This window comes from Flavobacterium sp. (assembly GCF_044373165.1).
Taxonomy (GTDB): Bacteria; Bacteroidota; Bacteroidia; order Flavobacteriales; family Flavobacteriaceae; genus Flavobacterium.
In genome coordinates, this window is sequence record NZ_JBILQL010000008.1 from 1 (window position 1) to 51446 (window position 51446).

The following is a 51446-nucleotide window of genomic DNA, read 5'->3' on the forward strand; positions in this document are numbered from 1 at the left end:
GTAGTAAAACGATAATTAATAAATTAAATCCAATAAAAAACCCTTTCCGTTTGGAAAGGGTTTTTTTATGTCAAAAAAAAAAATTAAATACCGGCTACAACTTTTATCTCATCAATGATGCGCAAAGCCAAGGTGTCTGCTTCCTCTTGAGTTGGCGCTTCAGTATAAATACGGATAATTGGTTCCGTATTGGATTTGCGCAAATGAACCCATTCTGTTGGAAAATCAATTTTCACCCCATCGATAGTGGAAATATTTTCGCTTTTGTATTTGTCGGTCATGGCTACTAAAATCGCATCAACATCAATTTGCGGGGTCAATTCGATTTTGTTTTTGCTCATATAATATTGCGGATACGAAGCCCTTAGTTCGGCTACTGTCATGTCCAGACTTGCCAAATGAGTTAAAAACAAAGCCACACCAACCAAACTATCTCGGCCATAATGCAACTCAGGATAAATGATTCCGCCATTGCCTTCGCCACCAATAATTGCATTCGAAGCTTTCATTAGTTCCACAACATTTACTTCACCAACAGCACTTGCTTGGTAACTGCCTTTGTGTTTTTCAGTAATATCACGTAAAGCACGAGAAGAGGACATATTGGAAACGGTATTCCCGGGAGTTTTGCTCAATACATAATCGGCGCAAGCCACTAAAGTATATTCTTCCCCAAACATTTCTCCGTCATTTGAAATAAAAGCCAAACGATCTACATCAGGATCAACTACAATACCAAAATCTGCATTTTCATCTACCACCAATTTACAGATATCACCTAAATGTTCTTTCAATGGTTCAGGATTGTGTGGAAAATGTCCGTTGGGTTCGCAATACAATTTCACGCACTCTACGCCCATTTGTTCTAATAACTTCGGAATTATAATACCACCCGAAGAATTCACGCCATCCACTACGACTTTAAATTTTCTTTTGGCCACCGCTTCCGCATCAACCAAAGGCAATTCTAAAACCTCATCAATATGAATATCCATATAAGCATCGTTCATGGTGATTTCGCCTAAACTGTCCACATCTGAGAAATTAAAGGCTTCCGCTTCGGCAATCTCTAAAATTACAGCACCATCGCTACCGCTCAAAAATTCCCCTTTGGCATTCAATAACTTCAAAGCATTCCATTGTTTCGGGTTATGTGAAGCGGTTAAAATGATTCCTCCATCTGCTTGTTCTAACGGCACAGCAACTTCCACCGTTGGCGTAGTTGATAATCCTAAATCAATCACATCGATTCCTAATCCGATTAAAGTATTCACTACCAAATTGTGAATCATCGGTCCCGAAATACGAGCATCCCGACCAATCACAACTTTTAACTTGTCTTTTTGTATAGTATTTTTCAGGAAAGTGCCATAAGCCGAAGCAAATTTTACAGCATCCACCGGAGTCAAATTGTCCCCAACTTTTCCGCCAATAGTACCTCGAATTCCTGAGATTGATTTTATAAGTGTCATTTTTATGTGTTTTGATTTTGAAGTACAAATATAAAAAAGTTACTAAGTTACTAAGGTTCTAAGGCGCTAAGTTTTCAAAAGCTTGTGCTAAAAAGGCAAACTTTTTCTATATTTACAAAACAACACAGAGCAATTCTTAGTTTCTCAGAACCAAAGAACCATAGAAGCTTAGTACCTCAGAGCCTTAAAAAAAATGAATTTCCTAGCCCACATCTATCTCTCAGGCGACAACGATTTACTCAAAATCGGGAATTTTATGGCGGACAGTATTCGCGGTCATCACTATGAAGATTATCCAACCGACATAAGAAAAGGAATTTTACTCCATCGCGCTATCGACAGTTTTACCGATATGCATCCGATTTACCGACAAAGCAAACACCGATTGCATGAGAAGTACGGTCATTATTCCGGAGTAATCATGGATATTTTCTACGATCATTTTTTGGCCAAGAATTGGAAAATATATTCTAACAGTAAACTAGAAGACTATGCCGAAACTTTTTATCTATTGCTTAAAGAAAACTACGACATCCTAACGGAAAGAGCCAAAGGCATGATGCCCTACATGATTGGTCGGAATTGGTTAGTGAGTTATGCAACGATTGAAGGTTTGGAAACAATCATGTTTCAAATGGATTATCGAACCAAACATCGTGTAGCCATGGATGAATCTATCGTAGAATTAAAACAATACTATCGCGAATTTGAAAATGAATTCACCTTGTTTTTCGAAGAATTACGCCAACATTGTCAAGATAAGTTAGCCCAACTTTAACTTTAAAATTGATTTTGCATTGGCTATTGAAATTGAATTTTGAAATCGTATTTTAGCCATTCAAACGTTTGTTACAAATGCCGTCGAACAAAGCTTCACTATTAAAAATTGTTTTCAGAAGTATTTTCAGAAGAGCCGAAAACCTGGTTTTCTTTTTGAAAGACAAACTCAGCGAAAGAAATTTTATTTACTTCGCCTGTGTAGCCGTGGCCATTACATGCTCATTTGCCGTAATTATCCTTAAGAGTTTTGCCCACAATATTTTTCTGTTAGCCAATGATATCAACGGCTTTTTAAAATTACCCTACATCAACAGTTTACTGCCAATCGCGGGAATCTTGTTGACGGTATTTGTAATTCGCAATTTCCTAAACAATCAAATCGAAAAAGGCAGTTCTAAAGTATTGTATGCGGTGGCGAAAAAAGGCGGTATCATGCCCAAAAAGCAAATGTATGCCCAAATCGTAACCAGTTCCCTAACCGTTGGACTTGGTGGATCGGCCGGTTTGGAAAGCCCAATTGTGATTACCGGTGCGGCCTTTGGTTCCAACTTCGCGCAGAAATACCATTTGTCCCAAAAAGACCGAATTCTATTACTGGCTTGTGGCGTCGCGGCCGGAATTGGCGCAGCTTTCAACGCACCTATTGCCGGAGTTTTATTCGCCATTGAAGTGGTTTTAACCGATATTTCCATTGCGGCTTTTATCCCGATTATTATTTCGGCAGCAACAGGTGCTTTAATTTCAACCATAACTTTGAGCGATGATGTAATTTTGAATTTCCAGCAAACACTCAGATTTGATTATCATAACACACCTTACTATATTTTACTCGGAATTTTAGCGGGATTGACTTCCGTATATCACGCTCGTAATTTTCAGAAAGTGGAAAAGTTTTTCGGAAGCTTTAAAAATAAAGGATATCGCAGAGCATTCATCGGAGCTTTTCTATTAGCGGTTTTGATTTTCTTTTTCCCAACACTTTTTGGGGAAGGATATGAAAGTATCAAAACTTTGTCATCAAGCAATCCGAGTGTTTTACTAGAAAATACTTTATTAGAAAAATTCAAAAGCAGCGAATGGGTATTACTGGCTTTTATAGGTGTTACCATGTTATTAAAAGCATTCGCAACCGGACTAACCTTAGGAAGTGGCGGTAACGGCGGCAACTTTGCCCCTTCGCTATTTGTAGGTTCGTATTTGGGGTATTTCGTCGCCAAATCGATTAACCTGCTCAACTTTACCCATCATTTACCAATAGCCAATTTCACCATCGTTGGTATGGCCGGAATCTTGAGTGGTTTGTTTCATGCTCCGTTAACTGCTATTTTCCTTATTGTGGAAATAACCGGTGGTTATGATTTAATGGTGCCGCTGATGATTGTGTCTTCTATTAGTTTTGCGGTTTCAAAACAGTTTGAAAAACATTCGATGGACGTAAAAAGTTTGGCCGATAAAGGCGAAGTTTTTACCAGCGATAAAGACAAAAACATCTTGCAAAGCATTAACTTTTACAATTTGGTACAACAAAATTATAAAACCCTAAGCCTACAAGATTCAGCGGTAAAAGTGGTTGATATTTTTGCTACTACTGAACAAAAAATAATTCCGATTGTAGCCGAAGACAAATCTTTGATTGGTTTGGTAGATTTTGAAGAAGTAAAAGCTTTTATCTTTAATCCAAATCATGTTAAGTTTATGACCATGGCTGAAATCATGAGCCAACCCAAAGAATTAATTCTTTTTGAAGACAAACCCGAAAAAATAATGAAACTCTTTGAAGCTGCTAAAACAACCATTTTACCGGTGATTCATAAAGGAAAATATTTTGGTTTCTTGTCCAAAATTGATGTCCTCGAAAGCTATCGTCACCAATTGAAAGAAATGGTGATTGAGTAATCTTTTTTAACAACAACTTCTCATTTGTCTATTCAAAAATTGCATTCAAAACACTACCTTTGCGTTTTGCCCAATTGCTATGCTTGAAACAGATAATACGATAGAAGTTCTCGGTGCTCGAGTGCACAATCTGAAGAATATTGACATCAACATTCCTCGCGAAAAACTGGTCGTAATTACCGGTCTTTCGGGTTCGGGAAAATCGTCTTTGGCGTTTGACACGATTTATGCCGAAGGACAACGCCGCTACATAGAAACTTTTTCGGCTTATGCCCGTCAGTTTTTAGGAGGATTGGAACGTCCGGATGTTGACAAAATCGACGGTCTTTCTCCGGTCATTGCCATTGAGCAAAAAACCACCAGTAAAAGTCCGCGTTCAACAGTTGGCACCATAACCGAAATTTATGATTTCCTCCGTTTGTTGTTTGCCCGTGGCGGTGAAGCTTACAGTTATGTCACAGGCGAAAAAATGGTTTCCTATTCCGATGAGCAAATCAAGGATTTGATTATCCAAAACTTTACCGGCAAACGCATCAATATTTTGGCTCCGATTATCCGCGCCAGAAAAGGGCATTACGCCGAACTATTCCAACAAATCACCAAACAAGGTTTCCTTAAAGTTAGGGTGAATGGCGAAGTGCAAGATTTACTTCCGGGCATGAGATTAGACCGATACAAAACCCACGATATCGAAATTGTCATCGACCGCATGGTGATTGAACACAATGAGGACAATGAAAAACGTTTGGCCGAAAGCATTAAAACTGCTATGTACCACGGGGAAAATGTGTTGATGATTTTGGACCAAGACACTAATGAAGTGCGTTATTTCAGTAGAAATTTGATGTGTCCGACTTCGGGCATCTCATACCAAAATCCGGAGCCGAATTTATTTTCGTTCAATTCCCCAAAAGGAGCGTGTGAAGAATGCAAAGGTTTAGGAACTGTTCACGAAATCAACTTAAAAAAAATCATCCCGAATCCGAAATTGTCGATCAAAAATGGCGGTTTTGCTCCGTTAGGCGAATACAAATCGTCTTGGATTTTTAAGCAATTGGAAATCATCGGGGAGAAGTTTGGCTTCGCAATAACTGATGCTATTGAAAGCATTCCGGAAGAAGCTATGCAAATTATTTTGAATGGCGGAAAGGAAAAATTCACCGTTGAATCGAAAACATTGGGCATTACCAAAGAATACAAAATAGAGTTTGAAGGCATTTCGCATTTCATCAAAAACCAATACGACGAAAGCAACTCGACTTCCATCAAACGCTGGGCAAAAGAATTCATGGACGAAATTGACTGCCCGGATTGTCACGGTTCTCGTTTGAAAAAAGAAGCGATGTATTTCAGAATAAACGAAAAAAACATCTTCGACTTATCCACTATGGATATTTCGGATTTGTCGGTTTGGTTTGACGAGTTAGACCAACATCTGTCTGAAAAACAAACCATCATTGCTTCCGAAATTGTCAAAGAAATCAAAGACCGTTTGCGTTTTTTAGTCAATGTAGGCTTGAATTATTTGTCGATGAATCGCAGCTCCAAATCGCTTTCGGGCGGCGAAGCACAGCGTATTCGTTTGGCGACACAAATCGGTTCCCAACTCGTTGGCGTATTGTATATTTTGGACGAACCCAGTATCGGTTTGCACCAAAGAGACAACGAAAAACTGATACATTCTTTGGAACAATTGCGGGATATAGGCAACTCGGTTTTAGTGGTTGAACACGACAAAGACATGATAGAACGAGCCGATTACGTAATTGATATTGGTCCCAAAGCCGGAAAATTCGGCGGTCAAATCATCAGCAAAGGCACGCCAAAGGAATTGCTCAACGAGCATACCATAACCGCCATGTATTTGAATGGTGAAATGAAAATTGAAGTTCCGAAAAAACGCCGAGAAGGCAACGGTAAATTCCTGAAATTAACCGGCGCCACAGGCAATAACTTAAAAAATGTTTCTATCGAATTGCCGTTAGGGAAACTCATTTGTGTAACCGGAGTGTCAGGCAGTGGCAAATCGACGTTGATTAATGAAACGCTCTACCCTATTTTGAATGCGTATTATTTCAACGGTGTCAAAAAACCGCAACCTTATAAAAAAATCGAAGGTTTAGAACACATCGACAAAGTAATTGATATTGATCAAAGTCCGATTGGCCGAACACCGCGTTCGAATCCGGCGACTTATACCGATGTGTTTTCAGAAATCAGAAGTCTCTACACCCAAACGCCTGAAGCCATGATTCGCGGTTACAAAGCCGGTCGTTTCAGCTTTAACGTTTCGGGCGGAAGATGTGAAACTTGTGAAGGTTCGGGTGTTCGCACCATTGAAATGAGCTTCTTACCCGATGTTTATGTCGAATGCGAAACTTGTCAAGGCAAACGTTTTAACCGCGAAACTTTAGAGATTCGTTACAAAGGCAAATCCATTTCGGATGTGTTGAACATGACCGTAGACGAAGCGGTCATTTTCTTTGAAAACATACCGAAAATATACCGCAAAGTGAAAACAATTCAGGATGTTGGTTTGGGTTACATTACTTTAGGACAGCAAAGCACTACGCTTTCGGGTGGTGAAGCGCAACGCATCAAATTGGCCACCGAATTGTCGAAAAAAGACACCGGCAATACGTTTTACATCATGGACGAACCTACAACCGGACTACATTTTGAAGACATTCGAGTGTTGATGGATGTGATTAACAAATTGGTCGACAAGGGCAACACCATTTTAATCATAGAGCACAATATGGATGTAATTAAGTTGGCCGACCACATTATTGATGTTGGTCCGGAAGGCGGAAAAGGCGGCGGCCAAATTCTATGTGTAGGAACACCGGAAGAAATCATCAAAAACAAAAAAAGCTATACGGCACAATTCCTGAAAAAAGAACTTAAAGACTAAATTTATGAAAAGAATCATGTTAATTGTTTTGTTGCTGTTGGGTTTAACTACTTGGGCGCAACAAGAAGAAAAACCGGAAACGGTAGTACAAAAACAGGTGGAAGCCTATAACAGTCGTGACTTGGAAGCGTTTCTAAGTTTTTACACAGAGGATGTTAAAATTTACACTTATCCGAATAAGTTAGACACTGACGGTAAAGCGGCTATGAGGGAAAGTTATGCCTCATTTTTCAAGAATGCTACTAATTTGGAATGTAAAATTGTAAAACGCATTGTGAGAAACAATACCGTAATTGATGAAGAATCGGTTAAATACAATAACACTACATTTAGTGGTGTGGCGATATACGAAGTCAAAAACAATAAAATATTCCGTGTGACTTTTGTAGAATAAAGGTCGTTTTTAAAAAAAGCGTTACTTTAGCAGGCTGTATTTTTAGCCCGGATCTCGTCATACTGACTAGACAAGTAGCCGGAAACAGCTCCAAAATAAAAATTAAATAAAGAGTACTATGGCATTTGAACAATACGAAAATGAAGACCACAGAATTCAGGAAAAATTAAAACAAAAAACCTGGAACGAAATAAGAACCAACGACTCCTGGGCGATTTTTAAAATCATGTCGGAGTTTGTAAACGGTTACGAAAGCATGGCGCGCATTGGTCCGTGTGTGTCTATTTTTGGTTCCGCCCGAACCAAACCCGATACAAAATATTACTTGTTAGCCGAAAAAATTGCTTATAAAATCAGCAAAGCCGGTTATGGTGTGATTACCGGCGGCGGTCCCGGAATTATGGAAGCCGGAAACAAAGGCGCACACAACGGCGGCGGTACTTCGGTAGGTTTGAACATCGAGTTGCCGTTTGAGCAACATTTTAATCCATACATCGACAAAGACAAAAACCTGAACTTTGATTACTTTTTTGTACGCAAAGTAATGTTTGTTAAATATTCTCAAGGCTTTGTAGTAATGCCGGGCGGTTTTGGAACTTTAGACGAATTGTTTGAAGCGATAACCTTAATTCAAACCAAGAAAATAGGTCGTTTCCCGATTATTTTGGTAGGCAGCGAATTCTGGTCGGGTTTACTGGATTGGATCAAAACGACCATGATCGACAAAGAGCACAATGCCAGTCCGGACGACATGAACTTAATTAAAGTTGTCGACACTGAAGATGAAGTAGTGGAAGCTTTGGATAGTTTCTACAAAAAATACAATTTGAGTCCGAATTTTTAAGCTACAGGCTTTTAGCGGTTAGTGTAATCCCAAAAATACGCTAACCGCTAACGGCTAACCGCTAATTGCCCTGCTATGTTTTTCAACTCGCTACATTTTGCCGTTTTCCTGCCCATCGTTTTTTTGATGTATTGGTTTGTGGGTCAGAAATCGAAAATCAACCAGAATTACATTTTGATTTTGGCGAGTTATTATTTTTATTCTTGCTGGGATTGGCGGTTCTTGTTTTTGCTGGTATTCTCTACCCTACTCGATTATTTCTCGGCCATACAAATTGAAAAAAGCGATACGCCACAACGAAAAAAAATCTGGCTTTGGCTTTGTATTTCCATCAACTTAGGGTTTTTGGGTATTTTTAAATACTACAACTTTTTTGCGGAATCGTTTGCCGAGTTATTTACCGCTATCGGCTTTAAAGTCAGCCCAATCTTATTAGAAGTAATTCTGCCGGTTGGGATTTCATTCTATACTTTTCACGGCTTGTCTTATATCATTGATATTTATTACGGTCGCATCAAATCGGAGAAAAACTTTGTCGATTATTCGTTGTTCGTGAGTTATTTTCCGCTGTTGGTAGCCGGCCCGATTGAACGCGCCACACACTTATTACCACAACTCAAAAAGCGACGCAAGTTTGATTTCGAAAAAGCCAAAGAAGGCGTGTATCAAATCATTTGGGGATTGGTTAAAAAAGTAGTCATCGCCGATACTTGTGCGGTCTATGCCAACGGTATTTTTGAAAACTACAACAGCATGAATTCGCTTTCTTTGATGTTGGGCGCGATTTATTTTGCCTTTCAGATTTACGGCGATTTTTCGGGTTATTCTGATATCGCCTTGGGCACTTCCAAATTGTTTGGCATCGATTTATTGAAGAACTTTAACTTTCCTTATTTCTCGCGAGATATAGCCGAATTTTGGCGCCGATGGCATATTTCGCTTTCGTCTTGGTTTAGGGATTATTTGTACATTCCGTTGGGCGGTAGTAAAGGTTCGAAACTGTTTCAAATTCGCAACGTGATGATCATTTTCTTAGTGAGCGGTTTTTGGCATGGCGCCAATTGGACGTTTATCGCTTGGGGATTGATTAATGCCTTGTACTTTATCCCGCTGATGGTTTTCAACAAGAACCGCAACAACATGGAAAGTTTTCAGTTGTCGTTCAATTGGAACTCGATGCGGATAGTAATCAATATCATCCTAACTTTTGCCATTACTTGTTTGGCCTGGATTTTTTTCCGTTCCAAAACCATACAAGATGCTTATGCGTACATTTTACGAATGTTTACCGAAGGACATTTTACGGAACAATATTTCAAAATTGAGCGTTATACTACAGAATTATGGTCTTTACTGCTGATTTTTATTTTAGTCGAATGGAACAGCCGTACCAAAATTGAACCGATTTCGGGTAAATACAGTTGGGTTAAGATGAGTTTTTGCCTAGCGGCTATTTTGGCTTTAGGCGTGTTTTCGGATTACAAAGAATTTATTTATTTCCAATTCTGATGAAACGATTTTTCCAATTTTTAGGCAAAGGTTTGGCCGTGCTGTTACTCACCATGATAGTGCTGGATGTGTTGTATACTTTGGTGTACAAACAATCCGACGACCGCAATAAAATCAGTCATTTGTACCATTCCGAAAACCAGCAATACGATGTGGTTTTTTTGGGTTCTTCCCGTGTCAACAATCATTTTGTTCCGAAATATTTTACCGACAAAGGGTACAAAACCTATAACTTCGGGATTACGCGTTCTCGCCTGGAAGAATCGGCCTTAATGTTAAAATTGATGGTCGAACGCAACTATGTTATAGACACGCTCATCCTTCAGGTAGATTTGAATATCAATACTAATGACCATTCCGAAGCCATACGGTCTTTGTTTATGCCGTACATTCACCAATCGAAAACCATCCGCGAGCATTACCAAGACATTCCGGAATACAACGAGCTGCTTTTTGTGCCGTTTTACCGCTATATGCATTATGATGCACGCATCGGATTTAGGGAAATGTACGCTTCACTTGTTCATAAAGAAACCAATGCTTTGCATCGGGACGGATTTAATGCTTTAACCAAAAATCAACGACCTATGGTAGCGGCCGATTTATCGAAATATTATCCTAAGCGCAACAAAGCCTACGAAGAGATAAAGGCCGTTTGTAAAGCCAACAACATCCATTTGATAGCCGTGACTACACCCATGTGTATGAGTACCATCAATCGCGAATATTTTAATCATATTCAAAAAATATATCCCGAGATTTATCGCTTGGAAAATGCGGTGATCGATGATAAGTATTTTTCTACCTGCGGCCATTTAAATGAAGATGGTGCGGTTGAATATACCAAAGCCGTATTTAAAACCTTTTTTAAACCCCGAAACCAATCTTGAAAAAACTGACTTACATACTTTGTTTGCTTAGCGGTATGGCTTGGTCACAACACCATTCAAAATTGGTGGCCGAAGTGAATACCGAAACCAAAGTGGTAAACGTAGTACAAGAACTAACATTCCACAACACTTCAAAAGACACGCTGAGTTATATTGTTTTAAACGATTGGAATCAGGCGTATCAAAACAAAAGCACTCCATTAGCCCAAAGATTTTCAGACGAATTTGACCGCAGTTTTCATTTGGCCAAAGACAAAGAGCGAGGCGGTACTGAAAATATTACCGTAATCGATAAAAACCAATCCATACTCTCATGGGAAAGAGATGATAATTTTCCGGATGTGATTCAGATTCGCTTAAAGGAGAAACTTTTACCAAATCAAAAAGCTGCTTTTCGTTTGACCTATTCCATTAAGGTTCCCGCAGATAAATTTACCGGATTCGGTTATGGAGAAAATGGCAAAATGAACTTGAAAAACTGTTTTCTAACGCCGTCTCGTTATGAAAACGGTGCTTTTGTAAAAAACAGTAATCTCAATTTAGATGATGTTTCGAATGCTTTGAGTGATTTCGACTTGAGTCTCAAAATACCCAATCACTTGGTAGTCGATTCTGATTTGAATGAACTTAGAAAAGAAACGATTGGCGAACAAAATTTATATGTGCTGTCCGGAAAAAACAGATTGCTTTTGAACTTGTTTATCGATGAAAACAGAGAATTTGCTGTCTACAAAAACGAACATATAGCCGTGGTTTCTAATTTAAGAGATGCTCGTTTAACAGACATACAAAGAGCGATTGTAATAGATAAGATTGTGAATTACACCGCCGAAAATCTAGGGCCATATCCTCACGAAAAAATAACCGTTTCCCAAAACGACTACGATAGAAATCCGTTTTACGGTTTGAACCAATTGCCCAATTTTATCAGTCCGTTTCCCGATGAATTTATGTTTGAGATACAATTTTTAAAAACTTATCTCAACAACTATTTGCACACTACGCTGCAACTTGACCCTAGAAAAGACACTTGGATTTTTGATGGTATTCAGGTTTATACCATGATGAAATACATCGAAGAATTCCATCCGCAAACCAAAATGATGGGCAGCGTTGCCAAGATGAAAATGTTGCGCGGATACAACTTAGTCAGCTTGGATTTTAATGGTCAATACAGCTATTTCTATATGTTGATGGCCCGTAAAAATTTAGACCAACCTTTGGGCGCACCCAAAAATACTTTGATCAAATTCAACGAAAAAATCGCCTCAAAATACCGATCCGGTTTGAGCTTGAAATATTTAGACAGTTATTTAGACAACAATGTGGTGCAAAACAGCATCCTGCAATTCCTCGATTTAAATAAAAACAAGCAAACCAATCGCCATGATTTTGAAAGCTTACTGACTAAAAACTCACCTAAGGAGATTACTTGGTTTTTTGACAAAATAATTAACTCAAGAGACATAATCGATTTTAAATTTGATAAAGTCACCAAAACCAAAGACAGCATTAGTTTTTCATTAAAAAACAAAACCGAAACCAATGTTCCGATTCCGATTTATGGTGTCAAAGGCAAAAATACAGTCTTCAAAAAATGGATAGACGTGTTCCCAAAAGACAGCGTTTTTACGGTTCCGAGAAACGAAGCGGAAAAAATCGTTATCAATTATAAAAATGAAGTACCCGAATTTAATTTGAGAAACAACTGGCAATCTCTGCGCGGTTTTCGATTGAATAGTCGTCCCATTAAATTCATTTTCTTCAAAGATTTGGAAGACCCGAATTACAATCAAATCGTTTACATTCCGACTTTAGAATACAATTTATACGATGGTTTATTGCCCGGGATAAGATTTCACAATAAAACCATTTTAGACAAACCGTTTAATTTTGATGTCAATCCGACCATCTCAACCCAAACCAAAAGTCTTTCAGGAAAAGCCAATTTTATGGTGAACCAGTTCAACCGCGAGAGCAATTTATACAGTATTCGCTACCAATTAAACGGCCATTATCTGCATTATGCACCCGATGCGTATTACACCAAAGTCAATCCGATGGTGTTTTTGCGATTCCGTCCCGATGACTTTAGAGACAACAAAAAAGAAATGGTGTCTTTTAAATACATTATGATTGATCGCGAAAAATCGATTTTCACCAACGATGAAAACACCGAAAATTATAAAGTTTTTAATGCCAAATATTACAACGGTAAAACTGAAATCACTAAGCATTACAATTGCTTAGCCGATTTTCAACTTTCTAAATCATTCGGAAAAATAGCCACCGAAGTTCAGTACCGCAAACTATTTGACAACAGCAGACAACTCAATCTTCGATGGTTCGCAGGAACGTTTTTGTACAATAATAACATTTCCACTTTTTTCGATTTTGCGCTTGACAGACCAACCGATTATTTATTCGAATATGACTATTTAGGTCGCTCGGAAACAACCGGTTTATTCAGTCAACAATTGTTACCTTCGGATGGTTTTTTTAAATCGATGTTGGAAACCCGAACCGCCAACCAATGGATGACAACTCTAAACGCCAGCACCAATATTTGGAATTGGATTGAAGTGTATGGCGATATTGGTATGATAAAAAATAAAAACACCGCCGAAAAATTAGTTTATGATAGTGGTATTCGCTTGAACTTAGTAACCGATTATTTCGAATTGTATTTTCCGGTTTACTCTAGCAACGGCTGGGAAATCGGCGAAAAAAACTATGGCGAAAGAATTCGTTTTATAGTGACTTTTAATCCCGACACCTTAATAAGCCTTTTCACGAGAAAGTGGTTTTAACCACGGAAAAAATTGTTTAAATATTACATATTTCTACTCAATATTTAAATATCGTTGAAAATATCACAATCAACTAGCTTTTTATAGCTTTAAAATTATTGATACTGAAATTATATTTTTTCAACAGTATGGTGAAAATTACTTCTTTTTATTTAAATTTGTTTCGTTAAGAAACCAATCCACCATGACTGAAGCACAAACCAAGACCGAAATTACCTTCGAAGATTTCAAAGCCGAAGTTCTCAACGATTACCGAATTGCCAAAATAAGTCGCGAATGCAGCTTGTTGGGCAGAAAGGAAGTACTGACCGGAAAAGCCAAGTTTGGTATTTTTGGAGATGGCAAAGAAGTGCCGCAATTGGCTTTGGCGAAAGCGTTTCAAAACGGTGATTTTCGTTCGGGGTATTATCGTGATCAAACTTTTATGATGGCCATTGGGCAATTGTCTATCCAACAATTCTTCGCCGGTTTATACGGTCACACCGATTTGGCGCATGACCCAATGAGTGCCGGTCGTCAGATGGGTGGTCATTTTGCCACGCATTCATTAGACGAAAACGGGAATTGGAACAACTTGACGCAACAAAAAAATTCGAGTGCGGATATCTCTCCAACTGCCGGACAAATGCCGCGTTTGTTAGGATTGGCGCAAGCCTCTAAAATATACAGAAACGTTCGCGGTTTAGAAGATTTAACCAAGTTTTCTAATGCCGGAAACGAAGTCGCTTGGGGAACTATCGGGAATGCTTCGACTTCTGAAGGGTTATTTTTTGAAACCATCAACGCTGCCGGTGTTTTACAAGTACCGATGGTAATGAGTGTTTGGGATGACGAATACGGGATTTCAGTCCATGCTCGTTACCAAACCACCAAAGAAAGCATCTCTGAAATCTTAAAAGGATTCCAACGCGATGAAGAAAACAACGGTTACGAAATCATGACGGTGAAAGGTTGGGATTACGCAGCTTTGGTTGAAGCTTACCAAAAAGCAGGCGCGATTGCTCGCGAGCAACATGTTCCGGTTTTGATTCATGTAAACGAATTGACACAACCACAAGGTCACTCGACTTCAGGTTCGCACGAGCGTTACAAAAATGCTGAGCGTTTGGCTTGGGAAGCGGAATTCGATTGCTTGGCGCAAATGCGTACTTGGTTAGTCGACAATAATTTGGCCACAACCGAAGAGTTAGAAGCCATAGACGAAGCAGCGAAAAAAGAAGTTATAGAAGGCAAAAAAGCCGCTTGGACTGCTTTCGTTTCGCCTATGAAAGCAGAGCAACAAGAATTGGTTTCATTACTAAATTCAATTGCTGAGACGAGTTCGAATAAAGTATTTATCGAAAAATACGCTTCAGAATTAGCTTCGATTAAAGAACCAATTCGCAAAGATATTATCACTACAGCGCGTAAAGTATTGCGTTTGGTAGTGAAAGAAAGTGGTCAATCACCATTGGCGACATGGATTACGAATTACACTAATAAAATACAACCGAAATTTAGTTCGCACTTGTTCTCGCAATCGGATAAAACAGTTTTGAAAGCAACTACTGTAGCACCAACCTACGACGAATCAGCGGAAGAGGTTGATGCAAGATTAGTATTGAGAGACAATTTTGATGCGATTTTTAATAAATATCCTGAGACATTAATTTTTGGAGAAGACGCCGGAAATATTGGTGACGTCAACCAAGGCTTAGAAGGCATGCAGGAAAAATACGGTGAACTCCGTGTAGCCGATGCCGGAATTCGGGAAGCTACGATACTCGGACAAGGAATAGGAATGGCGATGCGTGGCTTGCGCCCAATTGCCGAAATCCAATATTTAGATTATCTGTTGTATGCCATCCAAATCATGAGTGATGACTTGGCGACTTTACAATACAGAACCCAAGGCCGTCAAAAAGCGCCATTAATCATCAGAACACGTGGTCATAGACTGGAAGGCATTTGGCATTCAGGTTCGCCGATGGGCATGATTATCAACGCCATTCGTGGGATTCACGTTTTGGTCCCGAGAAACATGACCAAAGCCGCCGGTTTCTACAACACTTTGTTGGAAACAGACGAACCGGCCTTAGTAGTAGAATGTTTGAACGGTTACCGTTTGAAAGAAAAAATGCCGACCAACTTGGGCGAATTCAAAACCCCGATTGGCGTAGTTGAAACGATAAAAGAAGGAAGCGATATTACGATTGTTTCTTATGGTTCTACTTTAAGAATCATTGAGCAAGCTGCCAAAGAATTATTGGAAGTTGGGATTAATGTGGAAATCATCGACGCCCAATCGTTGTTGCCGTTTGACGTAAACCACGACTGTGTGAAGAGTATCGCCAAAACCAACCGTTTACTCGTAGTAGACGAAGACGTTCCCGGTGGCGCTTCTGCTTACCTACTCCAACAAATTGTAGACGAGCAAAACGGTTACCAACACCTAGACAGCCAACCACAAACGTTAGCCTCCAAAGCCCACCGACCGGCGTATGGCACCGACGGAGATTATTTCTCTAAACCCTCAGCGGAAGATGTTTTTGAAAAAGTTTACGCGATTATGCACGAAGCGAAACCTGAGGAATATCCGAGTTTGTATTAATATTGTATTCAAATAAAGAATTCCCAATTGTAAAAGCAGTTGGGAATTTTTATATCTTGTTTGCTCAAAATAAGGTTCGATGAAAAAATTGCTTCTTTTACTTTTACTCTCAGTACCGCTTAACGTCCTTGCACAAGAGATTACTTATGAAGAATTTCGAACCCTCATTCCGTTTTTAACGAAAGAAGACTATAAAGGCGCTTTTGAAAAATCTGATGCGCTTTTGAAAAAAACAGCCGATAATGATGATACTGACATCAAGGCTCAAGTAAGCTATATCAATATTTTTGCTGCTGCCGGCATGGTTACAAAAGACGAAATGAGCTATGATGATTTTGAAAAAAATACAAATCGTTTCGTTGGCAAACGTCTTAAAATGTCGGGACATCCTTGTATAGAAACCACTGCAACTGGAATGAATTCCTTTCAGTTTACGGAAGAAAACGGGAAACAGCAGGGCACGACCATTAGCACCAACAAAGCCAAAACCAACATCTTGCTTTTCGAATATTACCACTTCCCGGAAATACAAAATCCGGAAGATTATGTTGGTAAAACGGTACGCTGTGGTGGAATTTTAGACCGATTTGAAATCAGCCCTACCCAATCAAAAATTTGGATTGCTCGTATTCATTTGACCCAGGCTACTATAAATTTTTTTGTGCCAAGATAATGGGTTCAACAATTTCAATTAAATCATAAAACATCTAATTGTCAAGTCACTTTAGTGTAAAGCCAACCCAAAACTTCCCACTTCGTACCTCGTACTTTGTTCTTCCTAATTATTATCTTTGCTAAAAAAAATACACCATGCAACATATCATCGACCGCTTTATCAGCTACGTCACTATCGATACCGAGTCCGACCCGAATTCAACTACTACACCGAGTACCCAAAAACAATTCGATTTGGCTAATAAATTGGTAGACGAACTCAAAGCTATCGGGATGAAAGAAGTTACCATTGACAAACACGGTTATGTAATGGCGACTTTGGCTTCGAATGTGAAGCATAAAGTTCCCACGATTGGTTTTGTATCGCATTTTGACACTACGCCTGATTTTACCGGGAAAGATGTCAAACCACAAGTGATTCCGAATTATGACGGTGGCGATATTGTTTTGAATAAAGAACAAAACATCGTTTTATCGCCTAGTTACTTCAAAGATTTATTGCAATACAAAGGACAAACGTTAATCACCACCAACGGTTTGACTTTATTGGGTGCCGATGACAAAGCCGGTATCACCGAAATCATGACCGCGATGGAATACTTAATCCAGCATCCGGAAATCCAACACGGAAAAATCAGGGTGTGTTTTACACCCGATGAGGAAATCGGTCGTGGTGCGGATTTGTTTGACGTAAAGAAATTCGGAGCCGACTGGGCTTACACCATGGATGGCAGTCAGATAGGCGAATTGGAATATGAAAACTTCAACGCTGCCGGTGTGAAAATTACCTTCAAAGGGAAATCGGTTCACCCGGGTTATGCTAAAGGAAAAATGATCAACTCGATGTTAATCGCCAACGATTTCATCAACGAATTGCCCAAAGGCGAAACGCCGCAAGAAACTAAAGGGTACGAAGGATTCTTCCACGTGACGGGTTTAACGGGAAGCATTGAGGAAACCAAATTGGAAATGATTATCCGCGACCATGACATGAAAAAATTCATTAAGCGGAAAGAATTGGTACACAAAATCACGAAAAAATTCAATAAAGAATTCAAAAAGCAATTTGGAGAAGACATCGTCATCTGCGAAATCAAAGACCAATACTACAACATGAAGGAAAAAGTAGAACCGGTTATGTTCATTGTTGATTTGGCCGAAAAAGCCATGAAATCTTTAGGCATCAAACCTTTAATCAAACCCATTCGCGGCGGAACAGACGGCTGTCGTTTGTCGTATATGGGCTTACCTTGTCCGAACATCTTTGCCGGTGGTCACAACTTCCACGGAAAGTATGAATACGTTCCGGTAGAAAGCATGCAAAAAGCGGTAGAAGTGATTGTGAAAATTGCGGAGTTGACGGCGACGACTGATTTTACGAAGAAAGAAAAGAAAGAAAAAAAAGAAAAGAAGGCTAAGAAGAAATAAGTGGAAAGTACGAAGTACAAAGTACGAAATGAAAAGAAATAGGTAAACAATAAAAATCCCAAATTCCAATGAAGGCATTTGGGATTTTTTATTCGAAAATTTACCTTCTTATTGCTTAATCAGTTTGAACCATTTTTGATTGTTTTCTGATTTTAATCTGACAAAATACAAACCGTTTTGTCCGTTGATTGAGGAAGATACTTTGGTGACATTATCAAATTGTACTTCAGAAATTAACTTTCCGGTAATATCATAAACTTCTAAAGTAGCGGATTCAAAAGAATCATTTAAGGTTATACTGAACTCGTTAGCCGTTGGATTGGGCACAATTACAAGATTTTCCAATGCGTTACTTGACAAATCGTTGTTGCTTAAAGTCGCATCATACTTTGACACTGCGCAGCTTTCGGTAAAGCGAACTACGGTTCCGTCAACGCCATTAAATGCCGGCATGGTCAACCCAAAATCATTGTAGACTTGCGTAGTAGAAGAAGGATACCCCATATTTTTGGCCAAATAGAAATAATCTCCAGTGCCTTTGAAAAAGCCTTTAAATCCGTAAAAATGATTGACATTGCCACCATCATTATTCAAGAACAATCGCTTTAAATTCCCGGCTTCATCATAGACTGACACGAAATAATCATACCTATTGATGGTTAAATTATAGCCATTTCCGTTTGTACTGTCAAAAAGTGCAGTGCAATTATCTCCGTCGTTTGTATTGTTAAAAATTTGGCCTACCACATGAATTTCATTTCCCGATTTCAACAAGTTTTCACCGAAACCATAATAGGTATATCCGGAACCTCTAATCCATTGACAAATTCCGTTAGTATTGACTTTGGCTAAAAAATAAGGTCCTTTTTGGGTTGAGACTGTAGTTCCGTTGGTATTTTCAAAAACGTGGGTAAAATTAAGTGGTCCAAAATAATTATAGCCGGTATCGTTGGCACCGGTTAGGTATATTGTTCCATCATTTTCAACTATCATTTTATTGGCATAAGTCAAATCACTCGGGAAACCATTGGCATCTATGGTACGACTTCTGAGTTTCCACAGAATTTCACCATTGGGACTCATTTTTACCAATCCGATTTTGGAGCCGTAACTTCCGTCACCGGTTATGGTTTCTGATATCGTATTACTTCCCGCTTGATATACTTTGGCTTGCAAATCGAAATCCATCGTGAAATAAATATTGTTACTTCCGTCAATCCCTAAATTACTCAATCCTATTCTGTTGGCGGAATACAAATAGACTTTGGTGTCCCAAATTATATTACCCGAAGGAGAAACTTTTAGGATAAGATTAGTCGCTTGAGGCGAAACTACCTGCTGTCCTATTTCCTGAGCCAAAGCACCATTAAAATATGTTTGAACTAATGTAAAACTGTCTCTGTGATTAGATAATGCAATTAAATTATTTTGCTGGTCCACTTCCATTTTTACAAAACTGAAAGAATTGTTTTGCGCATACCAAATGAGTTCTCCTTTGGCATTTAATTTTATCAAATAATACTGAGGTAAATTCAGAGTAGCTGATAAATCGGTGCTTCTTCCGGTGTTGTCAATAAACTTACCATTCCCTTTTCCGGCTATATAAATATTTCCTAACAAATCGATAGCAGTCGAATAAACACCATTATCATTATTGTTTCCAAAGGCCGTGTTGATATTGTAAACCGTCCATTTAATAACACCGTTTCTATCGTATTTTGACAGATAGCCTCCTTTTTTTCCTTCCAAATTGAGAGTAACACCTTGAGTAGAATCGAATATCTCATTAAAATACGTTCCGCTGAGCAAAAACCCATCTGAAGTTGGTGTCGTTTGCGAAATATCGGGATTATAACCTCCGGGCCAATTAGGATCGTTACTGTTATTGACCAATAAAAAACAGTCGGCTGCGGCTGCATCGGGTTCAAAAATATTGGGTTTTGACGCAACAACCGTATCATGACAATCATTATCAGACCAAGAATGCAAAGTAGTCGTCACCAATCCCGGTGCGCTGAAACTTACTTGCGGATTAGGCAAACTGGAACTCGTTACAGAAGCATTCGGTGAAAACTGCCATTCGAAGTTTTGGGAATCAGTAGTGTTTTCGAAGAACTCTACTGTTTCATTGACTTCGGCATTAATCAAACCGGCATGAAACTCGGCTTTGGTTTCTTCAACCGTAATCAAGAAATTTCCGGTAAATCTTCGACTGCAATTGGCTAAACTGTTTTTGGCATCTATATAATAACTTCCCGTTACATCAATCATTGTAGTATTAAATGTCAAAATTCCTCCCGTACTCGCCTGACTTTGCCCATAATTAGAATTAGGTTGGCCTTCCATTTTCAAAGTATAAATTACGTTAGGCTCTGAATCGGCAATTTGAATTTGAACAATTTCTTGCTTACAAAGAATATTATCACTTAGCGTAACCTGTTTGTCAATTTGCGGTGGATTAACTATATAAATTGTTTTGGTGTCTGTAGATTGCTCACCAGCACTATTTTGAACTGTTAAAGTTACTGTATAAACACCGACTGCCGGAAAATTATAGGTAAACGAATTGGTTCCGGTTTGCACTAAATTATTGTTGATATACCAACTGTAACTGTTGGCGCTACCGGTTACAGCACTAAGAGCAATTCCACCCGGATAACAACCGCCATTGGCATTAATGCGAACATAAGGTTTGGTTGCCCCACCGTTTCCATTAGTTTTTAAGACAACACCATTGTTTCCAAAAGCATAAAAATCGGTGGTTCCGTCTTGCTTCCAAAAATCCTTGATGTGGTGGTTGAGCGATGTGACTTGCCACTCTGCAGAAACATTGGAAAAAGAACTGGTCGCATAAGAACATCGGTAAATTCCGTGATTGGTTCCGATATAAAAATTACTCGAATACAATATAAAACCATTCGCATCAAGCGGGCCATAATAATTTTGATTGTAGCGGGTGTTAAAATTGGTTGTGGAAGACAAATCCGTATAAGAAAACGAATCACCACCTACACCGTAAACATTTGAGCTATTACTGTTGGAAAATAAAACATCCTTATTGGTTGCGTTAATAGTTGGCACTACATTAACCGTTCCTATGGAAAACCCAATGATTGAAGTTCTCATGATTTTTTGATCGGTTCCTAAAAGTATTGAACTACTTGCTGTACCTACACTTAATAAATCATCGGTTAAACCTGTTGTAATGGTGTTGACTTGTGAATCGTTGAATCTGAGTAACAACCCGTCATCACCTACAACAAAATACCGGTCATAAGTAATGGAAAAATCAATCTTATTCAACTTAGAATTGTTTGGTCCGACGTACAATAAATTGTAAGCCATAGTCGGAATGTTTATCATAAACAACACCGCTTTTTGGGTAACCGTATCCTGACCGCAGGCAAAGACAAGTCCGGTATTAGTAGTATTTGACGGTTTTGAATAACAGTGGGTGAAAACCGTGTTTTCATAGATGTTGGCTATGGCCTGATTGTTAGTAATTTCAAATCGAGTCCAACTGGCAGCACCAACGCCTCCGGTTGTAGTATAGTACAATCCGTTGGCACCACAAGCCAATCCGTTTTCATCTAAAAAAACAACACCGGTAAGGTTATCGTTAATTCCGGTATCCAAATTCACCCATTGAGCATTGGAGATACCGGTAAATAGAAAAAAGAGGAAAAAGTAATAGTGTTTCATAGTCGGAAATAGTCCTTGAATGGGTTAAGAGTGCCAAAAGTAAACAATTTTAATTCAGCTTATTAGTTTTAACAAAAAATCCCAAACACCTCAGTGCTTGGGATTTTACTTTGTACTTTGTTCTTCTAACTTCGTACTTTCTTTAAGCTTTTTTGTTCAAAGCTTGAGTCAGCTCTAATGAAATAGCCGAACGCTCAATCTTTAATTTTCCTGACATGGTTTCGATTACCACCGTAGTTTCGGCCAATTCTGAAATTTTACCGTGGAAACCACTTTTAGTGATGATTTTATCGCCAACTTTTAGCGCTGATTCAAATTCTTTTTCTTGTTTTAATTTCTTTTGTTGCGGGCGAATCATAAAAAAATAAATCACCACAAACATTAATAAAAAGGGTAAAAAACTAGTTAATTGTTCCATAATAATTGTTGGGTTTTAGTTCTTTTTAGGAACTTCGATGTTAGCATTAATTTTTAAAATTTTGTTTCCTTCTTTAGTATTGCATGTAAGAGTTACTGTTTTACTCGTTTTACCTTGTTTACCGGTAGAATTGAAGGAGACTTTAATATTCCCGGTTTCACCGGGCTTGATTGGTGTTTTTGGATAGTCTGGCACAGTACAACCGCAAGAACCACGAGCTGAAGTGATAATTAAATCCGCTTCACCGGTGTTTTTGAATGAGAAATCAGTGCTTGGTCTGTCACCTTGTTGGATGGTTCCAAAATCATGCTCTTCTTGTTGAAAAGTCATTTCAGGGTATTTCCCGTCGGCAGGCACTTGGGCCTTTGGTGTAGTCGATTCTAATGCTTCCGGTGTTTGGGTTGAAATGGTATCCAACAAAACCTCTTTATCTTTTACATTCTCATTTTTACAAGCAGTTGATAGTATTAGTAAAGCAACCGCTAGGAGTACATTAAATTTTACTTTCATCATATATAATTTACAGCAAACCTCTACCGGTTTTTTTGATTTTATTTTCGGATTGGAATTCTTTGACCAAGTTATCTAGTATTCCGTTGATAAAGATACTGCTTTTGGGAGTAGAATATTCTTTGGCAATTTCCAAGTATTCGTTGATGGTTACTTTAATTGGAATAGACGGAAACTTTAAAAATTCGCAAATGGCCATTTTCAAAATGATGGTGTCAATTTCGGCAATACGGTCGGCATCCCAATTAGGCGTTTTATCAATGTATTCTTTGGCCAGTTCCACTTCATTCAAAACAGTTTTTCTGAACAAATGACCTACAAACTCTCTGTCTTCTTCATCCTTATACAATTTGACTACTTTGAAGTCTTCTTTAGCGGAAACTTGCTTGAGTTGCTTTTGAATTTGAGTATTCACTAACGGAATATCATCAATCCACGTTAGCTTGTAGTCTTCCAAATATTCGTATAATTTTTCGTTAGGCGCAATTAATTCGGTAAACATATCCAACACAAACTGTTTGTCTTCCTCGAAAGTATTAGTTCGGTTGCTCATGTATTTAGAATACAAATCACTTTGCTTAATTTCATTTAATAAAATCAAAATATAGTCATCATTAAGCGACCAATTATTGATTTTTCTGCTTTCTAGAGCGATACTCAACGAATTGTTTTCTTCTAATTGAAGTAAAACAGCATTGTTGACAAATTTGAAGTTTGGATTTTTCTCTTCCGGTGTGGCTAAGTGCTTTTTGCTGGAAGCTTCTAAGAAAATAATTTCTTTTTTTCGAATTTCCGTTAACGAAGACAACATAATCAAGTACAAATCCTGAATATTATCAATACTTTGTATTAAGAATTTTTCCTCTTTTTCTAACTCTTCAGAATTTTTTTGATGCATAGCGTAAATCGATTGCATCACTTTTACTCGGATATGTCTTCTGTTTAACACGGATAAGAACTTTTAAAAATTAACAAAGCGAAAGGAGTTCTTTCGCTTTGCAAAAATAGGAATATTTTAAAAAACTTACTACTTATTTAGCAGCGTTTTCTTTTTTTCTTTGGTCAATTCTGTTTTGCGCAATTTGCATGGCCGCTTGTTGCGTGGTCATATTATTAACATCCGCAAAACTGAAAATTTCCAAGGTAGTGTTATAGATATTTTCAGTCATTCTCATGGCTTGGTCTTTACCATATTTTACGATTTCGCCGTAAACATTGATGATACCACCGGCGTTAATCAAGAAATCCGGTGCGTAAGCAATGCCTCTTTCTCTTAAGATTTGCCCGTGAACCGCTTCAACAGCCAACTGATTGTTTGCCGCACCTGCAATTACTTTAGCTTTGATTTTATGAACGGTTTCATCATTGATGGTAGCTCCCAAAGCACAAGGTGAGTAGATATCAACATCGGCAGTGTATAAATCGGCTCCGGTGAAAATTTTGGCACCGTATTTAGCAACCATATTTTCCATTTTATCTTGGTGAATATCGGAAACAAAAACCTCAGCACCTTCTTTTGTCAAGTAACTGATTAAGGTTTCGCCAACATGTCCGGTTCCTTGAACTAATACTTTTTTCCCTTCTAAATTGTCAGACCCGAATTGGTATTTGGCGGCGGCTTTCATTCCCATAAAAACGCCATAAGCCGTAACCGGAGACGGATTGCCTGATCCTCCGATGGATTCGGAAATACCGGTAACAAAATGGGTTACTTTGTGAATCCTGTCCATATCTTCAGTAGTTGTCCCAACATCTTCGGCTGTGATATATTTGCCGCTTAATGAGTTGACAAACTCTCCGAAACGGGTAATCATTTCCGGGGTTTTATCTGCTTTTGAATCGCCAATGATTACCGCTTTGCCTCCACCAAGGTTCAAACCTGTGATTGCAGACTTGAAGGTCATACCTCTTGAAAGTCTTAAAACATCATTTAAAGCTTCCCATTCATTAGCGTAATTCCACATTCTGGTTCCTCCAAGCGCCGGTCCCATAACTGTATTATGAATACCAATAATTGCTTTTAAACCTGTATCTTTGTCGTGACAAAAAACTATTTGTTCATGATTGTCAAAAGAAAGTTGACCGAAAACAGGATCCATTTTTTTGAGCTCGACCGGTGTGGTGATTTCTGAAGTCATATGCAGTTGTATTAATTTGAGACTTTTTAAAAAAGTCGGTACAAAAATAAAATATTATTCAACAAATCGCTTCAATACGAGAAATAATTAGTAATTTGTTAATAAATTCAGTTTAAAGCAAGAATACCATAATTTATTTATTCGTAAATATTTTAACAAAATTTAGCCAAAACTACCCATTTCTTTAAAATTAAGATGAAAGAACTTCAATATTTAAACAAATATTTTGTCAAATATAAATTCCATTTTTTATTAGGAATTTTAATCACTATTATCGCTCAAATTTTCTCCTTATTCACACCGAAGCTAGTGAGTCAGTCTTTTCAAGCGATAGAGAGTTTTCATGCAGATAAAATGAGTAGTGATTTGATCAAGTCCGAATTGATTGAAAACATCCTCTGGATTATCGGAACAACATTAATTGCCGGCGTTTTAACTTTTTTGATGCGACAAACCCTTATCGTAATGTCGCGTCACGTAGAATTTGACTTGAAAAACGAAGTCTTCAAACACTACGAAGTATTAGACCAAAACTTCTACAAAAAAAACCGTACCGGTGATTTAATGAATCGCATCAGCGAAGATGTGGCCAAAGTACGAATGTATGTTGGTCCGGCAGTGATGTACACTATCAATACTTTTATTCGTTTTACAGTAGTGATCATTTATATGTACAATGTCTCGCCTTTGCTAACTTTATACACCATTTTGCCTTTGCCGATTTTGTCTTTTATCATTTTCCGATTGAGTTCAGAAATCAATAAACGAAGCACCACTTTCCAACAATATTTATCGAAGATTTCAAGTTTTACACAAGAGATTTTCTCCGGTATACGAGTCGTCAAAGCCTATGCTTTAGAAAAGCAATACCAAGAAGAAATTGTCGATTTGGCCAAAGAAAGCAAAACCAAAAGCATGAGTTTGGCGCGAGTACAATCGCTCTTCGGTCCGCTGATGATTGCTTTGATTGGGGTAAGTAATTTGGTAGTGATCTATTTTGGCGGATTGATGTATATAAAAGGCGACATCAAAAGCATCGGCACTATAGCCGAGTTTATCCTTTACGTGAATATGTTGACTTGGCCTGTGGCATCTATTGGTTGGGTATCGTCTTTAGTACAAGAAGCGGAAGCCTCTCAAAAAAGAATCAACGAATTTTTAAAAGTCAGTCCAGAAATCAAAAACAAAGCCAAAGACAATACCAAAATTGAAGGCGAAATCGAATTAAGAAACGTCAGCTACACCTACGAAGATACCGAAATTACAGCGCTGAAAAACATCTCTTTCAAAGTCAAAAAAGGAGAAACACTCGCCATTTTAGGCCAAACCGGTTCCGGAAAATCGAGCATACTGTCTTTGATTACCCGTATGTACGATATCAAAGAAGGACAGATTACCATAGACGGAAAAGCCATTGATGACGTTAATTTATACGACTTAAGAAACAGCATTGGTATAGTGCCGCAAGACGCCTTTTTGTTCTCGGATACGATTAAAAATAACATCAAATTCGGGAAAGAAAACGCCACCGATGAAGAAGTGATTGACGCTGCTAAAAAAGCAGTGGTTCACGACAATATTATCAACTTTAACCTGCAATACGATACTATCCTGGGCGAACGCGGCATCACCCTTTCGGGCGGACAAAAACAAAGGGTTTCCATTGCCAGAGCCATCATCAAAAATCCGGAAATTTTGTTGTTTGACGACTGTTTATCAGCGGTAGATACGGAAACTGAAGAGCAAATTTTAAACAATCTCCTTCAGATTTCTAAAGATAAAACCACTATCATTGTAAGCCACCGGGTTTCATCAGCCAAAAATGCCGACAAGATTATCATCCTCGAAGACGGACAAATTATTCAAGAAGGTTCTCATAATCAATTAATAAACCAACCGGGGTATTATGCCGACTTATATGTAAAACAACTTTCGGAAAAAGAATTAAATTAAATTGTTGTTTCGTAACAAAAATTTTACCATTTTTGAACTGTACAGAAACCTTATTAATTGACCGAAAGAATATGAGAGAAAATGATATGTTAGAAAAAGACGAGATTTTTTCTAAAGTTTTAAGAGCCGGAAGAAGAACCTATTTCTTCGATGTTAGGGCTACCAAAGCAGATGATTACTATATTACCATTACTGAAAGCAAAAAGTTTACTGAAGAAGACGGTTCGTTTCACTTTAAAAAACACAAAATTTATTTGTACAAAGAAGATTTCGCAGCCTTTACTGAAATTTTAGAAGAAATGACAGCCTACGTATTAAACCATAAAGGTGAAGAAGTAATTTCGGAAAGACACCAAAAAGACTTTAAAAAAGAATACCATAACGAAATAAATGAAGAAACCAAACCCATCGATAAAAGTTTCACCGACATCGATTTTGATGATATATAACTACTTAAGTAATTAGTAATTAGTGACTAGTGATTAGTGACTAGTAGAAAACAAGTCCGAAGCTGAAAGGTTTTGGACTTTTTTTTATGCGATTCGCAATCCGTTTTCGGCTTTCAAATCGGAAGTCAGCAAAACAATATCATTCTCTGCACCAACAGAACCCAATACCAAACATTCGCTCATAAAGTTGCCGATTTGTTTCGGCGGAAAATTTACCACTGCTGCAATTTGTTTGCCCAACAAACCTTCTTTCGAATACCGTTTGGTGATTTGAGCCGAAGATTTCAGCAAACCGATATCCGGGCCAAAATCTATGACCAATTGATAAGCCGGTTTTCGGGCCGCAGGAAAATCAGTAGCTTCCAAGATGGTACCAATTCGAATATCAACTTGTTCAAAAGTACTCCATGCCAATAACCGCTCTTTTGTATTTTCCATATTTCTGTATTGTTTTGACACAAAAATAATGATGAAAATTGATTTTGTATAGTATTTGTATGGTTGTTGTGAGCAGAAAAGTTGAATATATTTAATACTTTTAGGTTTTAATAAATGACCCATAGGTTTATCACATGAAAATTGCCTTATTCACCAATGAATTTCCGCCCAACATTTATGGCGGCGCCGGAGTACATATCGATTTTTTAAGTCAGGAATTGGCCAAGTTGGGTAAAGTTGAAGTACGCTGCTTTGGTGACCAAGAATCGGTTACCGACACTATGACCGTGCTTGGCATTCAATCTTCGCTTACCAAACCTAATGACTCCGATAATTCACACCTCAAAATGTTTCATAATTTGAGCAAAAATGTCGAAATGTCGCAACATACGACTGAGGCTGATGTAATCCATTGTCATACTTGGTATACCCATTTGGCCGGTATTTTTTCCAGAGAATTGCTACAATCGCCATTAATATTAACCACTCATAGTTTGGAAACGCATCGCCCATGGAAAGTGGAGCAATTGGGCAATGGTTATTTTTTGTCCCGATGGATTGAACATCATGCTTACAATACAGCAGACGGAATTATAGCTGTGAGCGAACAAATGAAAACCGATGTCATCGAAGCTTATGGCGTAAATCCCGAAAAAGTGACCGTTATTCACAACGGTATCGATCCTGATTTTTATGCCCCAACTTTTGATCCTGATTTATTAAATGAATATGGAATCAATCCTGATGTTCCGTTTGTGCTTTTTGTAGGTCGGATTACCCGTCAAAAAGGAATTTCGCAATTGATTGCTGCAGCCAAGTATTTCGACGAAAATTGCCAAATAGTACTTTGTGCCGGAGCTCCGGATACACCCGAAATTGCCAAAGAAACCGAAGCCTTAATCAGTGATTTAAAAACCCATCGGAAAGGTGTCATACTGATTTCTGAAATGCTACCACGCGAGAAAATCAAAGTACTGTACAGTCATGCTCGCGTTTTTGCCTGTCCGTCATTATACGAACCGTTCGGCATCATCAATCTCGAAGCCATGTCCTGCGAAACTCCAGTAGTTGGATCGGCTGTAGGCGGCATACCCGAAATTATTGTGGAAGGTGAAACGGGTTATTTAATTGAATTAGAAAGCCTTTCCCGAACCGATTTCAATCCGAAAGCCCCGGAAGTATTTCAAAGAAATTTTGCAGCCAAAGTAAATCTATTATTGAAAGATGAAAATTTAGCCCTCCAAATGGGTAAAGCCGGTCGGAAAAGAGTTTTGGAAAAATTCAGTTGGACCGCCATTGCCAAAACCACTTATGACTATTACGAAGAAGTCATCAAACGATTTGAAAAAGAAAAAGCCTAAAAGTTAACCACCAAACGATAAGATTATGATTAACAAAAGTACACTCGCCATTATTTTAGGTGGCGGACAAGGTTCAAGATTAGCACCGCTAACCCAAACCCGTTCCAAACCGGCGGTTCCGATAGCCGGAAAATACCGCTTGGTAGACATTCCGATTTCTAATTGTATCAATTCAGAAATTAAAAGGATGTTTGTGTTAACCCAATTCAATTCGGCTTCCTTAAACCAGCACATCAAAAACACCTATCATTTTAGCCATTTCAGTACGGCATTCGTTGATATTTTAGCGGCCGAACAAACGCCCGACAACCCAACTTGGTTCCAAGGTACAGCCGATGCCGTCAGACAATGTATGCACCATTTTATGAACCACGAATTTGATTATGCGCTTATTCTTTCCGGAGACCAATTGTACCAAATGGACTTCAATAAAATGATTAATGCCCATGAAAAAAGTGGTGCCGATATTACCATTGCTACCTTACCGGTTACTGCCAAAGAAGCGCCTGAATTTGGAATTTTGAAGACCGATTCCGAAAATTACATCACTTCATTTATTGAAAAACCTCATGCCGATTTATTGCCTCAATGGACTTCGGAAGTAAGTCAGGAATCACAAGCAGAAGGCAAAAATTATTTGGCTTCCATGGGAATTTATATTTTCAACAAAGATTTGCTGGTAGATTTAATGAAAAATCCCGACACCAAAGATTTTGGCAAGGAAATCATTCCGCAAGCTATCGGCAAACAAAAGATACTGAGCTATCAATATGAAGGTTATTGGACCGATATTGGAAACATCGATTCTTTTTTTGAAGCCAACTTAGGATTAACCGATGACATTCCAAAGTTCAATCTTTTTGACAATTCCAGTAAAATTTATACCCGTGCACGTGTTTTACCGCCGTCTAAAATAACCGGTGCTTCTACCATAGACAAATCGGTCATTGCTGAAGGTTGCATTTTAAACGGGGTTACCATAGAACACTCCGTGATTGGCATTAGAAGTCGCATAGGTTTTGGCTCAACCATTATAAATTCTTATTTGATGGGAAATGACTACTATCAAAATTTAGAAGAAATCAGAACCAATACTTTACAAGGTATCATTAACATCGGCATTGGAGAACGTTGTTATTTTAACAATACCATAATCGATAAAGATTGTCGTATCGGAAATGACGTGAGACTCAATGGCGGAAAACATTTAGAAGACACTAACACGCCTTTATACACAATAAAAGACGGTATAATCGTAGTTAAAAAAGGAGCAATTTTGCCTGACGGATTTTTGGTATAGCAAAATTAATTATCGGAAACCAATACCTTTTCTTCTTCCATTTTTGAAATGAAAAAGGCATCAAAAATGGTCACTCCGTTTTGATTAAGGTGATTGTCATCGTAAAAATGAAGACTGTCGTCTAATTTTATCATTTGGTTGAAGTCGTAATAACTTCCTCCTGATTTATGCTGCATTAACTTAGAAAATTCAGGATAATTCAACTTGGATTGATACAATCTTTTGGTCAAAGGCATGTGAACCAAGACAAAAGGAATCTTACGGTCACGAAGCATTTGGAGGTTTTGTGTAAAAAAACGGAGTTGTTGCTCATCCAATTGATACCGAACTTTATCGTATTGCTTATCTGAGGTTAAAGTAGTGATTTCCTTTTCGACAAAACCACCGGAAATATAGGTGTCTTTAGCCCTGACAATTGGCTCTTTAAAGTTTGCATTGGCATTGGTAATTTGCTTGTACAATGCAAAAATCAGCGTGTTGTAGGTCTTCACATTATTGACTTCCACAGCCATTTTGCAGGAATCCCAATTGATGCTGTCGTTTGAAATAACATCTAAAGCCGATTCCACGCCATCGCTGCCGAAAATCTCGGGGTTAACATCGTACACTACCAATTTGGGTTGAAGTTTATCTAAATATCTTTGAAACAAAATATGGGTCTGAATTGGTGTTTGTATACTCGAACCCAAATTAAAAGTATGATACCCTTTGTCTTTAAAAATTCTGACATCAAATCCTCTATAGGCATGCGAAGTACCGATGAAAAGGATATCGACATTTTTGTAGTCTTTAATTTCCTTAATTTTAGAATGCAGATACCCGTTAGAACCCAAGCGATAATTGAGTACATTTCTGAAATGATAAGGCGCAAATTCACCAATCACACAAACCATTAAGCAGTAAGCCATTGCAAAAAATGACAGAAACAAAACAAATTGTTTAATAAACTTTTTCATGCTAAAATTGGAAGTAAATAAATGGTGTTTCTTCTGTTACCATAAAGGTGAAAATTAAAAACAATAAAACCGTATAAAATCCCCAGCGTAAAATTCGGAACCGCAGAAAACCTAACTTTTGAATGGCAAAATTATTAGCCCTGCCCAACCATTCTACGGTTATAAAAAAAGCCAACAGAACTATTAAATATATCGGAAATTGTGTCGGCATGGTAAACAATTGTTCCGTAAACATCGATGTCAAATACTGAAAAGCGTGAGACAAATCGTTGGCTCTAAAGAAAATCCAGGCGATTACGGTTAGTGAAAAAGTCACTGTCATTTGAAATACTTCCTTCAGATTCGGCAAATACCTTCCTTGTGCCACTACATCTAAATTAACGCGGTTTTTATTGGCTAACAACAGTGGCAAAAAATAAATGGCATTGAGCAAACCCCAAACAATGAAGGTCCAATTAGCACCATGCCAAAAACCGCTGACTAAAAAAATAATGAACGTGTTTCGCACTTTTAAGCCAATTGAGCCTTGACTTCCGCCCAAAGGGAAATACAGATAATCGCGAAACCAAGAAGACAATGAAATATGCCATCTACGCCAAAACTCGGCTATGTCTCGAGAGAAATAAGGGAACTTGAAATTTTGTAGCAATTCAAACCCAAACAATCTGGCCGTTCCTAAAGCAATATCGGAATAGCCCGAGAAGTCGCAATAAATTTGGAAGGTAAAAAACAACGCTCCGAGTGCCAAAGTACTTCCGGTTTCATCGGCAGAATTTTCGAATATAACGTTCGCAAATTTGGCACAGTTATCGGCAATGACCATTTTTTTAAACAAACCCCATAATATCTGACGCAAACCATCAATGGCTTTGCCATAATCAAAGGTTCTTGGTTTTTCGACTTGTGGTAGCAAATGCGTTGCTCTTTCTATCGGACCGGCCACCAATAAAGGAAAAAAGCTAACGAATAAGCTGTAGTTTACCCAATTGTCACAAGGCTTAATTTTATTGTTATACACATCAAACACATAGGACAAACCATGAAAAGTATAAAATGAAATCCCAACGGGTAAGATAACATTTAAAGTAGAATAACTTTGTTGGATGCCAAAACTGCCTAAAAAATCAGCAAAAGATTCGACAAAGAAATTGTAATATTTAAACACGCCCAGAAACCCTAAATTAATGCCGACACTTAGAATCAGCCACTTCTTTTTGTGGTGAAGCGATTGCGCAATCTTGTGTCCGCTGTAATAGTCTAAGGCAGTAGAAAAGATTAATAGAAACAAAAACCTCCAATCCCAACAACTGTAAAAATAATAACTCGCTGCCAGCAACAATACATTTTGCCACTTTAATGCCTTAGCAAAGAAAAACCAATACAAAACAAACACGATTGGCAGAAAGAAAGCAAAATCAAGCGAGTTGAATAACATTTAAAAAAACTTTTTTCAAATGTATTATTTTTAAAATAAAAAAACACCCCGAAGAGTGTTCATTACTATTGAGAGGTTAGATAGTTGTAAATTTTCTGCCCTTGCGCATCATTTAATCCGGCTTTTTTCTGCATGTCTAATACGATAGGTTTCCATTGTTCCGCATTGAAATCATTAGCTTTGTACAAGGAATGACAATTGGCACAATTGTTTTCGTAAAGGGATTTTCCTTCGGCTAATTCCGCTGTCAATGTTACCGCAAATTTTATTTCTTCTTTAGGAGTTTCAACCGTTGGCACTGTCGATTTCGATGCGCAAGAATAAATGATTGTGGCCAAAACAGCCAAGGTTAGTACTTTGTATTTCATGATTTTTAGTTATTGGTTGAAGTAAATGTAAATAAAAATCCCAACCGTAAAAGATTGGGATTCAGTTTTAATCAAATATTAATTTTTAGCTCGTGCCAATTGAAACCTTACTTAACGTCCATCAATTCCACATCAAAAATCAAAGTAGCATTTGGCGGAATTACTCCTCCGGCGCCGCTGGAACCGTATCCTAAATAAGACGGAATCACGAAACGCGCTTTATCGCCAACTTGCAACAAGGCAATCCCTTCATCCCAACCTTCGATAACATGACCCTTTCCAAGAGGAAATTCAATGGGCTTTTTGCGGGGATAAGATGAGTCAAATGTCTTCCCGCTTTCTAATTGTCCGGTGTAGTGAACAGAAACTGTTTTTCCGTTTTCTGCTTTTTTCCCGTTCCCTTTTTGGATGATTTTGTATCGCAAACCACTGTCTGTTTTATCGAAACCGGCCGCTAATTTTTCCATGGCAGCTTCGGCAGCTTTCTTGGCTTCTTCGATTCTTTTTTGACGAGAACCTTCAAAAGTTCTGAAAGACTCGATGGCATTCCATTTTTGAGCTTCGTCTCCTACTCTGACAATCTCTATGTTTTCAATAATATCGCCTTGGGCAATTTCGTTTACAATCTCTTGACCTTCTACTACGTGACCGAAAACGGTGTGCTTCTCATCTAACCAAGTGGTTGGTACGTGTGTGATAAAAAATTGCGACCCATTAGTACCTGGACCAGCATTCGCCATCGATAAAACACCCGGCTTGTCGTGACGCAAATCTACATGAAATTCATCGTCAAAATTATACCCCGGACCGCCTGAACCTATGCCTTGCGGACAACCGCCTTGAATCATAAAATCAGGAATGACTCTGTGGAATTTCAAACCATCATAATAAGGTTTGCCCATAGGTTTGGCCGAATTTTCCAATTGTCCTTCGGCTAATCCTACAAAGTTCCCAACCGTTCCCGGTGTTAAATCGTGTGTTAGTTTTACTAAAATCGAACCTTTGGTCGTATTGAATTTAGCGTATATTCCGTTTTCCATTGCTTGAATTGTTAAAAATGTGGTGCAAAGTTACTATAATATCTTGTAAATTTGGTCATCAAATAACAAACTCCGATGTTTAAAATGAAAAAAGAACCCACTGATTACCTTAACACCAACAAAGCCACTTGGAACGATAAAGTGGATGTTCATATGGCTTCCGATTTTTATGATATGGAAGGTTTTCTAAAGGGAAAATCAACTTTAAACGAAATCGAACTAAACGTATTAGGCGATGTTTCCGGTAAAAAAATATTGCATTTACAATGTCACTTTGGACAAGACACGCTTTCATTGGCGCGAATGGGTGCCGAAGTAACCGGCGTGGATTTGTCAGATAAAGCTATAGCAAGAGCTCAAGAAATAGCTCAAAAACTAAACCTTGAGTCAACATTTGTTTGCTGCGATATTTATGACGCTCCGAATTTCATCTCTAAAAAATTTGACATCGTTTTCACCAGTTACGGCACTATTGGTTGGTTTCCCGATTTGGAAAAATGGGCAAAGGTAGTCTCCCATTTTTTAAAACCAAACGGACAATTTATCATGGCCGATTTTCATCCGGTGGTTTGGATGTTTGACAATGATTTTGAAACGGTTTTCTATAATTATTTTAATGTGGAACCGATTGTGGAAAGCGAAACCGGAACTTATGCCGACAAGCAAGCCGACATAGAAACCAAAACCATCACTTGGAACCATCCGATTAGTGAGATTTTGAATAGTTTGATACAAAGTGGTTTGGAAATCAACTCTTTTAACGAATACGATTATTCGCCCTACAACTGCTTTAATAAGACAGAAGAATTTGAAAAAGGGAAGTTCAGAATAAAGCATTTGGAGAATAAAATCCCGATGGTGTATTCTATTTTGGGCACAAAAAAGTAATTACCTTTTGGAATACTCTTCCATATTCAAATCACTGTCAAACGGACTCTTAGTAAAGGGATAAACGGCTTGTTTCAAATAACCTTTCGGATAGTTGGCTTCTAACAATCCGGTGTCTTTGGGCCATGTTGCACCGGGTAAATAATACGTTCCGAACAACTTATCAATAAAAGGAAAAATAGTGGCAAAATTTTTTCCGTAATGTTCAGAATCTTTACAATGGTGCCAATGGTGGTATTGAGGTGTAGCAAAAACATATTTGAGAAAGCCAAAGTTAATTCGAGTGTTGGCATGAATCAACACCGCGTGAATGGCCATAAAAACAACATAAACATTAAATGTTATAGTTGAGAATCCAAATACATAAAGCGGAATAAAAGCCATCGATCGGGTTACAAAAATATCTACAAAATGAGTTCTCGAACCGGCCAACCAATCCATATTCTCGGTGGAATGATGAATGGAGTGAAATCGCCATAAAAAGTGGTGGCTGTGGAAAAAACGATGGGTCCAATACTGAAATAAATCAGCTATAAAAAACGCCATAAACAATTCTACCAAAAAAGGCAGATTTTGAACCCAATTTTGCAAATCTGAAAGTCCCATCCAACCAAAAAATAACTTGGCAGGTTGTTGTGTAATAGCTCCGAAAAACTGAATCAACAAATGACTAACCACAAAATAAACCAAATCGGTTCGCCATTCTTCATGAAAAGTTTTTTGCTCTTTTCGCTTAGGAAAAACCATTTCTATCGGAATAAAAATAACTGCCATTAAAAGCAAGTCTAGCAACAACCAATCCAACCCTAAATGCCATTTAGTAGCACCAACAGCTGACGGAGCTACGTTAAATCCTCCCAAAACAATAGCTAATGTGCAAAAAATCAATCCAATGAGCGCAAATTTCTTTTGCTTACTCACTATAAAACTAATCAAACCGAAAAAGAAAGAGGCTATGATAGAAGCCGTAAGTAGTATTTTCATCGACTCTCCGGTGTAAATCTCTCTGAACTCAGGTGTCGTTAACCACTCAGGATACTTAAAGCATAAAACGCCCAAAAATGATAAAGCGCCTAAAAATATTGAGGTATAACCACTGATAAAACCTTTCCCGAAATCGATATTATCTTTTACTTCCATACTGACTGTGTTTGCTGCGAATATAGAAAAAGTTCAATTTGAATAAGGTTTATTTTATCAACAAATCATTATACCTATCTTTGCACATTATTTATCTCCATGCGAATAGACATCATCACCATATTACCCGATTTATTGCGAAGTCCGTTTGAAGGCTCAATCATGAAACGCGCCATCGAAAAAGGATTGGTAGAAGTGCATTTTCACAACCTCAGAGATTACACCACCAACAAGCAAAAAAGCGTAGACGACTACCAATTTGGCGGTGGCGCCGGTATGGTCATGATGATACAGCCTATTGACGATTGCATCACGCATTTGAAAAGCCAAAGAACTTACGACGAAATCATTTACATGTCGCCCGACGGCGAAACCTTGAACCAAAAAATGGCCAATACCATGTCGATGTACGAGAATATTATTATTCTTTGCGGACATTATAAAGGCGTGGACCAACGCGTTCGAGACCATTTTATTACCAAAGAAATTTCGATTGGCGATTATGTACTTTCGGGTGGAGAAATTGGCGCCATAGTGTTTTGCGATGCGATTATTCGTTTGATTCCGGGAGTTTTGAGCGATGAAACTTCGGCTTTAACGGATAGTTTTCAAGACAATTTATTATCAGGACCAATCTATACCAGACCAGCCGATTACAAAGGTTGGAAAGTCCCGGAAGTCTTGACCAGCGGTCATTTTGCCAAAATAGAGAAATGGCGTGAAGACAAGGCATACGAACACACCAAAAACAGACGCCCTGACTTGCTTGAAGAGTAGAAAAAGTTGTGAGTTAAGAGTTAAGAGCGAGTAGACCAGTCTATAACAATTTGACTTCTAATACTTTACACTCTTCAAAAAACCTAAAAAAAATTCATAATTCATAATCCATAATTCGTAATTCTTTTCTATCTTTGCCCCCACATTTGACCAACCTCTGGCGAAAACCGTGAATGTTGCTCAGATTTTAAACCATAATAGTTTTTAAAAATGGCAAATTTAGTAGATTTCGTTAATAACGAATTATCAACAAAAAAAGATTTCCCTGTTTTCGGTGCCGGTGATACTATCACTGTTTACTACGAAATTAAAGAGGGTGAAAAAACAAGAACTCAGTTTTTCAAAGGTGTTGTTATCCAAAGAAAAGGTGCAGGATTGACTGAAACTTTCACAATCCGCAAAATGTCAGGTGCTGTTGGTGTAGAGCGTATCTTCCCAGTAAACATGCCGGCATTACAAAAAGTAGAAGTGAACCAAAGAGGTAAAGTTAGAAGAGCTCGTATCTACTACTTTAGAGAACTTACCGGTAAAAAAGCAAAAATCAAAGAAAGAAGAAGATAATTCTAAACTTTGTACTTATAAAAACGCCTCGATTTTATCGGGGCTTTTTTATGTTTAAAATTTAGCCTGAAAAATTATCATTTTACCAAAATACACACTACAGATTGTCATTTTGCTAATTTAAACTCCTCAAATTGTCAATTTGATAATTCAATCGATTTCGCTCAAAACCAATCGAGCGTAATAGTGATTTACTTATATTTGTTTGCTTCAAAATAAGCACTTTCAAACAACACAACACCAACAAACAATACGAATAAAAAATACTACAATGACACAAAAATCGAAAATCCATTACACGCTTACCGATGAAGCGCCTATGTTGGCCACTCATTCGTTCTTACCTATAGTACAAGCCTTTACAACCCCTGCCAATATTGATATTGAATTGAGAGATATTTCCCTTGCCGGCAGAATACTAGCCAACTTCCCTGGTTATTTAAAAGAAAACCAAAAAGTAAACGATGCTTTAGCAGAATTAGGCCAACTGGCGACAACGCCTGAAGCCAACATCATAAAATTACCCAACGTTTCGGCCTCTATTCCACAGTTAACCGATGCTATTGCCGAACTACAAGCGCATGGCTTCGCAGTTCCGAATTACCCCGACAATCCCACAAACGATGAAGAAAAAGCCATCAAAACTTCCTATGCTAAAGTTTTGGGCTCAGCCGTAAACCCGGTTTTACGCGAAGGAAACTCTGACCGTAGAGCACCGAAAGCGGTAAAAAATTACGCCAAAGCCAATCCGCATTCGATGGGCGCTTGGTCTAATGATTCTAAAACCAAAGTGGCTTTCATGACCGAAGGTGATTTCTACGGTACTGAAAAATCGGTTACTCTGGAAAATGCTGCCCAATTCAAAATTGAATTCGTCAGCAAAGACGGTTCAACTAAAGAATTAAAAGGCCTATCTGCTCTAAAAGCAGGTGAAGTTATTGATTCTTCAGTAATGAATTTAAAAGCCTTAAAAGCCTTTGTTGCTCAAACAATAGAAGAAGCCAAAGCTGCAGGCGTTTTGTTATCTGCGCACTTAAAAGCCACGATGATGAAAGTATCCGACCCAATTATTTTCGGAGCCATGGTCGAAGTATATTTCAAAGATGTTTTTGCTAAATACAGTGACGTTTTCAAATCGTTAGGCTACAAAGCCGATAATGGCTTAGGCGATTTATACGCCAAAATTGCCGGCCATCCGAAAGAAGCCGAAATCATTACAGCTATTGAAACAGCGATAGCCAACGGACCGGCACTTGCCATGGTGAATTCTGACAAAGGCATCACTAACTTCCACGTGCCTTCTGACGTAATCGTAGATGCTTCCATGCCGGCGATGATCAGAACTTCGGGACAGATGTGGAACAAAGAAGGAAAAGCACAAGATACTTTTGCCCTAATTCCGGATCGTTGTTATGCCGGACTTTATGTAGCCACTATCGAAGACTGTAAAACCAACGGCGCATTAGATCCAAGAACAATGGGTTCGGTTCCGAATGTAGGTTTGATGGCGCAAAAAGCGGAAGAATACGGTTCACACGACAAAACATTCCAAGCAGAGGCAGACGGAACTATGCGAGTAACAGATGCTGATGGCAATGTTTACATGGAACAAGCCGTTGAAACCGGAGACATTTTCAGAATGTGCCAAACCAAAGATGCACCTATCCAAGACTGGGTGAAATTAGCCGTTAACAGAGCTCGTTTGTCTGCAACCCCTGCCATTTTCTGGCTAGATGAAAACCGTGCACACGACCGTGAAATCATTAAAAAAGTAAACTTATATTTAAAAGATTACGATACTACAGGATTAGACATCCGCATCATGAATCCGATTGACGCGACTAAAGTAACTTTAGACAGAATCCGCAAAGGTCTAGACACTATTTCAGTTACCGGAAACGTTTTGCGCGATTACTTAACCGATTTATTCCCAATTTTAGAAGTCGGCACTTCGGCCAAAATGCTATCTATCGTTCCATTGATGAACGGCGGTGGTTTATTTGAAACCGGAGCCGGTGGTTCTGCACCAAAACACATCGAACAATTTATTGAAGAAGGTTATTTGCGTTGGGATTCGTTAGGCGAATTTTTAGCATTAGGCGCTTCCTTAGAACATTTGGCTCAAACTCAAAATAATACTAAAGCCATGGTTTTAGCAGAAGCTTTAGACGTAGCCACAGAAAAATTCTTAGCCACCGATAAATCTCCGGCACGTAAAGTAGGCCAAATTGATAACAGAGGTTCTCATTTTTATTTAGCAATGTATTGGGCAGAAGCTTTAGCAACGCAAACCAAAGATGCCGAATTGCAAGCCAAATTCACGCAAATCGCAGCTGAATTAAACGCAAACGAAGCGAAAATCAATGAAGAGCTAATCGGAGCACAAGGAAAACCTCAGCAAATTGGCGGTTACTACCAACCTTCAAAAGAACTAACTGATAAAGCCATGCGACCAAGTCAAACCTTCAATACTATACTTTCGAAGTTAGTATAAGTCGGTTACATCATAAAAAAAGCGTCTCCATCGAGACGCTTTTTTATTTTTGTTCTTCTAAGTTTCCATCATTTTTAAGAATAATCAACTTCGCTCTTACTCCGGTAGTTAAGTTCCATTTATTAGAAGTAATCATTCCTTTCTTTTCATCATAAATTACAAATTGAGCCGTATTTGGTCCGGAAGCACCTTGATTCATTGCTTCAATTTCAATTTTATTGATCCCTTCATTCAAATCCAAAAAGATTTCTTTATAATCTAAATCCAATAATACACCATCCACTACTATTCTGTCATTTAGCCAAATGCGAACAACATCACCATCGGGAGCTTCGTGATCACGACAAGCAATACTGATTATTTTGGTTCCCGTTTTGAACTGACCTAAAAAACTATCACTCTTAAACCGCTCTAAAATCTCACCGTCGCTGTTCTTTTTGTTCATCCTATCAGTATACTCTTTAGAGGGATTGGCAAACTGCTCTTGCTCCATGATACTTTTTTCAGGTTCAATTTTTCTATTAAGCAAAGAAACATTATCCAGCAACTTGTCTTTCTTGTCAAAAATACTTGGGTAAGTGATCGATTTTGAGGAGGTTGGAGCTACCTGACCGGTTGGATTGGTTACCGGCGCAATCTTTATAGTCTTTTTTGGCAACTCAAATTGTGAGTAACCCTTTCCAAAAGACAACAATAATATAAAAGAAAGCAAAGCCTTCATAACACAATTTTTTTCAAAGATAAATGTATTTAATTAAATCAAAACTCCAATTTTAAATTAACCAAAGATTAACAAATGATTAGTAGCAAGTCGAGCATTTTATTAAGAATTTTGCAACATAACCTAACCCTATGACAAAAAATACTTTTACTATTGTTTTGATACTCTTGTTGAGCGTATCGCTCCAAGCACAAAAAAAGTTCACCGTCAGTGGTGTAGTGGCCGATGAGAAAAACAAAGAAACTTTGATTGGTGTTTCGCTTTTTGTGGAAGAAACTAAAACCGGTTTAGTAACCAATGAATACGGCTTCTACTCAATCACTTTACCCGAAGGCGAATATACTGTATCCATTAACTATATGGGCTATCAAACGGTAACCGAAAAAATCAAACTCAACCAAGACCTTAAAAAAAACTTTTACCTTAACGTAAGTAGCCAACAATTAGACGAAGTAGTCATTGTAGACAATAAAAAAAGAGTCGATATCCGTAAACCGGAAATGAGCGTCAACAAACTCACCATACAAGAAATCAAAGAAATGCCGGTGATTTTTGGAGAAGTCGATGTGTTGAAATCAATTCTAACTTTACCCGGAGTTACCAATGCCGGCGAAGGCCAATCGGGTTTCAATGTTCGCGGTGGCGCAGCAGACCAGAATCTGGTGCTCTTAGATGAATCGACCATCTACAATTCCTCTCACTTATTTGGACTGTTTTCGGTTTTTAATCCTGACGCAATCAAAGATTTAAAACTATACAAAGGCGGTATTCCGGCACGTTTCGGAGGCCGATTGTCTTCCATATTAGATATTTATCAAAAAGAGGGCAACAAAAACGATTTCCACATGAACGGCGGTATCGGACTAATTTCAAGTCGCATTTTAGCCGAAGGTCCAATCGTAAAAGACAAAGGCTCTTTCTTGGTAGCCGGTCGCGGTTCTTATGCGCATTTGTTTTTAAAACTATTCAACAACCCAAACTCGGCTTACTTTTATGATTTGAATACCAAATTGAGTTATTCCATCAATGAAAAAAACAACATTTACCTTTCGGGTTACTTCGGACGGGATGTGTTTCAACTTAACGACAGCTTTGTAAACACTTACGGAAATGCCGTAATCAACTTCCGCTGGAATCATCTGTTTTCAGACAAACTATTTTCCAACCTTTCCATGATTTATTCTGATTATTATTACGGATTACGTCTGGATTTTGTTGGTTTCAATTGGGATAGCGGTATAAAAAACTACAACATCAAATATGATTTCAAACATTACATTTCCGATAAATTCAAATTAAACTACGGTTTACAATCGCATTATTACGACTTCAATCCCGGAAAAATTGAGCCTACCGGAGAAGATTCAGGCATCAATCCTGAACAATTAGACAAAAAATATGCTATGGAGAATGCCATTTATGTGGATGCCGAACACCAAATATCGCCCAAAATCTCCCTTTCTTATGGTGTTCGTTTGAGCTCTTTTTTACGATTAGGTCAGCAAACGTTGAATATATACGAAAATGACCAACCGGTAATTTTCAACCCGGATTTCCAAATCTACGAAAGCGCGGAACCAATCGGCACAGTAAGTTACGGCAAAAACAAAACCATAGCCAAGTTCGACAATTTGGAACCACGTTTTGCGATGTCTTATGTTTTAGATGATTCGCAATCGATTAAAATTGGTTACAACCGAATGACTCAATATTTGCATTTGATTTCCAACACGCAATCACCAACTCCTCTAGATGTTTGGGCACCAAGCGACCGTTATCTAAAACCGCAATTGCTCGACCAAATCGCTTTAGGATATTTCAGGAATTTCAAAAACGATTTGTATTCACTTGAAGTTGAATCGTTTTTCAAAAAAATTAAAAATCGAGTAGATTACATTGATGGCGCCAACTTGATAGCTAACGAAGCCGTTGAAAGAGTGGTTTTAAACGGAAGAGCAAGAGCCTACGGTTTAGAAGTCTTGTTCCGAAAAAACTCAGGCCGTTTCAAAGGTTGGGTTTCCTATACTTTATCCAGAACTGAACAACAAGTAGCCGGAAGAACTCCGGAAGAAACCGGAATCAACAACGGAAATTGGTACAAAACCGGCTTTGATAAATTGCACAACTTAGCAGTGGTAGCCAATTACAAACTCAATGAAAAATGGCGTTTCAGTGCCAACCTCATCGCTCAAACCGGCCAACCGGTAACTTTCCCGAATGGCCAATACCAATACGAAGGGATTACAGTTCCGGTATTTAGCGGTCGTAACGAAGAAAATTTACCAACTTATCATCGCTTAGACGTATCAGCCACTTTAACGCCGAGAAAAAATAAAGACCGAAAATGGCAAGCCGAATGGGTTTTCGGAATTTATAATCTTTACAACAGACAAAATGCCGCTTCAATTACTTTTCGCCAAAATCAGGAAACAGGTTCTAATGAAGCCCTGCGTTTATCAATATTCGGAATAGTACCAAGTGCAACCTATAACATCAAATTTTAGATTATGAAATCTTCTCATTACATATTATCATTTCTCTTTTTACTAACTTTTACTGCATGTGAGAAAGTCATTGATGTTGATTTAAACACCGCCGAACCTAAATTAGTTATAGAAGCTTCTATCAATTGGTATGCAGCAACAGCAGGGAACGAACAAAAAATTAAACTCTCTACTACAAGCGGATACTTCTCTAACGAAATTCCGAAAGTGTCTGACGCAATTGTTTTTATCACCAACAGCACCAATCAAGTTTTTGATTTCTTTGAAGATCCTAGTGAATTAGGCACTTACAAATGCACTAATTTTATTCCGATAGTAAACGAAACTTATACGCTTACCGTTATTCACGAAGGTGAAACTTACACTTCTACCGAAAAACTTTTAAACACTCCTACAGTAACAAGGGTTGAACAGGAAAATGACGGTGGTGTTTTGGGCAACGAAATCGAAGTGAAGTTTTATTTTGACGACTTGGTCAATGAAACCAATTTTTACTTCCTAAGAATCGACGATCCCTACAAAGTCATTCCTGAATACGGCGTAATTGAAGACCGATTCTTCCAAAACAACGAAATGTTTGGTTTGTATTTCAGCGAAGACTTAAAACCGGGTGACACGCTTACTTTCACCTTAAACGGCGTAACTCAGGGTTACTTCAACTATATGGATGTATTGTTGGAACAAACCGGAACCAACAGTATGGGACCATTTTCAACCCCAACAGCAACAGTCAGAGGAAACATCATCAATCAAACTAACTTTGACAATTTCCCTTTGGGCTATTTTCGTTTGAGTAAAACCGAAGTTTCGGAATACGTGATTCAATAAAAGTACGAAGTAAAAAGTACAAAGAACGAAGTACGAAATACAAAGTACGAAATACGAAATAGGAAGTAACGAGTGTTTTAATTACTTTTACACTTCGTACCGCTAACTTCTAACTTCGTACTTCAATGTCATCACATCATATCGTTCGAGACGACCAAGAACCGGCATTAATTATTGCTAATGGCGAAATGTGCAGTCCGGAATTATTAGGGCAACTGCTCGAATGGTCGCCATTAGTAATTGTTTTAGATTCTGCCATAGAACGCGTTTTGGAACTAGGCATTAAAGTCGATGTCCTTTTAGGTGATTTCGATCGTGGGTTTGACCCGGAATACTACAAAGCAAAACAATACCCGATTGAAATTGTGTACACACCCAATCAGGACAAAACCGATTTGGAAAAAGCCTTTGATTACTTAATCGATAAAGGCCACAAAGCCGCCAATGTAATCTGGGCAACCGGAAAACGCGCCGATCATACCATCACCAACTTAACCAATATAGTGGCCTACCGAAATCAGTTAAAAATTGTAATCTTAGATGACCATTCTAAAGTTTTTTTACTGCCGAATGTTTTCGAAAAATGGTATACCGCCAACACTATACTGTCTTTAATTCCTATTGGAAAAGTCAGCGGTATTTCGACTCAAAATCTTTTTTATTCCCTTACCAACGAAGACCTAACCATAGGCTACCGAACCGGAAGCAGCAATCATGTAATCAACGACGGCATCGTCTCGATCACCCATAACAAAGGTGATTTGCTGTTGATGGAATGTTGGGATTAGGACAAAGGACGAAGGACGAAATACAAAGTACGAAGTACGATGTGGGAAATGGTAAGTGAAAGCTTAAATGTTGATTTTTTATGACAAATGATTTGAAACAAAGGACAAAAAGATTTGCTCTGGATTGTTGGATTCTATGTTCACAATTACCTAAAACGAGAGAATTCAATGCTTATGTAAATCAACTGATAAGAAGTTCTAGTTCGGTCGGGGCTAATTATAGGGCTGCACAAAGAGCTAAATCGTCTGCTGATTTTTTGAATAAACTTAAAATTGTTGAGGAAGAAATTGATGAAAGTGATTATTTTTTGGAGTTACTTTTCGAAGTTTGTCTAATCGAAAAATTAGATTTTGAACCAAACTTTCAACCTTTAATGAAAGAGTCAAAAGAACTAACTGCCATTATTGTAGCGGCTATAAAAACTACAAAAAGTACTATTCAAACCAAATAAAACTTCGTACTTTGTACTTCGTAAATCGTACTTAAAATATGAAATTCCAAGTTGTCTCTGAATACCAACCTACCGGCGATCAACCGCAAGCCATTGACAAACTCGTCAAAGGCATTGTTAGTGGCGAAAAATACCAAACCCTTTTAGGGGTAACCGGTTCGGGAAAGACGTTTACCATGGCCAATGTAATCCAAGAAGTGGAAAAACCAACACTGGTTTTGGCTCACAATAAAACCCTGGCCGCTCAATTGTATTCGGAATTCAAACAATTTTTCCCGAACAATTCAGTACAATATTTCGTTTCTTATTACGACTACTACCAACCCGAAGCTTACATCCCGGTTACAGGCGTTTTTATTGAAAAAGATTTGTCCATCAATGACGAGTTAGAGAAACTTCGCCTAAGCACCACTTCTGCCCTATTATCGGGACGCAGAGATGTTTTAGTGGTGGCTTCGGTTTCCTGCTTGTACGGTATCGGAAATCCTGTCGAATTTCAGAAAAACGTGATTTCGATTGAAAAAAATCAAATCATCTCCCGAACCAAATTGCTCCATAGACTAGTACAAAGTTTATACTCAAGAACCGAAGCGGAATTCCTGCCGGGTACGTTCCGCATCAAAGGAGATACCGTAGAAATTTTCCCGAGTTATGCCGATGAACCGTTCCGCGTACACTTTTTCGGCGATGAAATTGAAGAGATTGAAGCCTTCGACGCTAAATCTTCTAAAGTCATCGAACGCTACGAAAAACTCAATGTTTATCCCGCCAATATGTTCGTGACTTCACCCGATGTGTTGCAAGCTGCGATTTGGGACATCCAACAAGATTTGGTCAAACAAGTCGATTATTTCAAAGAAATCGGCAAACATCTAGAAGCGAAACGCTTGGAAGAACGCACTAATTTCGACTTAGAAATGATACGCGAATTAGGCTATTGTTCGGGCATTGAAAACTATTCAAGATATTTAGACCGAAGACAACCGGGAACAAGACCTTTCTGCTTACTCGATTATTTTCCGGACGATTATTTAATGGTGGTAGATGAAAGTCACGTAACGATTTCTCAAGTGCACGCCATGTACGGCGGCGACCGTAGCAGAAAAGAAAACTTAGTCGAATACGGTTTCCGATTGCCCGCCGCTATGGACAACCGCCCATTGAAATTTGAAGAATTCGAAAGCATGCAAAACCAAGTGGTCTATGTTTCGGCTACTCCGGCTGACTACGAGTTGCAAAAATCGGAAGGTATTTATGTAGAGCAAGTCATTCGCCCGACCGGTTTATTAGATCCGATTATAGAAGTGCGTCCGAGTTTGAATCAGATAGACGATTTAATCGAAGAAATACAGCAACGTTGTGAAGTCGACGAACGCGTTTTGGTTACGACCTTAACCAAAAGAATGGCGGAAGAACTGACGAAATATTTAACGAAAGTCTCCATTCGTTGCCGCTACATTCACTCAGATGTAGATACTTTAGAGCGCGTAGAAATCATGCAAGATTTGCGTAAAGGTTTATTCGATGTACTGATTGGCGTGAACTTACTCAGAGAAGGACTCGATTTACCCGAAGTTTCCTTAGTAGCAATTCTAGATGCTGATAAAGAAGGTTTCCTGCGCAGTCATCGTTCGCTAACGCAAACCGTAGGCCGAGCCGCACGTAATGTAAACGGAAAAGCAATCATGTATGCCGACAAAATCACGGCTTCGATGCAAAAAACCATAGACGAAACGAATTACCGTCGCGAGAAGCAAATGAATTATAATACCAAACACAATTTGGTACCAAAAGCTTTGAACAAAAGTTTAGGCAATGCCTTGAGCGGCAACTCGGTTTCGACCCAATATTTTGAAGACAAAATCGCCAAAGCTGCCGAACCTGAAAGTCTGTATTTATCCAAATCGGAAATAGAGAAGAAAATTCGTGAAGCCCGAAAAGCCATGGAAAAAGCGGCCAAAGATTTAGATTTTATGCAAGCCGCAAAATACCGAGATGAGATTCAAGCGTTGCAAAATAAACTGTCGGAAGCGTAATGAAAAGTATCTTTGCTAATAAAAACGAAGTACCAACCGAAATCCAACTCGAAGAAGCTTTGGGTGAAACTCACAGCTGTTGGAAGGAATTGGTAAAACATACGCTAACCCTATATTCCGAAGCTACCGGTCAATGGCATTATTCAGGCGAAAAATTTGGTTGGAGTTACCGCATCAGCGATAAGAAAAGAGTCATTATTTATTTATTACCAAGAGACCATTTTTTTAAAGTCGCCTTTGTATTCGGTCAAAAAGCCACCGATGCTGTTTTAGAATGCCAAATTTCCGAATCGATTAAAAGCGAACTCACTGCGGCAAAGCCTTATGCCGAAGGTCGAGGAATTCGAATAGACATCACTAATGCAACCCTGCTAAACGACATCAAACTACTAATTAACATTAAATTAAGTAAATAATTATTTACAAAATATTATTTTTTGTACTTTTATTCTTATCTAAATTAAAGATTATGAATTGGAGTGCGAAAGTAATCAGACATTATGAAGAAGAACGAATTGGCATTTACTTTGAAAAAAATGCAGAAATTCTGATAAAGGTGAAGGAGTTTGATGATGTAAAATGGAGTCAGTCGAAGCAAGTTTGGCACATCCCGGACACAGAGGCCAACCGTCGTTATTTTGGTATTCCGACCAAATTAGAAACGCTACCCAGCGAAGAAGGCATTCGTAATTTGGAAAGTTTCAGGCTTTGGATGCGGTCGAAAAGGTATAGCGAGAGTACGGTGACTACCTATTTTAATGCGGTGAAAGTTTTTTTGATTTACTACAAACACAAAAGCATTGCCATGATAGACAATGATGATTTTGTGTACTTCAATAACGACTATATATTAAAGAACAACTTATCGGCTTCCTATCAAAACCAAATTACAAATGCCATAAAATTGTTTTTCAAAACTGTTCAAAATATGGTTATTGATATAGATATCATTCATCGTCCGAAGCGAGCCAAAGTCTTACCCAATGTTTTGAGCAAGGAAGAAGTAAAAAAAATTTTAGAAACGCCAATCAACTTAAAACACCGTGCCATGTTCAGCTTGATATACAGTTGCGGCTTGCGTTGCGGCGAATTATTAGCTTTGAAGTTAAACGATATTGATTCGAAGCGAAACATTGTACTGATTAAAAATGCCAAAGGCAAAAAAGATCGGATTGCTCCATTGAGTCCGAAAATATTGGAATTGCTTCGTACTTACTTCAAACTATACAAACCCTCAACTTATTTATTTGAAGGTCGTATCAAAGGTACGCCCTATGACAGCAGGACATTACAACAAATTTTAAAATTGACCATTCAAAAAGCCGGCATTGACAAACCAGTAACTTTACACTGGTTGCGCCACAGTTATGCCACTCACTTACTGGAAACTGGAACTGATTTGCGATATATTCAGGAACTCTTAGGTCACAACAGCAGTAAAACTACAGAGATTTACACCCACGTTAGCACAAAGAGTTTACAACAAATTCGCAGTCCGTTTGACGATTTATAATAAAATCCCTATTTTTGAACGATACACGCATTCAATAGCGACTATACAACCCAAATTGGGTGTATACTCGCTATAAAATAGCGAGTATAAAAGAGTTATAAGCCATTTTCACAAATTTCGCTATTTAAATCACGTATGAGAAAAATAATTAAAAATTACATTACTTTTTTTATTGCAGTCGTTGGCTTTATTGGAGGGCTTATTTGGGGAGCAAAAGCAGAATGGGAAGAACAGGAACCAATAATTCTTTTAATCGTGTCTTTTATTGAGTTAATTGGGTTTGCACTACTCTATGATGATAGCGAAACAGACACTAAACCGTTTCAAAAAATTTATGTAAGTGGTGATATTGTATATGGTGATAAAATGCCAAAAGTAGAGAAAGAAGCTTTTTTAGATATTTATGATTCAAATTCAAAACCTAATCCTTACTTTAGATATGAGAATAATTCTCTGGATTTTCAATATGTTGTTAATGCTGTTGGTGATTCTATAGCTTATATTGTTAGCACAACATTTACTCTGGTTCAATTCAAAGATGGATTACCTATTGATTTCAAAATTTTCGAAACAAAAAAATTAACTGGTGATGATTTAATACATAAAGACAAACCTCATTTTTTCGGAAAACAAAATGGAAATTTACCTATCGAACTACTGAACAATTTATTTATAGTTATAGATGTAAAATACCTAAACCAAGACAAATCTTCTGAGAAAATTTTGCGTAAAATTTATTCTATAGATATCAAATATGTCAATAGAAATATTCCGCAAGCTTCCGCTGAACAATATTCATTAATTTCAAAATACTTATCTGAACAAAAAAACACTCTAGGAATAACGTTTAAACTAAATGATTAAAACGGCTTATAACAGCGGCTATCAGCTATTGCTGGTTTTTCTTGAGTTGAACCATTTTTTTCACGTAAAAAGTTTATCTTAGCAGACAGTACGCAGTTCGTTGGCGTCGCAACAGACCGATAGCCGCGAAACGTTATGTGGCATTTTAAAGACAGACACCACGAATGATAATTGAAGCAGAAATAATAAGTCAACCATATTCAGGAGAATACACCGAAAGAATTTACGACAATGAAAGTGCGTGGAATTCTCAAAGTTGGACTTTTATAAAGTTTACCAATGACGACTATTCAGAATGGTGCGGACAATTTCGTGGCTTCCCAAGACAAGTTGGAGTTTCGAAATTCAGAGACATTGTTTTAGTTTTAACATCGGACTACTTATTTCAACTTGACAGAAAAACTGGCGACCTGAAAGAGTTGGAAGACCAACCGCAATATCAAAACTTGACAACAACACCAAATGGTGACTTTATTCTTGCTGACTATTACAACTTTGAGAAAGTTACGACAAGCATAAAACAAAGAGAGCCAATTGAAAGCCCAATTCAAATGGACATAATTGAATTCAAAAAATGGGACAATGAAAAACTTGAATTTACTTGTGACGAATTTTTAAATTGGGACAGACACTTAACAATGACCTACAACAGTGAAACGAACAAGATTGAAATAAAAAACGCCACATAACAGCGGTTTCGCGCTATTGCTGGTTTTTCTTGAATACAACTCATTTCTTCACGAAAATATTTTATCTTAGCAGAAAGTACGCAGTTCGCTGGAATCGCAACAGACGCGAAGCCGCGAAACGTTAGCAGCAATACAAACACACAAACTTAAATATATGGACGATTTTTTTAAAGAAATGACAACACTCAAATGGTGGATAAGCGTAGCTTTAGTAGGCGTAATTCTAAATATCTTTAGTTCATATTTAAAAAAAATAATAGACAATTTTTTTGGAAAAATATCCAATAGAGTTAAACAAAGGAATCTTAAAAGAGATCATGAAAGAAACGAATTAATAAAATATTTAAAATCAAATCCTAACGAACGATATGTGTTAGGTTTAGAAGAGTTAAGATGTAGAATAAGATCAGTCACTTTCATTTTATTATCATTTATGATGACTTTCTTTAGTGAACTATTTCCTCAAAAAATTGCTAAAATCTCATGTCTTATTTTAGGACTTATAATATTATTTATAGGTATGGCTGACCATAATGAGGCAAGTAAAAAAGCTCGTGTTTTAGAAGATTTAAAAAAAGAATAGAAGTACTGCTGCTAACAGCGGCTATCAGCTATTGCTGGTTTTTCTCAAATACAACTCTTTTTTTCACGTAAAAACTTTATCTTAGCAGACAGTACGCAGTTCGCTGGATTCGCAACAGACCGATAGCCGCGAAACGTTAGCCGACATGCGCAAATATTGCGCTGAAAAAAATATCTCAAAAATAATTTCCCAATTTGGGAACTTTTGTTTGCCTTTGGAAAAAATTAGAAGAATTGAGAATAATTTCGAAAAAAATATTGCGTGATTTTTGGGAAGCTCATGCTGATTCTGAACAACAACTAAAAGCTTGGTTTCAAGAAACTAGTAATGCTGAATGG

The 51446-nt window shown here is 38.0% G+C and carries 42 protein-coding genes; 29 read left to right on the top strand and 13 right to left on the bottom strand.

Annotation, left to right across the window (positions count from 1 at the left end):
• Nucleotides 1-83 precede the first annotated feature (83 nt).
• Entirely contained in the window at nt 84-1472 is a 1389-nt protein-coding gene (gene glmM, locus ACIQ32_RS02310) for a phosphoglucosamine mutase (RefSeq protein WP_396194046.1), read from the bottom strand.
• Between the two features lie 193 nt (nt 1473-1665).
• On the opposite strand from glmM, the gene ACIQ32_RS02315 reads away from it, so the two are divergent.
• The 11 genes from ACIQ32_RS02315 to pepT all read left to right on the top strand — a co-directional run bounded on the left by ACIQ32_RS02315 (nt 1666) and on the right by pepT (nt 18202).
• On the top strand, nt 1666-2250 hold the full coding sequence (locus ACIQ32_RS02315; protein WP_396194047.1) for an ACP phosphodiesterase: 585 nt from the start codon (nt 1666-1668) through the stop codon (nt 2248-2250).
• A gap of 77 nt (nt 2251-2327) precedes the next feature.
• Entirely contained in the window at nt 2328-4148 is a 1821-nt protein-coding gene (locus ACIQ32_RS02320) for a chloride channel protein (protein WP_396194048.1), read from the top strand.
• Nucleotides 4149-4227: 79 nt separating this feature from the next.
• Entirely contained in the window at nt 4228-7062 is a 2835-nt protein-coding gene (uvrA, locus tag ACIQ32_RS02325; RefSeq protein ID WP_396194049.1) for an excinuclease ABC subunit UvrA, read from the top strand.
• Nucleotides 7063-7066: 4 nt separating this feature from the next.
• The gene (locus ACIQ32_RS02330) at nt 7067-7456 is read left to right on the top strand and encodes a nuclear transport factor 2 family protein (RefSeq protein ID WP_396194050.1); all 390 of its coding nucleotides are present in this window, start codon (nt 7067-7069) and stop codon (nt 7454-7456) included.
• 118 nt (nt 7457-7574) lie between these two features.
• The gene (locus ACIQ32_RS02335) at nt 7575-8300 is read left to right on the top strand and encodes a TIGR00730 family Rossman fold protein (protein ID WP_396194051.1); all 726 of its coding nucleotides are present in this window, start codon (nt 7575-7577) and stop codon (nt 8298-8300) included.
• A gap of 75 nt (nt 8301-8375) precedes the next feature.
• Nucleotides 8376-9809: an MBOAT family O-acyltransferase gene (locus tag ACIQ32_RS02340; RefSeq protein WP_396194052.1), complete on the top strand. Its 1434-nt coding sequence runs from the start codon at nt 8376-8378 to the stop codon at nt 9807-9809.
• On the top strand, nt 9809-10699 hold the full coding sequence (locus ACIQ32_RS02345; protein WP_396194053.1) for a hypothetical protein: 891 nt from the start codon (nt 9809-9811) through the stop codon (nt 10697-10699). Before ACIQ32_RS02340 ends, ACIQ32_RS02345 begins: the two co-directional genes overlap by 1 nt.
• Nucleotides 10696-13509: an aminopeptidase gene (locus ACIQ32_RS02350; protein WP_396194054.1), complete on the top strand. Its 2814-nt coding sequence runs from the start codon at nt 10696-10698 to the stop codon at nt 13507-13509. Before ACIQ32_RS02345 ends, ACIQ32_RS02350 begins: the two co-directional genes overlap by 4 nt.
• A gap of 184 nt (nt 13510-13693) precedes the next feature.
• The gene (locus ACIQ32_RS02355; RefSeq protein WP_396194055.1) at nt 13694-16099 is read left to right on the top strand and encodes a thiamine pyrophosphate-dependent enzyme; all 2406 of its coding nucleotides are present in this window, start codon (nt 13694-13696) and stop codon (nt 16097-16099) included.
• A gap of 79 nt (nt 16100-16178) precedes the next feature.
• On the top strand, nt 16179-16772 hold the full coding sequence (locus ACIQ32_RS02360; protein WP_396194056.1) for a hypothetical protein: 594 nt from the start codon (nt 16179-16181) through the stop codon (nt 16770-16772).
• Nucleotides 16773-16909: 137 nt separating this feature from the next.
• Nucleotides 16910-18202 (top strand): peptidase T, encoded by a 1293-nt coding sequence (pepT, locus tag ACIQ32_RS02365; RefSeq protein ID WP_396194057.1) that lies wholly within the window; start codon nt 16910-16912, stop codon nt 18200-18202.
• Between the two features lie 108 nt (nt 18203-18310).
• Here pepT and ACIQ32_RS02370 read toward each other — a convergent pair whose 3' ends face one another.
• The 5 genes from ACIQ32_RS02370 to ACIQ32_RS02390 form a co-directional block, all read right to left on the bottom strand.
• On the bottom strand, nt 18311-21904 hold the full coding sequence (locus ACIQ32_RS02370) for a T9SS type A sorting domain-containing protein (protein WP_396194058.1): 3594 nt from the start codon (nt 21902-21904) through the stop codon (nt 18311-18313).
• A gap of 142 nt (nt 21905-22046) precedes the next feature.
• The gene (gene yajC, locus ACIQ32_RS02375; protein ID WP_324692260.1) at nt 22047-22322 is read right to left on the bottom strand and encodes a preprotein translocase subunit YajC; all 276 of its coding nucleotides are present in this window, start codon (nt 22320-22322) and stop codon (nt 22047-22049) included.
• 15 nt (nt 22323-22337) lie between these two features.
• Nucleotides 22338-22832 (bottom strand): DUF1573 domain-containing protein, encoded by a 495-nt coding sequence (locus ACIQ32_RS02380; protein ID WP_396194059.1) that lies wholly within the window; start codon nt 22830-22832, stop codon nt 22338-22340.
• A gap of 10 nt (nt 22833-22842) precedes the next feature.
• Nucleotides 22843-23748, bottom strand: a complete 906-nt coding sequence (gene nusB / locus ACIQ32_RS02385) for a transcription antitermination factor NusB (protein ID WP_396194086.1) — start codon at nt 23746-23748, stop codon at nt 22843-22845.
• Nucleotides 23749-23863: 115 nt separating this feature from the next.
• Nucleotides 23864-24970, bottom strand: coding sequence for a Glu/Leu/Phe/Val dehydrogenase dimerization domain-containing protein (locus ACIQ32_RS02390; protein ID WP_396194060.1), 1107 nt, complete (start codon nt 24968-24970; stop codon nt 23864-23866).
• A gap of 195 nt (nt 24971-25165) precedes the next feature.
• Here ACIQ32_RS02390 and ACIQ32_RS02395 point away from each other — a divergent pair, with 195 nt between their 5' ends.
• Both ACIQ32_RS02395 and ACIQ32_RS02400 read left to right on the top strand, forming a co-directional pair.
• Nucleotides 25166-26923 (top strand): ABC transporter ATP-binding protein, encoded by a 1758-nt coding sequence (locus tag ACIQ32_RS02395; protein ID WP_396194061.1) that lies wholly within the window; start codon nt 25166-25168, stop codon nt 26921-26923.
• 71 nt (nt 26924-26994) lie between these two features.
• Nucleotides 26995-27372, top strand: a complete 378-nt coding sequence (locus ACIQ32_RS02400) for a PUR family DNA/RNA-binding protein (RefSeq protein WP_396194087.1) — start codon at nt 26995-26997, stop codon at nt 27370-27372.
• A gap of 84 nt (nt 27373-27456) precedes the next feature.
• Here the strand turns inward: ACIQ32_RS02400 and ACIQ32_RS02405 are convergent, their stop codons facing one another.
• Nucleotides 27457-27810 carry a tRNA-binding protein gene (locus tag ACIQ32_RS02405; RefSeq protein ID WP_396194062.1) on the bottom strand — a complete coding sequence of 118 codons (354 nt, stop codon included), beginning with the start codon at nt 27808-27810 and terminating at the stop codon, nt 27457-27459.
• 134 nt (nt 27811-27944) lie between these two features.
• Between ACIQ32_RS02405 and glgA the strand changes: the two genes are divergently transcribed.
• Nucleotides 27945-29171, top strand: a complete 1227-nt coding sequence (gene glgA, locus ACIQ32_RS02410; protein ID WP_396194063.1) for a glycogen synthase — start codon at nt 27945-27947, stop codon at nt 29169-29171.
• Nucleotides 29172-29196: 25 nt separating this feature from the next.
• A complete protein-coding gene (locus tag ACIQ32_RS02415; protein ID WP_396194064.1) occupies nt 29197-30471 on the top strand; it encodes a glucose-1-phosphate adenylyltransferase in 1275 nt (424 codons plus the stop codon).
• Between the two features lie 5 nt (nt 30472-30476).
• On the opposite strand, the gene ACIQ32_RS02420 is transcribed toward ACIQ32_RS02415, so the two are convergent.
• From ACIQ32_RS02420 to ACIQ32_RS02435, 4 genes are all read right to left on the bottom strand, one after another.
• Complete coding sequence (locus tag ACIQ32_RS02420) at nt 30477-31427, bottom strand: hypothetical protein (protein ID WP_396194065.1); 951 nt, start codon at nt 31425-31427, stop codon at nt 30477-30479.
• A gap of 1 nt (nt 31428) precedes the next feature.
• A complete protein-coding gene (locus ACIQ32_RS02425; RefSeq protein ID WP_396194066.1) occupies nt 31429-32862 on the bottom strand; it encodes an MBOAT family O-acyltransferase in 1434 nt (477 codons plus the stop codon).
• Between the two features lie 65 nt (nt 32863-32927).
• On the bottom strand, nt 32928-33230 hold the full coding sequence (locus ACIQ32_RS02430; RefSeq protein WP_396194067.1) for a cytochrome c: 303 nt from the start codon (nt 33228-33230) through the stop codon (nt 32928-32930).
• Nucleotides 33231-33337: 107 nt separating this feature from the next.
• Nucleotides 33338-34270, bottom strand: a complete 933-nt coding sequence (locus tag ACIQ32_RS02435; RefSeq protein WP_396194068.1) for a peptidylprolyl isomerase — start codon at nt 34268-34270, stop codon at nt 33338-33340.
• A gap of 84 nt (nt 34271-34354) precedes the next feature.
• On the opposite strand from ACIQ32_RS02435, the gene ACIQ32_RS02440 reads away from it, so the two are divergent.
• Entirely contained in the window at nt 34355-35158 is an 804-nt protein-coding gene (locus ACIQ32_RS02440; protein ID WP_396194069.1) for a class I SAM-dependent methyltransferase, read from the top strand.
• Here the strand turns inward: ACIQ32_RS02440 and ACIQ32_RS02445 are convergent, their stop codons facing one another.
• Nucleotides 35159-36298: a sterol desaturase family protein gene (locus ACIQ32_RS02445; protein WP_396194070.1), complete on the bottom strand. Its 1140-nt coding sequence runs from the start codon at nt 36296-36298 to the stop codon at nt 35159-35161. It abuts the gene before it with no gap.
• A gap of 99 nt (nt 36299-36397) precedes the next feature.
• Here ACIQ32_RS02445 and trmD point away from each other — a divergent pair, with 99 nt between their 5' ends.
• From trmD to ACIQ32_RS02460, 3 genes are all read left to right on the top strand, one after another.
• Nucleotides 36398-37075 carry a tRNA (guanosine(37)-N1)-methyltransferase TrmD gene (gene trmD, locus ACIQ32_RS02450; RefSeq protein WP_396194071.1) on the top strand — a complete coding sequence of 226 codons (678 nt, stop codon included), beginning with the start codon at nt 36398-36400 and terminating at the stop codon, nt 37073-37075.
• A 210-nt stretch (nt 37076-37285) separates the two neighbouring features.
• Nucleotides 37286-37636: a 50S ribosomal protein L19 gene (rplS, locus tag ACIQ32_RS02455; RefSeq protein ID WP_396194072.1), complete on the top strand. Its 351-nt coding sequence runs from the start codon at nt 37286-37288 to the stop codon at nt 37634-37636.
• A 271-nt stretch (nt 37637-37907) separates the two neighbouring features.
• A complete protein-coding gene (locus ACIQ32_RS02460; protein WP_396194073.1) occupies nt 37908-40130 on the top strand; it encodes an NADP-dependent isocitrate dehydrogenase in 2223 nt (740 codons plus the stop codon).
• A gap of 43 nt (nt 40131-40173) precedes the next feature.
• Here the strand turns inward: ACIQ32_RS02460 and ACIQ32_RS02465 are convergent, their stop codons facing one another.
• On the bottom strand, nt 40174-40851 hold the full coding sequence (locus tag ACIQ32_RS02465; RefSeq protein ID WP_396194074.1) for a hypothetical protein: 678 nt from the start codon (nt 40849-40851) through the stop codon (nt 40174-40176).
• A 131-nt stretch (nt 40852-40982) separates the two neighbouring features.
• Here ACIQ32_RS02465 and ACIQ32_RS02470 point away from each other — a divergent pair, with 131 nt between their 5' ends.
• The 10 genes from ACIQ32_RS02470 (at nt 40983) to ACIQ32_RS02515 (ending at nt 51108) form a co-directional block, all read left to right on the top strand.
• Complete coding sequence (locus tag ACIQ32_RS02470) at nt 40983-43355, top strand: carboxypeptidase-like regulatory domain-containing protein (protein ID WP_396194075.1); 2373 nt, start codon at nt 40983-40985, stop codon at nt 43353-43355.
• Between the two features lie 3 nt (nt 43356-43358).
• Nucleotides 43359-44183 (top strand): DUF4249 family protein, encoded by an 825-nt coding sequence (locus tag ACIQ32_RS02475; protein WP_396194076.1) that lies wholly within the window; start codon nt 43359-43361, stop codon nt 44181-44183.
• A 125-nt stretch (nt 44184-44308) separates the two neighbouring features.
• Complete coding sequence (locus ACIQ32_RS02480) at nt 44309-44971, top strand: thiamine diphosphokinase (RefSeq protein ID WP_396194077.1); 663 nt, start codon at nt 44309-44311, stop codon at nt 44969-44971.
• Between the two features lie 80 nt (nt 44972-45051).
• The gene (locus ACIQ32_RS02485; RefSeq protein WP_396194078.1) at nt 45052-45423 is read left to right on the top strand and encodes a four helix bundle protein; all 372 of its coding nucleotides are present in this window, start codon (nt 45052-45054) and stop codon (nt 45421-45423) included.
• Nucleotides 45424-45461: 38 nt separating this feature from the next.
• Nucleotides 45462-47459: an excinuclease ABC subunit UvrB gene (gene uvrB, locus ACIQ32_RS02490; protein ID WP_396194079.1), complete on the top strand. Its 1998-nt coding sequence runs from the start codon at nt 45462-45464 to the stop codon at nt 47457-47459.
• Entirely contained in the window at nt 47459-47875 is a 417-nt protein-coding gene (locus tag ACIQ32_RS02495; RefSeq protein ID WP_396194080.1) for a DUF3788 family protein, read from the top strand. Before uvrB ends, ACIQ32_RS02495 begins: the two co-directional genes overlap by 1 nt.
• A 53-nt stretch (nt 47876-47928) precedes the next feature.
• The gene (locus tag ACIQ32_RS02500) at nt 47929-48972 is read left to right on the top strand and encodes a tyrosine-type recombinase/integrase (protein WP_396194081.1); all 1044 of its coding nucleotides are present in this window, start codon (nt 47929-47931) and stop codon (nt 48970-48972) included.
• Between the two features lie 135 nt (nt 48973-49107).
• Nucleotides 49108-49836, top strand: coding sequence for a hypothetical protein (locus tag ACIQ32_RS02505; RefSeq protein ID WP_396194082.1), 729 nt, complete (start codon nt 49108-49110; stop codon nt 49834-49836).
• A 164-nt stretch (nt 49837-50000) separates the two neighbouring features.
• The gene (locus ACIQ32_RS02510) at nt 50001-50525 is read left to right on the top strand and encodes a hypothetical protein (RefSeq protein WP_396194083.1); all 525 of its coding nucleotides are present in this window, start codon (nt 50001-50003) and stop codon (nt 50523-50525) included.
• A gap of 154 nt (nt 50526-50679) precedes the next feature.
• On the top strand, nt 50680-51108 hold the full coding sequence (locus ACIQ32_RS02515; protein WP_396194084.1) for a hypothetical protein: 429 nt from the start codon (nt 50680-50682) through the stop codon (nt 51106-51108).
• Nucleotides 51109-51446: the final 338 nt, after the last annotated feature.

Coding starts and splice junctions, on each gene's coding strand:
- glmM (WP_396194046.1), bottom strand. CDS start 1,472: ATGACACTTATAAAATCAATCTCAGGAATTCGAGGTACTATTGGCGGA.
- ACIQ32_RS02315 (WP_396194047.1), top strand. CDS start 1,666: ATGAATTTCCTAGCCCACATCTATCTCTCAGGCGACAACGATTTACTC.
- ACIQ32_RS02320 (WP_396194048.1), top strand. CDS start 2,328: ATGCCGTCGAACAAAGCTTCACTATTAAAAATTGTTTTCAGAAGTATT.
- uvrA (WP_396194049.1), top strand. CDS start 4,228: ATGCTTGAAACAGATAATACGATAGAAGTTCTCGGTGCTCGAGTGCAC.
- ACIQ32_RS02330 (WP_396194050.1), top strand. CDS start 7,067: ATGAAAAGAATCATGTTAATTGTTTTGTTGCTGTTGGGTTTAACTACT.
- ACIQ32_RS02335 (WP_396194051.1), top strand. CDS start 7,575: ATGGCATTTGAACAATACGAAAATGAAGACCACAGAATTCAGGAAAAA.
- ACIQ32_RS02340 (WP_396194052.1), top strand. CDS start 8,376: ATGTTTTTCAACTCGCTACATTTTGCCGTTTTCCTGCCCATCGTTTTT.
- ACIQ32_RS02345 (WP_396194053.1), top strand. CDS start 9,809: ATGAAACGATTTTTCCAATTTTTAGGCAAAGGTTTGGCCGTGCTGTTA.
- ACIQ32_RS02355 (WP_396194055.1), top strand. CDS start 13,694: ATGACTGAAGCACAAACCAAGACCGAAATTACCTTCGAAGATTTCAAA.
- ACIQ32_RS02360 (WP_396194056.1), top strand. CDS start 16,179: ATGAAAAAATTGCTTCTTTTACTTTTACTCTCAGTACCGCTTAACGTC.
- pepT (WP_396194057.1), top strand. CDS start 16,910: ATGCAACATATCATCGACCGCTTTATCAGCTACGTCACTATCGATACC.
- ACIQ32_RS02370 (WP_396194058.1), bottom strand. CDS start 21,904: ATGAAACACTATTACTTTTTCCTCTTTTTTCTATTTACCGGTATCTCC.
- yajC (WP_324692260.1), bottom strand. CDS start 22,322: ATGGAACAATTAACTAGTTTTTTACCCTTTTTATTAATGTTTGTGGTG.
- ACIQ32_RS02380 (WP_396194059.1), bottom strand. CDS start 22,832: ATGAAAGTAAAATTTAATGTACTCCTAGCGGTTGCTTTACTAATACTA.
- nusB (WP_396194086.1), bottom strand. CDS start 23,748: ATGCAATCGATTTACGCTATGCATCAAAAAAATTCTGAAGAGTTAGAA.
- ACIQ32_RS02390 (WP_396194060.1), bottom strand. CDS start 24,970: ATGACTTCAGAAATCACCACACCGGTCGAGCTCAAAAAAATGGATCCT.
- ACIQ32_RS02395 (WP_396194061.1), top strand. CDS start 25,166: ATGAAAGAACTTCAATATTTAAACAAATATTTTGTCAAATATAAATTC.
- ACIQ32_RS02400 (WP_396194087.1), top strand. CDS start 26,995: ATGAGAGAAAATGATATGTTAGAAAAAGACGAGATTTTTTCTAAAGTT.
- ACIQ32_RS02405 (WP_396194062.1), bottom strand. CDS start 27,810: ATGGAAAATACAAAAGAGCGGTTATTGGCATGGAGTACTTTTGAACAA.
- glgA (WP_396194063.1), top strand. CDS start 27,945: ATGAAAATTGCCTTATTCACCAATGAATTTCCGCCCAACATTTATGGC.
- ACIQ32_RS02415 (WP_396194064.1), top strand. CDS start 29,197: ATGATTAACAAAAGTACACTCGCCATTATTTTAGGTGGCGGACAAGGT.
- ACIQ32_RS02420 (WP_396194065.1), bottom strand. CDS start 31,427: ATGAAAAAGTTTATTAAACAATTTGTTTTGTTTCTGTCATTTTTTGCA.
- ACIQ32_RS02425 (WP_396194066.1), bottom strand. CDS start 32,862: ATGTTATTCAACTCGCTTGATTTTGCTTTCTTTCTGCCAATCGTGTTT.
- ACIQ32_RS02430 (WP_396194067.1), bottom strand. CDS start 33,230: ATGAAATACAAAGTACTAACCTTGGCTGTTTTGGCCACAATCATTTAT.
- ACIQ32_RS02435 (WP_396194068.1), bottom strand. CDS start 34,270: ATGGAAAACGGAATATACGCTAAATTCAATACGACCAAAGGTTCGATT.
- ACIQ32_RS02440 (WP_396194069.1), top strand. CDS start 34,355: ATGAAAAAAGAACCCACTGATTACCTTAACACCAACAAAGCCACTTGG.
- ACIQ32_RS02445 (WP_396194070.1), bottom strand. CDS start 36,298: ATGGAAGTAAAAGATAATATCGATTTCGGGAAAGGTTTTATCAGTGGT.
- trmD (WP_396194071.1), top strand. CDS start 36,398: ATGCGAATAGACATCATCACCATATTACCCGATTTATTGCGAAGTCCG.
- rplS (WP_396194072.1), top strand. CDS start 37,286: ATGGCAAATTTAGTAGATTTCGTTAATAACGAATTATCAACAAAAAAA.
- ACIQ32_RS02460 (WP_396194073.1), top strand. CDS start 37,908: ATGACACAAAAATCGAAAATCCATTACACGCTTACCGATGAAGCGCCT.
- ACIQ32_RS02465 (WP_396194074.1), bottom strand. CDS start 40,851: ATGAAGGCTTTGCTTTCTTTTATATTATTGTTGTCTTTTGGAAAGGGT.
- ACIQ32_RS02470 (WP_396194075.1), top strand. CDS start 40,983: ATGACAAAAAATACTTTTACTATTGTTTTGATACTCTTGTTGAGCGTA.
- ACIQ32_RS02475 (WP_396194076.1), top strand. CDS start 43,359: ATGAAATCTTCTCATTACATATTATCATTTCTCTTTTTACTAACTTTT.
- ACIQ32_RS02480 (WP_396194077.1), top strand. CDS start 44,309: ATGTCATCACATCATATCGTTCGAGACGACCAAGAACCGGCATTAATT.
- ACIQ32_RS02485 (WP_396194078.1), top strand. CDS start 45,052: ATGACAAATGATTTGAAACAAAGGACAAAAAGATTTGCTCTGGATTGT.
- uvrB (WP_396194079.1), top strand. CDS start 45,462: ATGAAATTCCAAGTTGTCTCTGAATACCAACCTACCGGCGATCAACCG.
- ACIQ32_RS02495 (WP_396194080.1), top strand. CDS start 47,459: ATGAAAAGTATCTTTGCTAATAAAAACGAAGTACCAACCGAAATCCAA.
- ACIQ32_RS02500 (WP_396194081.1), top strand. CDS start 47,929: ATGAATTGGAGTGCGAAAGTAATCAGACATTATGAAGAAGAACGAATT.
- ACIQ32_RS02505 (WP_396194082.1), top strand. CDS start 49,108: ATGAGAAAAATAATTAAAAATTACATTACTTTTTTTATTGCAGTCGTT.
- ACIQ32_RS02510 (WP_396194083.1), top strand. CDS start 50,001: ATGATAATTGAAGCAGAAATAATAAGTCAACCATATTCAGGAGAATAC.
- ACIQ32_RS02515 (WP_396194084.1), top strand. CDS start 50,680: ATGGACGATTTTTTTAAAGAAATGACAACACTCAAATGGTGGATAAGC.